We start from the raw sequence: 56,851 nt of genomic DNA on the forward strand, positions 1-56,851 counted from the left end.
GGCCCCACGGCGACCATCGAGGTCGCGTTCCAGGGCCACTTCTCCCGCTTCGCGGACATGGCGCCCGGCGGCGATTTCGCGTGAGCGCACCGCCTGACGGTCACGTCGGAGGGGAAGTCGCGCCCGCGAGCTCCGCCCGGACGATCGCCGCGCCGGACGCGAGCGCGGCCATCTTGTCTCGCGCGACGTGCCGGGACAGCGGGGCCATGCCGCAGTTCGTGCTCGGGTACAGCTTGTCCTGGTCGACGAACGGGAGCACCTTGCGGAGCGTCGCGGCGACCTCCTCGGGCGTCTCGATCGCGGTCCGGGCGACGTCGATCGCGCCCACCATGACCTTCTTGCCGCGCAGCAGCCCGATGAGCTCGACAGGGGCGTGCGAGTTGTGGCACTCCAGGGAGACCGTGTCGACCGACGACCGCTGCAGCAGGGGGAACGACTCCTCGTACTGGCGCCACTCGGATCCGAGCGTCGCCTTCCAGTCGGTGTTCGCCTTGATGCCGTAGCCGTAGCAGATGTGCACGACGGTCTCGGCGCGCAGCCCTTCGGCCGCGAGGTCGAGCACCTCGACGCCCCAGTCGCGGACGTCGTCGAAGAAGACGTTGAACGCGGGCTCGTCGAACTGGATGATGTCGACGCCGGCGGCCTCCAGCTCCTTCGCCTCCTGGTTCAGGATCTTCGCGAACTTGCGGGCCAGCTTCTCGCGGCTGCCGTAGTGCCGGTCCGCCAGCGTGTCGATCATGGTCATCGGACCGGGGAGTGCCCACTTGATGGGTTGTGTCGTCTGGGCGCGCAGCGCCTGCGCGTCGTCCACGAAGACCGCCTTCGGCCGGCTCACGGGGCCGACGACCGCCGGGACGTCCGCATCGTAACGGTTGCGGATCCGCACCGTTTCGCGGCTCTCGAAGTCGACGCCGTTGAGGTGCTCGATGAAGGTCGTGACGAAGTGCTGGCGGGTCTGCTCGCCGTCGGCGATGACGTCGATGCCCGCGAGGCGCTGCTCCTCGGCCGCGAGGCTCAGGGCGTCGTGCTTGCCCTCGGCGAGTTCCGCACCCGCGAGCTTCCAAGGCGACCAGAGCTTCTCCGGCTCCGCGAGCCAGGAGGGCTTCGGCAGGCTGCCGACGATGGCGGTAGGCAGAAGGGCGTTCATCCGTGTGTCTTTCCCGTCTCGTCGGGTCGGTTCAGCGGTCTGCGGCCCACGCGTCCAGCACAGCCCGATAGGGCGTCAGGAAACGCTCCTCGGTGAGGCCGGCCTGCGCGAGCGCGAGCCGGCTGCGCTCCTCGCGGTCGTAGGCGATGCCTGTGACCGAGTGGTCGGCGTTCTCGAGGCTCGGCCGGTACACGTGGCCCGCGGCGGCGTTGGCGTTGTAGATCTCCGGGCGGTAGATCTTCTGGAACGCCTCCATCGTGCTGATCGTGCCGATGAGCGCCAGGTCCGAATAGTCGTTGAGCAGGTCGCCGCAGTGGTAGAACGCGAGCGGGGCGACGGAGCCGCGCGGCATGAAATAGCGCACCTGCAGCCCCATGCGCCCGAAGTACTCGTCGGTCAGTGAGAGCGCGTCCTGCTGGTACTCGACTCCGAGCACCGGGTGGCGGTTGTCGAGCCGCGTGTATGTGCGGTTCGTGGACACGCTGATGCAGATGACCGGCGGCTGGGCGAAGCGCTCGCGGTAGACGTCCGAGGCGAGGAAGAGCTGGAAAAGCTTGCCATGCAGGTCGCCGAAGTCGCTCGGGATTCCGGGGGCGCCGCTCGCCTTGTGGGCGGGCAGCACGACGCTGAAGTCGTAGTCGCGGACATACGACGAGAAGTTGTTGCCCGCGATGCCCGGGATGCGCCGGCCCGTCGCCCTGTCGAGGATCTGCACGTCGAGGATCTCGATGAGCGGGAAGCCGGGTCCACCGTCCCGCGCGTCGAGGTGCAGGTCGACCGAGACGATCTCGAGTTCGACCGAGTAGCGATCCCGCTCCGGGTTGTCCCAGTCGGCGAGGTCGTTGAAGCGACGATCGATCATGGTCAGCGCGCCCCGGAGGTTCTCGCGCCGGTTCTCTCCGCGGGCGAGGTTGGCGAAGTTCGTCGTGATCCGCGAGCCGGATGACGGGGAGTACTCCTCATCGAAGCGGGTCGTGCCGATGCTGAACGTGAGTTCGGTTGCTGCGGTGCCGGTCGTCATGGTGATCCGAGCGTAGGCACGGCGGCGCGACATAGCCCTATCAGGATACTCAGCGACCGACCATAGGCATCTCCTATGAGAAAAGCTCGACGCCGAAGTCCGCGACGACCTCGCGCATCTCGGCGACGAAACGCTCCGCCTGGCCCGTCAGCGGGATCGAGGTGTGCCCGATCCAGCCGATCTCGATGCGCTCGTCGACGTCGAGCGGCACGGCGACGATGGACGGGTCCAGGTCGTCGGAGATGATCCCGGTGGAGATCGTGTAGCCGCCGAGGCCGATCATGAGGTTGAAGATCGTGGCCCGGTCGCTGACGCGGATGTCCTGCTTCGACGACCGGGTGGACAGGATCTCCTCGGCGAGGTGGAACGAGTTGTTCGTCCCCTGGTCGAAGCTGAGCCGCGGCAGCTCCTCAAGGTCGTCGAGCGTGACGCGCTCACGGCCCGCGAGCGGGTTCGTCCGGGCGACGAAGATGTGCGGTGTCGCGAGGAACAGTGGGGTGAAGCCGAGACCCCCGTCCCGGAGCAGCTTGTCGACGACCTTCCGGTTGAAGTCATTGCGGTAGAGGATCCCGATCTCGCTGCGGAGGGTGCGGACGTCCTCGATGATGTCCCAGGTGCGCGTCTCGCGCAGGCTGAACTCGTACTCCGCGGCCCCGGACGCCTTCACCATCCGCACGAACGCGTCGACGACAAAGGAGTAGTGCTGCGCCGAGACGCCGAGGAGCCGACGCGACGGCGGGCGCCCGAGATAGCGCTGCTCGAGGAGCTCGGCCTGCTCGATGACCTGGCGGGCGTAGCCGAGGAACTCGGTGCCGTCCGCCGTGAGGGTGATGCCGCGGGTCGAGCGCGTGAAGAGCGCGCGTCCTGCGCGTCGCTCGAGCTCCTTCATCGCGGCGGACATCGTCGGCTGCGAGACGTACAGCAGGTCCGCCGCGGCGGAGATCGATCCCTCGGCCGCGACTTCGATGAAGTACCTCAGCTGCTGCAAGGTGATGCCGTTCCCCGCCCCGCCTGGTGCCATAGCCACACGCTATCCCGGTGACAGACGCCCAGGAGCCCTGTGGTGACAGATCGCTGTCGGGTCTCGGGGCTTCGCGTAGGAAACGCCATCTCCCGGGAACAGAGCGCGCCGCGGCTGCGGGTCAGGAGATCAGGTCCTCGGTCAGCTGGGCCGCTATCGCCTCCTCCTCGATGGCCAGCCCGTGCTCGGCCATCGCGGTGGCGAGCGCGGGGTCCCAGGGCGAGGTGGCTGGTGGGCCAGACAGACGGAGGGATGGAGCGTCGCGCGCGACAGCGTCTCGGTAGTCTTCGGCGCGGTACCTCCAAGGCCGCCAGGGCACCCGCCCCCGCAGCGACTCGGCGATGCGCAGCCCGGCCCAGTCGAAGTCGCCGTGATAGCGACAGGCCGCGCCTTCGGCGGTGAGCGCGAGCAGAAGCTCGACGGCGGCTGTGCTCGGCTGACCGGAGGTGCACACGAGCACGGGGGCCGTCGCGTCGGGCGCGTGCCGCCACCTCTCGGCCGCGACCTCGACCAGCGTCGGGTTCTCGCACACGTGCACGACGCGTTCTGCGGCAAGCGGACGCACGCCGCCTGATCGCACGTGGTCGAGCGTCAGCAGCAGCGGCATCCGCGCCGCGCGCATCGCCTCGAGCATGCGTGCGGTGGCTGACTGTGCCTGTCGCGGAGACTCCCTCGATACCACCGGCGCGCCGGGCACGCCGAGGCACAGCACCGACGAGGCGACGGCCGACATCACGACCCCCGCGGCCTCCCAGACGTCGCGCGCGGACGGCGAGCGATCCGGTGCGCTGGGGGTCAGCGCCCAGGCGAGCGCCGTGACCGCAAGCCGCCCCAGCGGCCGGCCGGCATCCAGCCCGTGCGCATCGCCCAGCACGCGGCGGGCGAACACCGGCAGCGGCTCACCGCCCGTGGGAAGAGCCCCCAGGACCGACGCCAGCTGGCGCACCAGCTCACTGCCCACCGAGGGAGACGGCGGCACGGACAGTCGCGCGGCCTCGGACCGCGCTGCCCTCTTAAGGCCCCCGCTCGCGCACCACGACTCCCAGCGAGTGAAGAGTCCGGGGAAGCGCGCCGCCGCGTCCGCGAGGCTGTCGCGAGCGGCGGCCCAGGCCGCGGACTCGCGCGCGCGCACCGCTGCGCGGTCGACGACGGGTCCGGTGAGCGTCTCGACGGCGTCTGCGAGGCCCGCAGGCCACGGACCGCGCCGGAGCACCTCTTCGACGCGGCCGAGGTCGACGCGCAGCGTCGAGGAGCCCGCACGCCGCGGGGCGCCGATCAGGCGCGTGACCGCCGCGCGCTGCTCGCGCGTGGGGTTCTTCAGCTCCACCTTGCCGCTCAACGGCGTCGACCCTGCTGCGAGGATCCTTCCGCGGACCCTCTCGACGAGCCATGCGATGTCCGGTCCGCCGAGCAGGCGTTCGAGACCCGACATGTCCTGCGGCCCGGAACCGCTCATGTGAAGAGGGTCTCTTCGAGGCCGGAGTCGGCGGGCGCGCCCCCGGCGCGCGCCTCGTCCCCCACGTCCGCCTGCCTCGTGCGCCGCCGGCCGTCCCACCGCCAGCGCGTCACGCCGACCGCGTCGATGCCCTCGACGCGGGACAGCTGGGCGATCGCGAGGCCCGGCACATCGGGGTAGCACCCCCACTCGCGCTCGCTCGTCATCGCCACGTCGAGGTCGAAGGTCGCCAGCAGGCCGAGCGACTTGGCCCGGGAGTCGTCATCGACCCCGGCGAACGCCTCGTCCAGCATGATGAGGCGGGGCGCGAGCGGCGATGCCGAGTTGTAGTGCGCCGCGGCCGCCGCGAACAGCGGCACGGACACGGCCAGGACCTTCTCCCCGCCCGACGCCGGACCCGAAGCCGACCGCCACTGGCCGTTCTGCCAGCGCTCGACGACGAAGACGTGCCAGCGACGGTAGTCGAGCGCCTGCTCCAGCTGCTCCTGCCACCCCGCGGACGGATCCTCGTCGCGGACCTCCCGGATCCGGGCGGAGAGGAACTCGCCGATCGCCTCACGATCCGCCGGCGTCCAGGTGGCGTCCGAGCGGACGAGGAGCGCGCGCGCCGCCGCGAGGCCCGTCGGCGCGTCGGGGTGCTCGCGCCAGCGGACGCGCAGCTGCATGCCCGTGGAGGTCTTTCGGGCGGCGAGCTCGTGGTTCATGCCGTCGAGCTGCTCCTCGGCGGCGAGGATCAGCTCGTGCAGATGCCCGGCCACTTCGTTGACGAGGTGGTTCTCCAGGATCTCCCGCTCCCGAGCGCTGAGAAGGGTCTCGCGGTCGGCGACGTCCGCCTCCAATCGTGCCGCCAGAAGATCGATGTCGATCTCGTCCTGCAGATAGCGCACACGCATCACGATCACGTCGTCTCGCTGCTCCTGCACGGCGGTGTGGCCGTGGCGGCTCATCTGGTTCGCGAGCTCGGTCGCCGCGGTGGAGAGCCGCTGCTGGATGCGCTTCCACGCCTCGGGGGAGTCGTCTGCGTCGCCGAGCTGCTGCTCGGCCGCCCGCGCGAGCTGCAGCGCCGCCGTCACGTGCCACGAGTCGGAGTCGTCCGTCGGCGGCAGCTGCGCGTCGCGCAGGGCGACGCGAAGCAGACCGGTCTGCGCGAACCTCCGCAGCGCCACGGTCGCGTCGTCCCGCGCGGATGCCCGCTCGCGTCGGCGCTGCTCGAGATCGTGGATCCGCTGCTTCAGCGCGCCGAGCTGCCCCGCCGCGACCTGCTGCTCCGTCGCGAGGCGCCGGAGGGTCTCTGCCCACGAGTTGAGCGCGGCGCGCACGTTCGCGAGACGATCCTGCAGCTCGGCGACCGATGCGCCCACGGTCGCACGCAGCTCCTCGTATGTCGACCGCAGCTGTTCGGCCGTCCGCTGCAGGTCGCGCAGCGCATCGTGCCTCCGTTTCCGCTCCGCCTCCTGCACTGCGCTGCGTTCCGCTGCCTGCTCCGCGACGGTCGACCGCTCCGCGACCAGCCCCTGCGCCGCCCACAGCCTGGTCAGCGCGGCGTCGTAGTCGCGGATCGCGGCGTCGACCGCATCCAGTTCCTCGCGCGTCGTGCCGAGCTTCAGCTGTGCGGCCTCGTCTGCGAGCCGGGCCTCGTCACGCTCGGCGATCTGCTGGGCGGCGTCCCACGTGGCGCGCGCCTTCGCGACCCCCTCCGCGGAGCGCACCGCCTCGCGTCGAGCCGCAGCGAGGGCGTCATGCGCCGAATGCACCGAGCGCTCGCGGTCCGCGGGGTACGCGGCGCGCTCCGCACGCAGCTGCGTGAGGCGCCCGGTGGCGGCGTCGATCCTCCGCCTCGCCGTCGCGAGCTGGGCGTCGAGCTGTGCGGCGGACGCGCGCAGCTGCGCGAGAACCTCGCGGCGGTGCGCTTCGCGCGCGCCTGCGCCCACGAACTCGGCCGTCGGCTTCGTCCACGAGCCCCGGGCAGGGCCGGCACCCCACCCGCCCGACGCGTCGACCCAGATCGCGGCGCGCGAGCCCTCGCCCCAGCCGATCCGCGCCAGCACCGAGGCCACGGTCTGCGCGCTCACCGCGTCGTCCGGGCCGACGGCGGGGGCGAGGACGGCGGCCAGCGAGTCGGCGATCGTGGGACCCGTCGGCCCGAGCACGACGTCACCGGCCGACGTCAGCGTGCCGTCGGGGAAGATCCACGCGTCGAGCAGCCCCGCCGACTGCAGCGCCGCCTCGACGGCGGCCCGGGTGGCGGGGGTGACCGTCTCGACGAAATCGGTGGCGCGCCAGAGCGGCGCTCCCGCCCGGTCCGCGCGGTCTTCGTAGTCGCGGCCGTCGAGCGCCGGTGGCTCGGGATCGCGCCCTGCCTCGAGGCGCGCGATCTCCGACCGCACTCGCTCGCGCTCCCGCGCCAGCTCGTCGGCTTCCTTCTGCGCGGCGGCACGCTCGAGGCTGATCCGCTCGGTCTCCGCCTGCGCCGCTGCGTCGAGCGCCGGAGGTACGGGCGACTCGCCGTCGACGCTGTTCGCCCACGCCTCAGCCCTGCGCGCGAGGTCGTCGACATCCGTGACCGGCAGCACGGCGAGCCCCGAGATGTGCGCCCGCACCGCCTCGCCGTAGGCCGAGATGGCGGCGTCGACGGCCGCAGCCGTTCGTTCCTGCTCGTCGGCCCGTGCCGCGTGCTCGGCCTCCGCGTCGTCGAGGCGGCGCCGCTGCGCGTCGGCGGTCGCCGCGCTTGCGCGGGCGGTCGTCGCGAGGCCACGCACGTGGTCCACCTGCTCGCGCCGCCGGGCGAGGATCCGGCGGCCCAACTCCTCGTCGACGACCGTCGCATGCTCGTCGCTCAGGCCCGCGGCGCGCGCGCGGCCGGCGGCGTCGGCGGCGAGCCGATCCGCTTCGGAGCGGGCGTCCCGCAGGCGCTCCGCGGCGGACGCCGCGGCGGCCGTCTCCTGAACGGCGCGTTGCGTCGCCTGCTCGGCGTCCTTCGCGACCTCATCGACACGCGCGTCCATGGCGTCGGCCTCGCGGGAAGCCTGGTCCAGACGCTGCGCGTCCTTCATCTCGGGGCTCGCGAGCAGCGCCTGCTCCTGGCCGCGCAACGTGCTCTGACGGGCTTCGGCGTCCTCGCGTTGCGCGTCGAGCTCTTCCGCCCGCTCCTGAGCCTGCTTCTGCTGGTCCTCGGCCTCGTGCAGGTCGCGCCCGGCCCACTCGTATGCCGAGTTCGCCTCGCGCAGCGTCTTGGCGTACCTGCGCGTCGCGACGCGCGCGTACGCACGGTAGTGGCGCAGGAACTCGTCGGCGGAGGCGAGGGTGTGCTTGGCCTGGGCGATCCCTTCGCGCTCCTCCTCCAGAGACCGGAACGATTCGGCCACGTCCGCGATGATCGCCTGGTCGAGCGGCGCGAGGGCCTCTGTCAGCGCCGCGGAGAGCGCACGCTCGTCGGGGTTCTTGGACAGCTGCGGCTGTCGCAGCTGGATGAGCAGGTCGATGAGCGCCGCGTAGCGCTCCTCTCCCAGCCGGAACAGCAGCTCGTCGACGGCACGACGATACGCCTCGCGCGTCGTGTAGACGTGGCCGGATCCGGTCGCCGCCAGCTCGTCGCGCAGGCGCTCCTGGGTCAGGGGCGTGCGAGTGTCGTCGATCAGGTGCAGATCCCCGATGCGGCGGGTGCTCGTCAGATACCAGGACTTGACGATGCCGCGACCCGACGCCGCCTTGAGACCGATCCCGAGAGTCACGAAGTGCTCGGCACCGTTCTCGTCGCGGCGACCGAACTCGATCCACGAGTATCCGGTGCGCTCGGAGTGCGGGTGCGCGCCGGCGAGCAGGAGGTTCCACTCCATCCTCTTCTTGGGGTCGGCGTCGGGCTCGACGCGCCGAGCGATGAGCGCGCCGTCGAGGAGGAGCGGCAGCGTCAGCGCCAGGACCTTGGACTTGCCGGTGCCGTTGTTGCCGCGCAACAGCAGGCGTCCGTCGTGGAACCAGAACTGTTCGTCGTCGTAGTAGAACATATCGACGATGCCGATGCGCAGCGGCTGCCAGCGCGCGGTCTTCGGGTGGGGGAGCGGGCTGTCTCCATGCACGCTCTCGGTCATCGCGCCCTCCTCTGGACGATGGTCGGTGCGGCCACGGTGAATCGGTTCAGGGCCGGCAGCGGATGCACGACGGCGGTGGCTCCCGTGCCGTCGACCCGGACGAGGCCGAGTCCCGCGAGCCGGTCGAGCGCTTCGGCGACCAGCTCGTCCTCCGCGCCGGGATCGCGGCTCGTCTTGCGCCAGTAGGCGGCGTGCTCGCGGGCGAGCGCGCGCATCCTCGCTCGCAGCGCCGACACCTCGGTGGGTCCCGTGGCGGCGAGGTGCTCGGCGAGCAGCAGTGTGGCGTGCCCGTCGGTGCCCTGCTCCGGCATGCGCAGATCGGTGAGCTGATCCTCGGGGTCGACCATGGCGATGCCCTCGGCTCGCAGCTCGGGAACGAGCCCCGTCGCCTCCGAGAGGCGCCGCGTCAGCTCGACGCGCTGGCGGATCAGGTAGTCGCGCTCGTCGGCTGGCAGCTCGTCGTAGTAGACGACCGGATCGCACAGCAGGCGGCGGGTCACCGACTGGCGCAGCTGCCTGTTCGCCTCGTCGTCGGTGTAGGCTGGCGGCTGTTCGTGAAGGGCCGCTTCGATGTCGTCGATCCCAGGATGCGCGGGAAGGCGCGCCGCGACCGTGCTGGGCGCGTGCGTCGTCGCCAACAGCGTCGCCAGGACGCGCCGGTCGATGTCGTACAGCGCGTCGCCGTCGGCCGAGACATAGGACTCCTCGTCGCCCGCGACGCGGTCGAGCACGCCCCAGCTCAGCAGCAGGCGGATCGCCGCGACGAGGTCTCGGCGCTCCTCCCGCCCGCTGAGCGTGAACTCGACGCTCGACAGACCGGGGCTGGTCGCCAGCAACACGATCTGCTCCGCAAGGCGCCCGAGCGAGATCTGTGGGTCGGACCGTTCGAGAACGGCCAGGGCCAGGCAGAGCAGCACGTAGCGGCGCCGTGTGAAGGCATCGCCGCGGCGCACCCGCGCGGGATGGCGCTGTGCGATCGATGTCGCCGTGGGGCCGTGGGGGACGATCGACACCCACAGCCGCGCCGTCTGCGCGTCGACGGTGAGGCGCCATCCCGTCTCGCGCTCCAGCCAGGCGCGCAGCGCGTCGGCGTGACGTCGGGCGAGGCGGAAGAGCTCGCCGTCGGTATCGTGGCGCAGCACCGGGCGGAGGAGCAGCGCGCGCATGACCCGGACGCGCTCCTCGGCGTCGCGGCCCTCGAGCGCGCTCGTGATCGTGCGCGGGGTCGCATCGAACATGCTCATGTGCGCGTCTCCGAGACGAACTCGCGGGCGCCCCGATCGGTGTGTGCGGTGCGGGCGCCCCGATCGGTCTGTGCGGCGCGAGCGGACGGGTCGGAGGCGGAGACGATGTCGATCAGGTGGTCGGGGCCGGTCAGGTCGCCGTCCGGGGTCGTGATCGTGGCGTCCGGGGCTCCGTGGATCCGCGTGATCGTCACGGTGAGCTCGCCGTCGGATGTCGTGACCTGCGCCATCGAAGCCTGCGGCTCGAGCGCGGAGAGAGCGTCGCCCAGCAGCCCGAGGAACAGACGGAACGCCTCCGGGTCGAGTTCCTCGAACGTCGAGAGGGGCCGCGGGCCGTCGGTCAAGATCCGCCGCCTCGCCGCGGCGGTCTGCTCCGCCTCGCGGCGGGCGCGCTCTGCGAGCATCGCCTTCCCGGCGGAACGGTCGCTGACACGGGCGGATCGGCCTCGCCTCTCGTACGAGCCGCTGCGGCGTAGCTGCGGACTGATCTGCACCGGCGGCGCATCGGCCCACGGAGTCGCCGAGCCCAGAGCGGCGGTGGCCCACGCGTCTTCCGTCTCGCTGGTCACACTGAGGTGCCGCGCGCGGGCGAGACCGAACGCGGATCGCCAGAGCCGGTGATGGTCGCCGTCCCCGTGCAGCGAGGCGAACCACTCCGCCAGCGTCAGGAAGTCCTGGCTGCGGTCGGTGCGGCCGCCCGCCCGGTCGTGCAGCGCACGTACGACCGCGAGCAGCGCGGGGATCGCCGCCCGGGCGCGTGCGCGCAGCAGCTTTGCCTCGCTCTCCCGGGCGGGGGTGCTGACGAACCAGTCGGTGAGGCCGGACCACTGGCGCAGCCAGGTGTCTCGTGTGGCGCCGCGGATAGTCTCCTCCTCGCCGGGGGCGGCGTCGATCGCCTCACGGTCGGCGGCCGTCTCGGCGAGGAAGCGGACGCTGTCGGAGGGGATCTCGCCGAGCAGCTGAGCGATCGTCGCGCCGCGGGTGAGCAGATCCGAAATGAACCGCTCGAGGTATCCGATGAGCTGCTCCTTGTAGGCGACGAAGGCCTCCGCATCGGCATCGTGGAGATCGATCGTGCGCTGGAGGGAGCCCATGAACGCGACGGCGTTCTCGGCCAGCTCCGTGAACCGGTCGCGCAGGCTGCGCAGCGACTGATGCGTCACGGCGACGTCGATCGGTTCCCCGGCGCGGTGGGCGACGGCCATGTCGCGCAGCACCGTGAGAAGCGCGACGATGTCCTCGAGCGCCACGGACTGCAGGGCGCCGCGGCTTCCCAGCGCCGCGTCATACTGTGCGAGCGCGCGTTCGGCCGCTTCGCCCGGCCGGGACAGCTGGTACAGCATGCGCCGGCGGTAGAAGTCCTCCAGCGCGGTGACCCGGCTCGAATCCGGGAACGCGAGCAGGTTGCCCCACCCCGGCTGCGCGAGTCTCTCCATCGCATCGGCGACGGCGCTCTGCTCCGCCGCCGGCTCCTCGCCATCGCCGGCCAGCGCGGCGGCGACCTGCTCGGGGCGCACGTGCACCGTGAACCGCTCCTTCTCGGCCATCATCGCGCGCATCACGCGCCGGTACAGCGGCGCATTCGGCGCGGACAGATACGCGAACGGACCGTAGCCGTCGCGGCGCTCGGCGGCGTCGGTGGAGGCGGCAGTCGAGGGGTCATCGGACACGACGACGATCCTGCCACGAGCCACCGACGCCTCGTGATGGGGGACCGGCCGAGCTGCATCGTCGAGACGATCGAAGTGGACCTGCCGCGTCCGCGGGACGAGGCCGTGCGGCAGAGCGAGAAGTACCTTGCGTACCGGGCCCGGCTGGCAGAGCTGCTCTTCGGCCAGCCCTCGACGAATCGTGCGGCATGAGCGCTGTCACCACCTCCACGATGACGCTCGCGCACGTCGGGGTCGTGGTCGGCGGGTTCTTCGCCGGCAACGCGGGCATCGGTACGACGTGACTTACGCGGCCGGGCGACTCGACACGACGGGTGTGATCGCATCGGTGGTCGTGGTGGGGGTCGGTGTCGCGCTGAACGCGCTCGCCCGGTGGATCGAGCGCCGGGCGGACTCGTGGCGCTCCGAGGAGCCCTGAGCTCCCCCCCGCGTGACCCGTCCCGTCCGGCCCTGAGCCGGGGCGGGACCGCGTAGCGGGAACCCCGGGGGGACTCCGCGGGGCGACTGCCCCATGACCGCCGGTCAGTGGGACTCCACGTCGTCCGTTCATCGAACTTGCGCCTGCGGGCTGCTCCCGCGCTCTCCCAGGGTGATGGCAGCAATGAGGGAGCCCAGTGGCGGGCTCCCGGGCCTGGGGGCGGGTGGTGCGGCCCGACGCAGGTCTGACGACGACGATGTCGAAGGAGAACACCAATGTCTGCGGCCTCAGCTGTGACACCCGGCCGGTCTGCCCCGGTCAAGCGGCGAAGCGTCTACGGCGTGCTCGCCATCTGCTGGGCGACGATCGTCGCCGACGGATACGACCTGATCTCATACGGCAGCGTCCTGCCCGATCTGCTCCAGTACCGCGAGTGGGGACTCGACGCGGCGGCCGCGGGACGGCTCGGAAGCCTGGCGCTCGTCGGCATGCTCATCGGCGCGCTCGTGATGGGCACGTTGACCGACCGGCTCGGCCGACGCCGCGTCATGATCGCGTGCCTCATCTGGTTCTCCGTGTTCATGCCTCTGACGGGTCTCGCCCCGACCCCGGAGATCTTCGGGGCCCTCCGGTTCGTGACCGGGCTGGGGCTCGGAGGGGTGGTCCCCACGGCGATTGCGCTGACGATCGAGTACTCCGCGCCGTCGCGGCGGCATCTGCACAACGCGATCATGTACTCCGGGTACTCGGCGGGCGGCCTCGCCGCCGCGCTGCTGGCGATGGTGGTCCTGCCGGCCGCGGGTTTCCGCATGATGTTCTTCATCGGGGCGGCGCCGCTGGTCCTGATCGTGCCGTTCGCCATCGCCTTCCTGCCCGAGTCGGTCTCGTATCTCGTCGCGCGGGGGCGGATCGACGAGGCGCGCCGGTACGCGGAGCGCTACGGCCTCCCCATGCCGGACGACGTCGAGGTCGCCGCCGCGCAGCGACAGGACCGTTTCGCGTCCGTCCGGATGCTGTTCTCGCGCGGTTACCGGGTGGCGACCCCCATGTTCTGGGCGATCTCGCTCATCGGACTGCTGCTCGTCTACGGGCTGAACACGTGGCTGCCGGAGGTCATGCGCAGCTCCGGGTACTCGCTGGGCACCGCGCTGGCGTTTCTGCTCGTGTTCAACCTCGGTGCCATCGTGGGCGTCATCACGGCCGGTGCGCTCGCCGACCGGATCGGCGAGCGCGTGATCATCTGCGCGTCGTTCCTGGCCGCGGCGGCTTCGGTCACCCTGCTCTCTGCGCGGCCGCCGGAGATCATCCTGTTCGCATTGATCGCGATCGCCGGCTTCGGCGCGAACACCCAGACGCTCGTGAACGCGTTCGTCGGCGGGTACTACCCCCCGACCGCGCGTGCGACCGCCCTGGGTTGGGCGCTCGCGGTGGGACGCATCGGGGGCATCATCGGGCCGGTCTACGGCGGCCTGGTGCTCACGGCTGTGGAGACGGGACTGTTCCCCGCGGCGATGAACTTCTACGCGTTCGCACTGCCCGCGGTGCTCGCCGCGGTGGCGGTGGCGTTCGTGCCGCGCAGGCAGCCCTCACCGAGCGGGTCGTCTCCCGCCGCATGAGCCGCGTCGCCCCGAGGCACCGCGGGAGCACGGCGCCTCGGGGCGATCGGCGGGTCCCGCGGGCACGGATTCGCTCGCGGGCGTCACCCCACCCGGGCCTGCACCCCCGGGCGCCATCCGAGCAGTCGGGAGATCCCGAGTCCGCTGGCGAAGAGCGTCATCTCGGCGGCGGAGAGGTGCACGCGACGTCCGTCCACGAGCACCGAGAGCGCCGCGACGACCCGCCCGCTCGAATCCAGGATGCGGGTCGCGACGGAATCGACACCGGGCGTGAGCTCGCCGCGCACCTTGGCGATCCCCGTCTGCCGGCACGCGGCGAGCTCCGCGCGGATCCGCTCGGGATCCGTGATGGTGTCCGGCGTGTACGCGCGAAGCGGCCTGGCCAGCACGGCGTCGATGCGCGCGGCGTCCGCGTGGCTGAGCAGCACTTTTCCCACCGCGGAGGAGTGCAGCGGCAGTCGGCCGCCGACGCCCGAGACGACGCGCACGGCGCTCGGGGCCGATCGCCGATCGATGATCACGGCCTCGTCGTTCCTCAGCACGGCGAGCTGGACGTGCTGCTTGAGCGCGGCGTACAGGTCTTCCATGAACGGCTGGGCCAGCGTGCGCAGCGACTCGGTGTGCGGGGCGAGGGTGCCCAGCCGCCAGAGCCGGAGCCCGATCGTGAACCGGCCGTCCGCTCCGCGTTCGAGCAGTCCGGCCCCGACGAGCTCGCCGAGCAGCCGGCGCGCCGTGGCGTGCGACAGCCCGGTGCGCCGCTCGAGCTCGGCGAGCGTGAGCGCGGAGTGGTCCGGCCCGAAGGCGAACAGCAGGTCGAACACGCGGGAACTGACACTGCGTCCGGGGTCGTTCGTTCTTGGCATCACGAGCTCCTTTGCCAGCGGATGCAGGGGGACGACGTCGTCGATCTCACCTCGGGGGCGGGGCACCCCATGACGAGATCACTTCGGAGACTAGTTGTCGCGCGCCCATCTGTCCATCAGATGGACAGACGGGCGAGCTGCCGCACACCCGGCAGCCATCCTGGGAAGGCCCGAGCGCAAGGAAGCGCCGGCAGAGGGGCGAAACAACGATGACCACCGTGACCGTATACGAAGCCATCGGCAGAACGCTCGCACACCTCGGTCAAACGACGGTGTTCGGATTGCTCGGCAGCGGCAACTTCCTGTTCACGGACGACTTCGCTCGCCATCATGGCGGCCGCTTCGTCTGGGTTCGCCACGAGGCGTCGGCCGTGGCCGCTGCGGCCGCCTATGCCCAGATCACGGGGAATCTCGGGGTCGCCACGGTGCATCAGGGTCCCGGCGTGACGAACACCCTCACGACCCTGACGCATGCCGTGCGCGAGCGCCAGCCCGTGCTCGTGCTCGCCGGGGAGACCGGTCGGGGCCTCAACGTGAACCAGACCATCGACCTACCGCGATTCGCCGCAGCGGCCGGCGCGCGCGTCGAGCGCGTGCTGCTCGCAGAGTCCGCGATCGACACGATCGCGCGTGCCGCGCGGACGGCGCTGCGCGACCGCATCCCGGTGGTGGTCGGCATCCCGACGGACGTGCAGAACCAGCGGATCGAATGGCACGACCCGGTCGCCCCGCCGACCCCGAACGCGCCCCGGGCGGTCGCGTCGCCCGGGGACATCGCGGCGGTGGCCGACCTGATCGAGGGCAGCCGGCGTCCGCTCATCCTCGCCGGGCGAGGGGCCGTGCAGTCGGGCGCGCGCCCGGCGCTGGAAGCCCTCGGTGAGCGGATCGGAGCGCTCTACGCGACGAGCCTCGTCGCCAACGGCCTGTTCGCGGGCAACGAGTACAGCGTGGGCGTGTGCGGCGGGTTCGGCTCGACGCTCGTTCCGCGCGTGGTGCCCCATGCCGACCTCATCATCTCCTTCGGCGCCACGATCAACCAGTGGACGGCCTTCCACGGCGAGCTGATCGAGCGCTCCAAGGTGGTGCAGGTCGACGTCGACGCCGCCGGCATCGGGCAGTACGGGGCGGCGCGGTACGGGCTCGTCGGCGACGCGGCGGAGACGGCCGCGGCGCTGCTGGCAGAGCTCGAGAGGCGCGGTTTCTCCTCCGACGGGTTCCGCGGCACGGAGCTCGCCGAGCAGGTGCGCTCCTACGACGCCGCCGCCGAGGTCGAGCCGGCCGCGGTCGAGGGGCTGATCGACCCCAGGTCCCTGTGCATCGCCCTGGACGAGGCGCTGCCCGCCGAGCGCACCGTGACGTACGACAGCGGTCACCACCACTGGTGGCCAACGCCCTTCCTCTCGGTGCCGGACGCCACGGGCTTCCTCGCGGCCCAGGGGTTCCAGTCGGTGGGCGTCGCGCTCGGCAGCGCGATCGGCATGGCGGAGGCGCGGCCGGATCGCATCGCCGTGGTGCTGATCGGCGACGGCGGCACGCTCATGCAACTCGGCGAGCTCGACAGCCTGGTGGCGCACGGCCGCCGTGTCGTCGTGGTCATCTTCAACGACGGCATCTACGGTGCGGAGGTGCACCATTTCGAGCCGCTCGGTCATGGCACGGAGCACGTCGAGTTCGGCGTGCGCGACTTCGCGGGTGTGGCCCGCGCGCTGGGTGCCACGGCCGCCGTGGTGCGCAGTCCGGAGGATGTCGCCCAGGCCATCGGCGAGTGGCTCCCGAACGCGTCGGGCCCGCTGGTGCTAGACAGCCGAGTTGATCCCGCGGTGCGCTCCGAGCGGCTGCAGGAGGCCTTCCGCCAGCACTGAGCGGGGATCTCCGACATGTGTGAGGGGCGCCCGGTTCACCGGGCGCCCCTCACACATATTGTCGGTCTGGTCAGCTGAGGGCCGCGGGCTGCGGGTCCGTCCAACGCTCGGGTGTGCGGGCATAGGAGCGATCGATGTCGTGCACCGACTGCACGCCGACCATGGCGAGCGCCACGTCCAGCTGGTGCCGGAAGAGCTCGAGCACCGCGTCGACGCCCCGCTCGCCGCCGAGGGCCAGCGCGAGCAGCTGGGGGCGTCCGATCATCACGGCGCGTGCTCCGAGGGCCAGCGCGCGCACCACGTCCGATCCTTGGCGGACGCCGCCGTCGAGGTACACCTCGACCTCCTGCCCCACCTCGCGAACGATCGACTCGAGCACCGTGATCGTGGCCGGCGCGCCGTCGAGGGACATGCCGCCGTGGTTCGACACCACGATCGCGTCCGCCCCCGCGTCCACGGCGCGACGGGCGTCCTCCGGCGTGATGATGCCCTTGACGATGAGCGGGCCGCCCCAGCGCTCCTTCAGCCAGTCCATGTCGCTCCACAGCGCCGTCTGCTTCTTGCGCGGTCCCATGGCTTCGTTCGCGGCGGCGAGCTTGGCGCCGTCGGTCAGGAAGCGGGCGGTCCAGGCGGGACGGCGGGCCAATTGCGGGCCGAACTCGATCGCCGATGACAGCGAGACCTTGAGGCCCATCGGAGGCTTCGGAGAGACCGGGCAGTCCACCGTGACCGCGATCGCCTGGAATCCGTGCCGTTTGGCCGCTTCGATGTACTCGGCGCACTTCTCATATCCGTGCGAGAGATACACCTGCTGCCACACGGGGCCGGTCGCCCGCCGTGCGATCTCGTCGGGCGTGTGGCCGCACATCATCGACACGCTCGCCACCGTGCCCGCGCGTCCGGCCGCCGCGGCCGCGCCCGGCGCGCCGTGAGGGTGCACCATGCGCAGCGCACCGATGGGCGACAGCAGGACGGGCATGGAGACCTCCGTGCCCAGCACGGTGGTCGACAGCTGCCGCTCGGGGAAGCCCACGGCCGCGCGCGGCACGAGGTCGACCTCGTCGAACGCCGCCTCGTTGTGCCGCGTCGTCCACGAGCGGCCGGAGCCGTTCGCCATGTCCTCGAAGAGCACGCGGGGCAGCGCCTTGCGGGCGCTCGCCTTGAGCTCCTCATAGGTGTGGAAGTTCAGCTTCTTCGGCATCGACGCTCCTTGTCCATGACGGGGATCATTGCGGATCAGCGCCCCTCTCGCAGCCGGCGGGGCCAGATGCCCTGTTTCCCGGGCGACAGGATGCCCTGGGGATCGACGGCGTCCTTGATCGTCTCCGCGAAGCGCAGATAGGCGTGGTCGCCGAAGTCCAGCTGCTCGGCGGCCAGGTCCATGAAGTCGAGGTGCGCGCGGTAGGCGGCGTACCCCTTCTTGCCGGCCTCGACGATGAGGGTGCGAGCCGTGTCGTACGCGCGCTGCGTCTCCTCGAGATCCGTCCAGTTGAACTTGCTGCCGCAGACGAACAGGGCCGCACGCGCGCTGATCGCCATGACCACGAGGCTGAAGTCGAAGCCCGCCGCCTCCTGGATCGGCTTGACCTGCTGGATGAGGTCCCATGTCGCGCGGCCGGTGAGCGGCAGGACGGGGGAGAAGTCGATGTGGCCTCCGGTGTCGCCGCCTTCCCCGCCGTTCCAGTTCGAGATGCGAGCGAGATCGAGGTTCGCCACGCCGGTGATGACGCGGTCGGAACCGTGCTCGAGCTCCTCGGCCTCCGCGGGCGTCAGCTTGCCGACGCTCTCGACCCGCACTCCCGGGACCGCCTCGAAGGCGGCCTTCACCTTGGCGTACTTGTGGTCGAGCACAGGCCCGTCGCCCCACATGCCCAGTCGCAGGAACCACTGGCCCACGCCGAGCTCCCGGCCGATGCGATCGACGAGCTCGTCGGGCACGCGGCCCTCGCCGCTGTACCAGTCCTTGCGTCGGGAGACCATGCCGGCGGCGTTGAGGCCGCGGAAGATGCACGGCACGCCCTCGATCGTGCGGTCGAGCTTGAGCTCGCGCAGCACGTCGACCATGCCGATGATCGACTCCTCGGTCTCCCCGATCACGTGCGCGGGCAGCACGAACTCCGGTCGGCGCTGCAGCCACACCCCCATGCGGGTGACGACGCCGAAGTTGGACTGCATGAACAGATGGTCGAGACCGGGACCGAGTCCCTTCTTGTACAGGTGCCAGGTGGGGTTGCCCTCCTGCGCCCCCATGCCGGTGCGCAGGAGCGAGCCGTCCGCCAGCACGACCTCAAGCCCGCACGGCGCCTGGTAGTCCTCGCCGTACTGCATGTACGTGACGCCATGGTCGAGCGAGTTGCCGATCACCGATCCCCAACCGATGTCCGGCACGCTGAGCGTCAGGTCGTGTCCGCCTTCGCGGAGCGCGGTGTACAGCTCGAGCCAGCTGACCCCCGGCTCGACGACGGCGTAGGCGAGCTCGTCGTCGATCTCCAGGATGCGGTTGAAGCGTCGGAGGTTCAGCAGCACCGACCCCGTCACGCGGGGCGCGGCACCCCCGTAGCCGTTGTTGCGCCCCTGGCCGTTGGTCCAGAGGGGGACGTCGAGTTCGCCGGCGATCCTGACGATCTGCTGAACCTGCTCGGTGGAGTCCGGCTGCACGACGACCGAGGGCAGGTAGGCGTTCCACTGCCGTGGTTCGAAGGGGTCGCGGAACTCATCGAAGGCGGGGCCTTCGGTGTGGACGTGCTCGGCCCCCACGACGGCGCGGAACCGTTGGATGGCAGTGTCGAGCGTGTCGGCGTCGATGGGATGGGTGTCGGAGATCGTCATCGCTCAGCCCTGCGCCATCACGCCGCCGTCGATCTGCAGGTTCGTCCCGGTGACCCAGCTCGACTCGTCCGATGCCAGGTACACCGCGCCCCACGCGACGTCGTCGGGTTCTCCCAGGCGCCCCATCAGGGTGCGCGCGACGATCTCGTCGGCCTTCGGGCCGCTCACGGCCTCCGCCTCGGCCGTCATCGCCGAGATGACCAGGCCGGGTCCGACCGTGTTCGCCCGGATGCCGAGCGGCCCGCCCTCGACCGCCAGCTGGCGCGTGAACGAGAGCACGGCGCCCTTGCCGGCGGTGTGCGCGAGCATCGGCAGCTGACGGCTGCCGCGGTACGCGCTGACCGAGGCGAAGTTGATGATCGACGCCTTGCCGGAGGCCTTCAGAAGCGGCCAGGCCTCATTGCACGCCAGGAACACCAGGTCGAGCTCACCCACGATGGTCGGGCGCCACTGCGTGTCGTAGTCCATCTCTCCGGCGGGGGCCATCTTCGGGGGGATCGCGGCCGCGTTCACCAGGACATCGATGCGTCCCCATCTCTCGGCGGCGGCCCCGATCCACGTCTTCACGTCGGCCGGGTCGGTGAGATCGATCGGGTGCAGCGAGTCGATGGGGGACCCGGCCTCAGCGGCCTGGGCGATCGTCGCGTCGGCGGCCTTCGCGTCGATGTCGCAGCCCAGCACCGTGGCGCCCTCGGCGGCGAAGCGCAGCGCGATCGCCTGCCCCATTCCCGAGCCGATTCCGGTGACGAGCGCGATCTTGTCTCTGAGGCGTTCTGGCATGCTTGCTCCTTTGCAGCGTTTCGTGGGGTCGAAGAGCCCGGCGTCCCGTTCTTCGTGGGCCGCCGGGCTCCCGTCGAGCGGTCGGCGAGCCCTCAGTCCAGGGCGATGTCGAGGATGATGGATCGCTCCACCAGCTGGCTCGAGAGCGCCGCCGTCTCCTTGTGGATCGGGTGCGCGATGAAGTCCCGCAGGGTGTCGGGGCTCTCGAGGTCGATCAGGGTGACGTTGTCGAACCCGTCGGAACGCGGAACGAGGCCGAGGTTCGGTCCCGTGATCACGTTCAGGATGCCGGGGATCTCGGCGAGGCCCCGCGTGCGGGACTCGAGTTCGCTGATCTGCTGGGGGGTGACCCCGTCCTTGTACTGGCGCAGGACCAGGTGTCTGATCGCCATGCGACTCACTCCTTAGTGCTGTCGGTCGTCGGTCGGCCGCGACCGACGAGCTCGGTCACACGCTAGCAAGTCTTCGACGGATCGGGGGCGGTTCTGTCGACAGATTGACCAAACTTCGGCGATCGTGCCCGCGAATGAGGCTTGACATGTCGACAGAAGGTGCGAGACTCTGACGTGTCAAAGTCATATCGAGCCCGACGGAGTGCACAACGATGACAGCCTTTGCAACGCCTGCTCGGCGTTCCAGTCCTGCCCCGGACCACCAGCCGCTGGTGATCGATGATGTCGGCATGACCTACGGTAGCGGCGCATCCGCGCATGAGGTGCTGCGCGGACTGTCCGTCACGGTGCAGCCGGGAGAGTTCGTGTGCATCGTCGGCCCCTCGGGCGCGGGCAAGACGACCCTGCTGCGCTGCCTGTCGGGGCTGCTGCGCCCGACCGCGGGCACGGTCACGATCGGCGACAAGAAGGTCACCGAGCCCGTGGCCGAGATCGCGGTGGTGTTCCAGGACTATCGCGGGTCGCTGATGCCGTGGCTCCGCGTTCTCGACAACGTCGCCTTCCCGCTCGAGGGTATGGGCGTGAAGAGGGCCGAGCGTGTGCAGCGGGCGCAGGAGAGCCTGGAGGCCGTCGGGCTCGGCGACGTCGGTCAGAAGTACCCCTGGCAGCTGTCCGGGGGCATGCAGCAGCGTGTCGCGATCGCCCGGGGCCTCGCCTATCGTGCGCCGATCCTGCTCATGGATGAGCCGTTCGGGTCGGTCGATGCGCAGGCGCGGTTCGAGCTCGAGGATCTCGCGCTCCGGCTGCGGAAGGAACGCGGCATCACCGTCATCGTCGTGACGCACGACATCGACGAGGCCGTCTACCTCTCGGATCGCGTCATCGTCGTGGCGGGCAAGCCGACGCACGTGGTCGACGACGTCACGGTGGACCTCGGCGACGAGCGCGACCAGATCACGACGCGAGCGCTGCCGCGGTTCGCCGAGCTGCGGACCCGCGTGTTCGCGGAGATCAAGCGCGAGCGCGAGCCGGGCGCGGTGGTCCGCTGACCGCGGCCGGAGCGGCTATGACGAGGCCTTGTCCGTCGTCCGCTTCTCCAGCACGCGCAGGATGGCCTCCAGGGCCGAGTTCGTGTTGCGTACGAGGAGGAGAGACGTGAGCTCGCTGTCCTTCTCGCTCATGGCGGCCACGATGGCCTCCTGCGCCTGGAGCGACGCGCGGAGGCGATCATCGTCCTGGAGTGACATGTGGCGGAAGACGAGCATGCGCAGCGACAGAGTGTCGAGCACCATGGCGAGCGTCGCGTTCCCCGCGATCTCGATGAACGTGCGCTGCAGGTCGACGTGAGTCCAGAAGTACGCGTCCGTGTCGTGCGCCGCAACGTGCTCGCGCATGATCGCGAGGAGATCCTGCAGCGCCGATGCCTGCTCGGGCGTGATCCGCTGCGCTGCGAGCTCGCCCACGAGGGCCAGCAGGTGGGCGCGCAGGAAGTAGACCTCGCGCACCTGGTCGGCCGTGAACGACGCCACGCGCGGTCGCTTGCGGGCCTGCACGTCGACGAGCCCCTCCGACTCCAGCAGCATGAGCGCCTCGCGCACCGGAGTGCGGCTGGTGTTGAAGCGTGCCGCGAGGTCCACCGAGTTGAGATCCTGCCCGGGAGCAAGGCGGCTCGACACGATGCCGTCGGCGACCCACACCGCGATCTGGGTCACGGCCGCTTCCCGCCGCTGGTCCAACCGGAGGAGCCGCGTGAACTCGGCGGCCCGCGCTGGCGTGTCGGCTTCTGGTGGCGTCATTGCAGTGATTCCTTCCGGCAGCAGACCCGGCCTGCAGACCCGGCCCTGTCGACAGTGACCCGGCGGGACCGAACCCGTGGCGAGCTGCTCCCGAGAGTAGCACCACAAGTGTCGCCACTCACGACTTGCGTCGCCAGGTGCGAGAGGTCGATGAGAGACGACAGTTGACAAACCGTAAATGAAGGAGAGCACAATGAGCGCACTGAACCCGGAGCTGTCGTTTGACCACGTCGGTCTCAACGTGGACGATCTCGAGAAGGCGACCGAGTGGTACTCGACCACGTTCGGACTCGAGGTCGCCCCGACGGTCACGCTGCCGAGCGGCCTCGTGCGCGTGAGCGTGCTGCGGCATCCCCAGCAGGACTGGCGGGTTGAGCTGCTCTCGCGCGAAGGGGCGCAGCAAGGCATCCAGGCATCGGACCCCGAGGACGCCGTGCGCACGCTCGGCTTCAGTCACTTCGCCCTGCGCGTCGACGACGTGCAGGCGTACTACGACTATCTCCTCACCCGCGGCTGCACCGAGCGCATGAGCCCGCGGACCGTGGCGCGCCCCGGCACTCTCGTGTCGTACGTGGCGGACCCTTGGGGCAACCTCATCGAGGTGCTCAACCGTGTCTGAGGCCATGGTCGCCGAGCAGTCCACGGTAACCGTCGCGACCGACAGCGGCGCTCTTCGGGGCCTGCGCGACGACGCGGGGATCGCGACCTTCCGCGGTGTCCCCTACGCGGCGCCACCGGTCGGCGAGCGGCGCTGGCGGCCATCGACGCCGCCGGCGCCGTGGGAGGGGGTTCGCCCCGCCACGACGGCGGGGCCTGCTCCGCTGCAGCGCCTGCCGCCGCGGACAGCGGTGCTCTACCGCCTGAACTTCGACGACCGGTGCCCGTTGGTCATGAGCGAGGACTGCCTGTTCCTCAACGTCTGGACACCGGACCCGTCGCCTCGTGCGGCGCTTCCGGTGCTGGTGTTCCTCCACGGGGGCGGCTTCCGCTTCGGGCACGGCGGCCTGGAGGTGCACGACGGCGCCGCGCTCGCGCGCCGCGGGGTCGTGGTGGTCACGCTCAACATGCGCCTCGGGGCGCTCGGGTTCCTCGCGCATCCCGGCCTCGCGGCCGAGGACGAGCTCGGCGCCACCGGCAACTACGGTGTGCTCGACGTCGTCACCGCCCTGGAGTGGGTGCAGCGCAACATCGGCGCGTTCGGCGGCGACCCGGGGAGGGTGACGCTGGCCGGCAACTCCGCGGGAGCCGTGATCGTCACGGCGCTCATGGCCTCGCCGGCGGCGCAGGGGCTGTTCCACGCGGCGATCGTGCAGAGCTCGTCGGCCCTGTACCGCGGGCAGGGACCGCTGCCGAGCGCGGAACGCGCCGCGGAGGCGGGCCAGGCCGCGCTCGGTCCGCTGGCGTCCGCGACCGTGTCGCACCTGCGTGATCTGTCGGCGCCCGCTCTCCCGTTCGACGGGCCGTGGGAGCCCGTGGTCGATGGCAGGGTCGTGACGGAGAGCCTCGAGGACGTCTTCGCCGCGGGCCGTCAGCTCGGCGTGCCGCTGCTGGCCGGCACCAATGCCGACGAGGGCACGCCGTATCTCGCTCCGGACGCGCCCGGTCGCGTGCGCGCCGTCGTGGAAGCGGATGCGCCCGACGGCGCGCTGCGGGAGGCGTACCCGACGGGCGACGCGCAGCTCGCGGTCAGCGCGCGGCGCTTCGTCACCGACACGCGGTTCCGCTATCTCGTCTGGCGCACCGCCCGCACGCACGCGATGACGAGCGCGGCGCCGACCTGGCTCTACCTGTTCGATCGCACGCCCCCACTGCCGACCGATGTGGACATCGCCCCGCCGCGCGACGGCGGGGCGGGGTACGGGGCGTTCCACACGGCGGAGCTGCCGTACATGGCCGACAACCTCGGCGTCCGGCGCTGGCCGTGGCAGGACGCGGATCACGAGCTCGCGGCGATCATGGCGGACACGTGGGCGCGCTTCGTCGCCGACCACGATCCGCGCGGGGGCGGTCTGCCGGACTGGCCCGCGCTGGATGGCGCACCCGCGGCGCCGTCGCTCGTCTTCGGCGAGGAGGTGCGCGTGGAGGCCACCCCGCGCTCCGCCGCCCTGTCGGCCCTCGACGGTGTGCCCAGGCCCTTCTGACCCCGCCGCTCCGCCGGGCTGCGCGGCAAGACGGCTCCCACGCGAGAGGGCTGTGTCGAGGTGGGTCTCGACACAGCCCTCTCGCTTGCGCAGCGCGTGGTCTCGGGTCAGATCCCGAAGTCGTAGTCCGGCACGGGGTGCCAGCCGAACTTCCCTGCGGCCTCCTCCCACTGCTCGCGCGAGGGGGCCTGGTAGTCCGATACCGGCGGCGCGACGAAGTCGTTGCTGGGGGTGGCCACGATGTCGAAGAAGTCCTCGAAGCCGCCCGCGACGTTGAGCGCCAGCATCTTGTTGTAGCTGCCCTCGAACTTGAAAGCGTGCGGCACGTTGGCGGGCTGGTAGATCGAGTCGCCCGGGAAGAGCAGACGGTGCTGGTCGCCGACCCACCAGCGCACCTTGCCCTCCAGGATGAAGGTCCACTCGTCCTCTCGTGTGTGGTAGTGCGCGGGGACGGGCTCGGGGCTTGCGGGACCCTGCAGCAGGATGACCGAGAACTTTCCGTCCGTCTCCCGATGGCTGATCATGGTCGTCAGCAGCTGGCTGAGCAGCTGATGCTTCTTGCCGTGCCCCTTGTCCAGGTAGAACGGCTTGCGTTCGCCGGGAAGCGTTTCGGCGGGGCCGGTGTTCTCCTTGGCGACGATGCCGCGGAATGCGTCCTGCTCCGTGGTCTGAATCGAGCTCATATCTCTCCTTTGAGGAAGCGGCAGCGGGAAGGTCTCTTACCGCTCTGCCAAATCTACGTCGAGTGTCGACAGGGTTCAAGCCGAAGGCGCGGAATTCGCCAGAATCTCCCACGGTTTCCCCGGATCTGTCGACAGATCGGCGAGCGCGCTCCGGACGTCGACGTCGTGGACGGGCGCTCAGACCCGCTTTTCGCCGGCCATGGTGTAGTTGAGCACACTCCGACCGCCGTCGACCAGGATCGTCTGCCCGGTGATGTACGTCGCGTCGGGGCCGGCCAGGAATGACGTGACTCCCGCGATCTCCTCGGGCTCCGCAGCTCTACCGAGGGGGGTCCGGGCAGCGATCATCGTGCCGAACTCCTCGTCCTCGATGGCGTCCTTCATCATCGGCGTGGAGACTGTCCCCGGCGCCACGGCGTTGACGCGGATGCCGGAGGGTGCCAACGCCGTCGACATCACCCGAGTGAGCGATACGACGCCCCCCTTGGCTGCGGAGTAGGAGGCCGACGTGCCGGCCGCCATGAAGGCGCCGATGGAGGCGATATTGATGATCGAGCCGCTCGTGCCGGTGTCACGCATCAGGCACCCGGCAGCCCGTCCGCACCAGAAGACCGAGCTCAGGTTTACCTCGAGACCGCGCTCCCAGTCCTCGTCCGTCATCTCGAGGAACGGCGCCAGGATCAACAGACCCGCCGCTGACACCGCCGCGTCGAGCCGCTGGTGTCGGTCCGCGATGCCGGTGAAGATCTCGTCGACTTCCGGCCGTGACGAGACGTTGCACGCCAAGCTGATGACCGAGGATCCCGGGACGTCAGGGAAGTCTGGGGCCTTGAGGTCTGCCGCGTACACGACGAAACCGTCGGCAGCAAGTCGCCTCGTGATCGCACGGCCGATGCCTCCTCCGGCACCAGACACGAATGCGATGCGGATTTCATCCTTAGTCATCTTGTCTGCTTCCTCAGTCGAGGGCGGTTCGATCTACCCCAGTGCGCGTCCCCCGGGCTGCGGCGTGGCCGCGATGTGCGCGAGCACGGCGCGGTCGAAGGCCTCCGGGTTCTCCCACGACGCCGAGTGCCCCGCTTCCGGGATGACCTCGAACCGGGAAGCCACCCGCACCTCGGACAGCGCCCGCATCCGAGGCGGAGGCATGTACGGATCCTCCGACCCGGTCAGGAACAGCGTCGGCGCGGCGATCCCGGCGATGGCGGCGCGCGTGATCCGCGACAGCGCCGGCTGCTCGACGCGCTGCGTGAGCGCGCGCGCCGTGAGGCGACGCCATTGCTCGGTCCCGGCGGGATCCGTGAACCGATACGAGGCCGACAGCTCGCGGAGTTCGATCGGGAGCTGGTGCCACGCGTCGTTGACGAGCCGCGCGGTCTCGGCGACGAAATCGGGATCGGCGATTCCGCACAGGCTGCAGGCGAGGGTCAGGCTGAGCAGCCGCTCGCCGCGCGCGATGGCGTAGTCGGTGGCTTCGAACGCACCGTACGCGGTACCGACCAGGTGAAACCGCTCGAGACCGAGGGTGTCGGCGAGGGCGTCCAGATCGTCGGCCGTGGGCGGCGGCTGCGCCGGCCCGACATCCGACCCGTAATGGCCGCGCCGCGACCAGGCGATGGGGCGCAGCCCGGCCCGGCGGAAGCTCGTCAGCTGGGGTGCCCAGTGCTCGCCGCTTCCCCATGCCGCGTGCAGGAATACGACGGGGTCGCCCTCGCCTCCCGCGTCCCAGCAGGCCACAGTCGCTCCCGGCAGCGCGATCCGTCGCGGAGGCGGGAGCTCGGCCTCGGCACGATCTGCGTGCCCGGCGGAGCGGTGAGCGGTCATGCTGCCTCCTGCGAGGTTCTGGGATCGTCCTGCTGGCGTTCTCAGCGGCGTGTTCCGGACAGGGGCACAAAGCCTCCGACGCGTCGGTAGACGAGGCGCCAATGCGTGGTCCGTCGCTGCCAGACCTCGGGTCCCGGCTCCGTGAACGCGGAGAGCCGGTCCGGATGCTCGGCGGCGCGGATCGTGTCCTCGTCGCCGTCGTACGCGGCAAGGTAGGCGGGCGGCGCGTCGCCGGAACGGACTCGGCCCCAGGCGTTCGCATACCGGATCCCGCGCTGGTAGCCCAGGACCGAGACCACCTCCGGCACGTGCGGGTCGTCGTAGAAGGCGTTGAACGCGTCGATCTCCGCCTCGTCGGCATCGGCCGGCGCGTCCATGCCGACGAGGAAGACGTACGGCGCGGCCGCGTCCGTCGGCGTGCCGCGCCAGCCCGGACGGCGCTCCCACCCGAGGAACCAGCGGTCGCCGCTCGTCGCGAGGCCCTCCGTCCTCGTGTCGCGAAGCGAGGTGAACGTCGACGCATCGGCGACGTCGAGGACGACGAGCGCGTGGGGTCCCCGATCGCCGCGCGCGTCCGGCACGACCAGGCGGAGGTAGCTCGCCCGCGTCACGCCCGTCCACCGCCCGACGAGGTCCGGCAGCAGCTCCTGCACGATGCGTGCGTCTCGCAGCGCCGCATCGCTCGGCGAGCCGACGGACGGCGGATCGGACCCGAGCAGCACGAGGAAGGGGCTGTCGCTCACCGCAGCACCCCGCCGACGTCTTCGGGATCGACGCGCGTCCACGACCAGCGCGCGTCGCCGGGCGCACCGGTGGGATCCACGTCCCGGCTGATGCGGCCGAGCGTCAGCACCGGCATATGGGGCGCGGTCACGACGGCCCCGAGCGACGCGGCCAGCGAGCACAGCGTCTCGCGCGCAGTCGTGTGGGCGTCGGCGTCCACGTCGAGGTCGTGGTGCCAGTCGTGGTGACGGAAGTGCACCGGGTGATGCGCCAGATCGCCGACCAGGAGGCAGCTCCGGTCGCCGTCGGCAACGAGCGCCACTGTGTGACCAGGCGTGTGGCCTGCCAGCGGCAGCGCCGTGACGCCGGGCGCGATCGCGGTCGCCTCCGCGAACGTGCGCAGCAGTCCGGCTGCCGCGATCGGCTCGATCCTCGAGCGCACGTAGGGCGCCATGAAGTTCTCGGCCGTGTCCGGACCCGTCCAGTGCGCGACCTCGGCCGCGTGCACGTGCACGCGCGCCCGAGGGAACGTCGGCACGGCGCCGTGCGGTGCGTCCTGGACGAGGCCGCCGCAGTGATCGGGATGGAGGTGGGTCTGCAGCACGTGGTCGACGTCCTCGGGTGCGATGCCGATCTCGGCGAGCCTCGCGAGCAGCTCGTTGCCCCCGCGGATCCCCTCGAAACGCTCCGCTTCCGGGCCGAAGCCGGAGTCGACCAGCGTGACGGAGCCACCGCCCACCACCACGAACAGCCCGAAGTTGAGCGGAAACGGCGCGCTCGGATCGCTGATGCCGAGCACCGGCATCCACACGTCGTCGTCGATGCCGTGGAACCAGCTCTGCCGCGGGCCGAAGGCGAGACCGTCGCTCAGGTGGTGGACGGTGAACGCGCCCACCCGGAACGAGCCGCTGAGGGCATACGCGTCGAGCGAGGTCGGCAGGGTCGCCGGGGTGGGGAAGTCGTTGGGGCGGTTCACGCTGGGCCTTCGCGGAAGAGCGCGCGCCACACGACGGGCATCAGCTCCCAGGAGACGGGTCCCGGCGTGTAGGAGACCCCGGACGTCGCGCGCTGGCGCCGGGCCAGATAGTGATCCGCCGCGCTCTCGTCCTCGAGCTCGTAGACCGTGAGCCACGTGGGCGACCCGTCCTGGAGACCGGGAATGAGCTCCCAGCGCTTCCCCGAGAGGAAGCCCGCGTTGGCGGCGACGACCTCGGGGATGTGCACGTGGTCGTAGTAGTCGGCGAACGCCGTGACCATCTCGGGGCTCACCGAGGCGTCGGGCGTGATGCCGACCACGTAACGGGCCCGGGTCACGGGGCGCCGCCATGCGCCGTCGGCGCGCCCGGCAGGTCGCTGAACGCCGCACCGGGCTCCGGCTGTAGCCGCACGGCGTTCGAGACCACCGAGACCGTCCAGTACCGGCCGACGAGCGACAGGAGGTCGACGATCTCGGCGGGGGAGAAGTGCGCGCTCAGCGCCTCCCAGGTCGACCCGGTGACCGTGTGGAGCGCATGCAGCTCGTCGGTCGCGCGGATCGCGGCCGCCTCCGCCGGCGACCAGCCCGTGCCGACGTCCTCCTGGAAGAGCGCGGCGATCTCACTCTCGCTCAGCCCCTGCGTTAAAGCGAACTCCACGTGCTGCATCACCTCGTACGGAGCGGAGCACCGCCAGCCGATGCGCAGCGTGGCGACCTCGCGCACCCGGGGCGTCAGCGGCGAGTCGAAGCGCAGATATCGCTGCAGCGGCTGCTGGGCGAGCATCAGCCGCGGGCTGTGCGCCCACATTCGCGTGACGTTGAGCCGCACGGCCGACTCCGCCACCGGCTCGGCGCCGAGCTCGCGCAGCAGTCGCCCGTACTCCTCGACGCTCAGCGGTGGGAGGCGCGCGTCCTCGGACGTCGCCGCGTCGGTCACGGCTTCCTGCCCCGGACCGTGCGGATCGCGAGCGTGTAGCTCGACGCCTTGGCCTCGACGCGCTCCCGCGGGGCGCGCTGGCGGTACCAACCGAGCGCATAGTGCTCGACCAGCATGAGCAGCAGCGTCATCGCGTAGCCGATCAGGCCGACCAGGAGCGTGCCTGCCCACGTCTGCGCGATGAGGAACGAGTTGCCGGCGCGCAGGACGAAGTTGCCCAGGCCCTGCGGCGACCCGTAGATCTCGCCGACGATCATGAGCAGCAGCGCGATCGCGAGGGCGATCCGGATGCCGGCGAAGATCTGCGGCAGCGCACCGGGGATGAGCACCTTCCACAGGCGCAGCCAGGCGGGGATGCGGTAGGCGCGCACGGACTCGCGGACGGAAGGGGCGATCCCGTGTACGCCCGCGATCGTGTTCCACAGGATCGGCCACAGGCCGCCGAGCGCGATGATCGCGACCTTCGGCTCCGAGCCGATGCCGAACGTCAGGATGAAGATCGGGACGAGTGCGACCTTCGGCATGGCGCGCATGAAGTCGAGGAACGGCTGGCTCGCCACGCGCAGCGACTCGCGTTCTCCGATCAGCACGCCGAGCCCCACGCCGGCCACGATGGCTATCGCGAGGCCGATCGCCACGCTCGTCATGCTGAAGGCGACGTCCGCGAGCAGGCCTCCGGTCGCGAACGCGTCCACGAGGGCTTTCAGCACCTCGGTGAACGGTGGGAAGTAGAAAGAGGTGCTCCCGGCCGTACCGACGAAGATGGCGACCACGATGACCACCGGCAGCCACAGCTGCAGGGCCCAGGAGCGCAGGGATGCGAGATTCATGTCAGGTCCTCACTCGTCCAGGTTCGACGGAGGGCGCCACGCGAGCAGCTTCGACTCCGCGAAGATCGACAGTCTGTTGATGCAGTACCCGATGGTCGCGGCGGTCAGGATGTAGACCCAGGCCCGGGAGGCGTTGGCGTCGATCTGGCTGCTCGCGATCTCGTGGCCGATGCCGGGCACCGGGGTCAGTACCTCGATGCCGACCGCGACGAGCACGGCGAGGGTCGTCGCGAGCCGCAGGCCGGTCATGATCGACGGCATCGCCGCCGGCAGCGAGACCTTGGCGAATCGGAGCAGACGGGGGATCCGGTAGCTCCGGACCGTTTCGTTGACCGCTTCGCTCACGCTCTGCGCGCCGTACTGCGCCTGGATGATGATCGGGAAAACGCAGGCGATGAAGACCACGAGCGCCTTCATCGACAGCGTGGCCCCGAGGATCAGCAGGAGCACCGGCAGGATCGTCACGACGGGAAACGAGCGCCCGATCTCGATGACGATCCGGGTGGACTTCTCGACTACCGCGTACATTCCGATGATCAGCCCCAGCGGGATGCCGATCAGCAGCGCGATCCCCAACCCGATCGCCGCCGACCGGAAGGTCTCGAGGATCGCGACCCAGTAGGCGGGCGTCTGCACCGCTTCGACGAACGACGCCGCGACCGCCCACGGACCGGGCAGTGCCTGGGCACTGATGACGTCGAGCAGCCGGAGGCCGCCCCAGATCAGCAGCACGGCCAGAAGGAACAGGAGCTGTTGACCCCAGCCGGGCAGCTTCCGCTTCTCTCGGTCCGGGCGCGGCCTGCTGGCAGCGCGCCGCTCTTCGCCGGCGGTCCGTGGGCGCTCGAGTAGCGACACGAGGACTCCTTACTTGGTCAGCGCGGGGTTGCGTGGTCAGCGTGCTCTACTTGGTGAGCGCCGTGTCGGCGATGGCCGCGGCGACATCCACCTCGGCGGTGTACACGCCGTATTCATACATGAGGTCCGCCGCCTTCTGGGTGCCCTCCACGTCGATGACTGCATTCCACGGCGGGATGTCGCGCGTCGCGATCGTCTCGGCATCGAGTTGCGTGTATCTGGCATCGACGTCGCGCGTGAGCTGGTCGTTCTCGTTCGCCAGCGCGGCCGCCTCATCGATCGCCTGTACGAAGCGCGCCAGCACGTCCGCGTTCTGGGCGAGCCATGCCTCGCTCGCGATCACCATCGCGGTGGGCAGACCGTCGAAGTCGTTGGTGCCGTTGTGAAGTGCCGTGAAGCCGGCGTTCAGGGCGGCCATGTAGTACGCCTGGAAGACGACGATGGCGTCGCACTGACCGCTCTCCGCCGACTCCTGCAGTGCGGCGGTCGGCAGAGCGATGAGGTTGACCTTGGTGTGGTCTCCGCCGTCCGCGTGCACCGCGTAGCGCGCATTGAGCTCCATCCAGCCGCCCAGCGCCGGAAGGCAGACGTTCTTCCCCTCGAGGTCTGCGCCGGTCTCGACCGGGCTGCCCGGCGGGAGCAGCACGCCGTCGGTGACGGGCTGGCTCGAGTCCGCCGCGGAGAACTGCGACGCGACCTTGATCGGGATGCCCTGAGCGATCGAGTGCAGGATGTTGGACGGGTCGCCCATCGCCATGTCGGCCTGGCCGTTGAGCACCATGGGGATGTGTTGCGAGGTGTCGGTCGAACCGGGGGTGATCGTGACGTCGAGGCAGTGCTCGTCGAAGAAGCCCTGCTCTTCGGCGATGTAGAGGATCTCGAACGCTGCCCCGGTCGAACGGACGAAGTTCACCGGGTCGGGCGTCTCGCAGGTCCCCGGGGCCGCGACGGGGTCGCCCCCGGGGGGCGGATCATCTCCGGCGGGACTGCTGCATGCCGACAGCGTGAGTGCGGCGATTGCGAGCCAGGTCGCGGCGAGTGCGCTCTTCGTGGTGCGAGGAGTCTTGCTGGGAATGTTCACGGTGTCCTCCGGGAGCGGGTGTCAGGCACCTTTGCCTTCCATGCCCGATGTGAGCTGCCTCACATCTCCGTTCACCGTAGTGTCGACAGTAGGTCCTCGTCAACGGGGGCTGGTCATTGATCGGCCCCCGCCCTGGGGCGGACGGCGAACGCCTATCGCGGTCGATCGGATCCGTCGCCGCCGCCTCCAGGGCGGGGGGCTGTCACTTGGTCAGGGCACCGTCCGCGACGGCTGCGGCGACATCGACGGGTGCCGAGAAGATGCCGTACTCGTACATGAGATCCACGGCTTCCTGCGTCGCGGCGATGTCGAGCTCCACCTGGAACTTGGGGATGAAGCGGGTGGCCACCACCTCGGGGTCGAGCTGGGTGTGCTCGGCGTCGACGTCCCGCACCAGCTGCACATCGGCGTTGGCGAGCTCCGAGGCCTCGGCCAGCGCCTGCACGAAGCGCGCCAGGACGTCTGCGTTCTCGGCGGCCCAGGCCGTGCTGACCGCCGCCGCCATGGTGGGCAGGCCGGGGAAGTCGTTGGTGCCGTTGTGCAACCGGGTGAAGCCCGCCTCCAGGGCGGTGGCGTAATGGATGGACGCGGGCACGATCGCATCGCACGCACCGGTTTCCGCGGATTCCTGGAGCGTGGCGCCCGGCAGCGCGACGAGGTCCACCTTCGTGTGATCTCCGCCGTCGACGTCCACGGCCCAGCGTGCCAGCATCTCCGTCCATCCTCCGAGGCCCGGGACGCAGACGTTCCTGCCCTCGAGGTCCGCGCCGGTCTCGACCGGGCTGCCCGGGGGGAGCAGCACCCCGTCCGCCACCTCCTGGCTGGCGTCGCCCGCGGCGTGCTGCACCGCAACCTTGATCGGCAGTCCCTGCGCGATCGCGCCGAGGATCTTTGCCGGGTCGGAGTACGCGACGTCGGCCTCGCCGTTGAGCACCATGGGGATGTTCTGGGCGGTGTCGGTCGCCCCGAGGTTGATGGTCACGTCCAGGCAGTGCTTCTCGAAGATGCCCGCGTCATCGGCGATGTAGAGGATCTCGAACGCGGTGGAGAGCGTGCGCACGACGGTGAGCTCGTCTGGCGTGTCGCAGTCCTCGGGTGCGGGTGCGGCGTCTGTCTGGCGGTCGGCCGCGGACGCGTCGTCCGGGCTGGTGGGGCCGTCGCCGCACGCGGACAGCGTGAGTGCGGCGATCGCGAGCCCGGCGACCGCGCCGAGGCTCCTCGTCGTACGGCTGGTGATCATGGTTTCCCTCTCTGCCAGGGGCGCCAGACACCTTTGCCTTGGTCGCCCGGGTGTGAGCTGCGTTGCTCCGGGCGTCAAGCTAATGTCGACAGAAGGGGGCGGTCACGGGTCCAGGCCGTTGATCGAACCGGGGATTTTCGACGGGGGAGAGCCGTGCGTGCCCGCGTCAGTGGAAGGTCCATCCGCCGTCGACGAGGAGCACCTGTCCCGTGATGAAGTCGGCGCCGGGTCCGGCGAGGAACAACACCGCGGACGAGATGTCATCGGGGGTCCCCGAGCGTTTGATCGCCTGATCGCGTACCGCGACCTCCGTCATCGCGTCGACGCGCTCGGACTGCACGCGCCCGCGCATGGCGTCGTGCGGCGTGAATCCGGGCGCGACCGCGTTCACGGCGATGCCTCGCTCGCCCAGGTCGCGCGCGAGGGCCCGGGTCAGGCCGATGACGCCCGTCTTCGCGGCGACATAGGAGACCGGGACGTCGAAGCTGTGGCGGAAGGTGGTGCTCGAGCTCGTGAGGATCAGGCGGCCGCCCGGCGCGAGGTGCGGCGCGGCGGCGAGGCAGACCCCGTAGGTCGCGACCAGGTTGAGTTCGACTACCGCTCGGAAGATCGCGACCGGATCTGTCTCGCCTCCCGTGTACCCCACGGCGCCGCCGGCGTTGTTGACGACGACGTCGAGGCGACCCTCGGTGGCGACGATGCCCTCGATGTGGGAGCGGACGGCGTCGGTGTCGCGGATGTCCAGAGCGGCAGCGCGCACGTTCGCGATGTCGACCGTGGCGGCCGCGACCTCGGCCTCGTGCAGGTCGGTGGCGACGACGGTGGCGCCCGCCTCGCTCATGCGCCGGACATGGTTCAGGCCGAGGCCGCGCGCGGCGCCGGTCACGAGAACGACCCGGCCCGACAGATCTCCGATTGTGTGGTGCGTCATGGTCGCAACCTAGCAGCATGTGTCGACGGATTCCGCGGTTTCGGGGTAGCTTTCGCCCGGAAATAGGGTTAGTGTCGACACTAGGAGGTAGCAATGGAGCTGAGCCAGCTCATCGAGGACCTGCGTGAGCGCCCCTCGGTGCAGATCGAAGACAACGGAGATGTGGTGCTGAAGGGGTCGCGCTGCGGCGGGTGCGACGCCCTCGCGTTCCCCTACCGGGACGCATGCCACAAGTGCGGCGAGCGCACGCCGGAGGACACGGCGCTCGGTGGTGCGGGGGAGCTGTACTCGTGGACGCGCGTGCATGTGTCCTCGACGCTTCCCACGCCGTATGCCCTCGGGTACGTCGATCTCGCGGGCCCTGGCACGGGGGTGCGCGTATTCACTCAGCTCGTCCCTGCCACGGGCGACTGGCAGGTGGGCCAGAAGGTGAAGGCCGTCATCGCCGACGATGTGGCCGGGGGATGGGCGTTCGCCCAGGACACCGGGGAACAGGAGCACGCATGACCGAGACACTCAGCCCGCAGCTGCAGGCGCCCGTCTACATCGTGGGTGCCGCCATGATCCCCATGGGCAAGCACAAGACCTCCAGCTACGCGGGCCTCGGGATCGGTCCCGTGCTCGACGCGCTGAAGGGCGCCGGAGTGCGGCGCGAGGAGGTGCAGGCCGCCTTCGTGGCCTCCACCTATGGCGGCATGCTGACGGGGCAGCGCATCCTCAAGGAGGTGGGGATCGGTGGCATCCCGGTCTCCAACATCGACAACGCGTGCTCGGGCGGCGCGACGGCCGTGCACCAAGCCGCGCGGGCCGTGGCCTCGGGGGAGTACGACATCGTCCTGGCCGTCGGCGTCGAGAAGCTCAGCCAGTTCGGCGGCGGCACGCTGCCCCTGGTGGAGGAGGACCCCGAGGTGCGTCAGGGCATGGTGATGCCCGCGCTCTATGCCATGCGCGCCCAGCGCTATCTGCACGAGCGCGGAGGCGACGGCACCACCGACCTGGCGACCGTGAGCGTCAAGGCGCGCCGCCACGGCGCGCTCAACCCGTTCGCGCAGTTCCGCACGGAGGTGACCGTCGAGGAGGTCCTCGACGCACGCCCGGTCGCGGACCCGCTCACCCTGTTCATGTGCTGCCCGACGGGCGACGGCGCCGCCGCGGTCGTCGTGGTGTCGGAGCGCGTGCGCAAGCGCCTGGCCGCGCCGGCGATCGAGATCGTGGCGTCCGTGCTCCACTCGGGCGAGCTGGAGCTTGGGGCGCGCGACATGCTCCACCCCGAGATCACGTTCTCGTCGGCGCGGGACGCCTACGAGCAGGCCGGCCTCGGGCCGGACGACATCGACGCCGTCGAGCTGCACGATTCGTTCAGCATCGCGGAGCTGGTCTACTACGAGGCCCTGCAGCTGTGCGCGGTCGGCGATGCGGGCAAGCTGCTGCACTCCGGCGAGACGACCTTCGGCGGGAGCACCGTCGTCAATCCGAGTGGGGGCCTGCTCGCGAAGGGCCACCCGGTCGGCGCGAGCGGCACCGCCCAAGTGGTGGAGATGTACTGGCAGCTCACCGGCCAGGCCGGGGACCGGCAGGTGGAGGGGGCGCGCACGGCGCTCACGCACGTGACCGGCGGCGGCATCGCGGGCCTCGACCACGGAGCCTGCACGATCCACATCTTCCAGACGACCTGAGACGAGGCCGACGTGACATTCTCCTCATCGGACGCGCCTGCCGCGGGTCCGCTCGCCGGGGTGCGGGTGCTGGACTTTACGACCTTCCTCTCGGGTCCGTTCGCGACGCAGATCCTCGCAGACCTCGGGGCGGAGGTGATCAAGCTCGAGGCGCCGGAGGGCGACTCGAGCCGCACCATCCCGCCCTATTTCGTCGGAGACGACAGTGCCTACTACCTCTCGCACAACCGGACGAAGCGCAGCATCGTGGTCGATCTGAAGCAGGCGGAGGGCGTGCGCGTGGCGCGCGACCTGATCACCACGGCCGATGTCGTGATCGAGAACTTCCGTCCAGGGGTCGCGACCCGGCTCGGCCTCGATCCCGCCGAGCTGCGCGCTGAGCGCCCGGCGCTCATCTGGGTCTCGATTAGCGGCTTCGGCCAGCACGGCCCCTGGAAGGACAGGCCCGCGTACGACATGGTCGTGCAAGCGCTCTCGGGGGTCATGAGCCTCACGGGGGTGCCCGGCGGTGATGCCATGCGGCTCGGCATCCCGGCCGGCGACCTCGTGGCGGGGATGTACGGCGTCGTGGCCGCCCTCGCCGCGCTCGTCGAGCGGGCGCGCGCCGGTCACGGGCGCTGGGCCGACATCTCGATGCTCGACGGGCAGCTGTCTATGTTGTCGTACCAGGCGGTCTACGCCACGGTCGCCGGGATCACGCCGCGCCCACAGGCGAGCCGCCACGACTCCATCCCGACCTACCGCACGTTCTGGGCGGGCGACGGGCGCGAGCTCGCGGTCACGGCGAACACCCAGCGCATGTGGGCGGGACTGGTCCGCACGCTGGGGCTGCCCGAGCTGGTCGACGACCCGCGGTTCGTCACGGGGGCCGACCGGCTCGCCAACCAGGACGAGCTGTCGCAGCTGCTGGAACAGGCGTTCCTGGCCCGGCCCGCGGCGGAGTGGGTCGACGCTCTCGTCGAGGCGGGTGTGCCCGCGGCGCTGATCAAGACGGTGCCCGAGGCCCTCGACGACGCGCGGGCCGCCGGGCGGGGCATGATCCTGCCCCTGAGCGACGACGCCGGGCATAGCATCGAAACCGTGGGCAGCCCGGTGAAGTGGGTCGGCTCCGGCGCCGGCTCCGGGGCGGCGTGGTATCCGCCGCGGCTCGGCGAGGACACCGGCGCGGTTCTGACGGAGCTCGGCTACTCCACCGACCGCATCGCCCAGCTCGAGCGCGACGGCGTCGTCACGCCCGGCGCCGGGGTGGCCGCGCGATGACTACGGGCACCACGACCACGGCCGACCTCGTTGTCGTCGGTGCGGGCTCGGCGGGCGCGGCGACCGCGATCGCGGCGCGCGACGCGGGCGCGGAGGTGGTCCTTCTCGAGAAGAGCGCGGCCGCGGGCGGTAACAGCCGCTATTCTGCGGGCAACCTCATCGAGTTCACGGGTCCCGGCGGGCTCGACCATCTGCGGGCGCTGTGCTTCGGGCGCACGCCGGACTCCGTGCTGGCCGCGTACCTCGCCGGCCTCGGCGACATCCGCGGCTGGCTGGAGGGGCTCGGCGCCCGCACGATCACGACCGGCCCGACGGACCAGCCGGGACCCCATGCGAACTGCTGGCCGCATCTGCCGGGCGCCGAGGACGTGCAGTACTACGCGATCGAGCCGCCAGGCTCGCAGGTCGAGGAGCTCGGCCTGCAGGGCGCCGGACCCGCGCTGTGGGGGGTGCTGGAGGCTGCGCTCGACGAGCGCGGGGTCGTGCCCCAGCGGGGCGCGCGTGTCGTGTCGCTCCTCCGCGACGGCGCTCGGGTCACCGGGGTGACCTATCGGCGTGAGGGGCGGGAGTATGCGGTCCACGCCCGCGCCGGCGTCGTGTTGGCGACCGGTGGCTTCCAGGGCGATCCTCATCTCTGCGAGACCTACCTGCCGCTCGGAGCGGCAGCGGTGGCGAGCCATCCCGACAGCACCGGGGACGGCATGCTGCTGGCCATGGAGGCGGGCGCGGATCTGTGGCACATGAGCAACGGGTTCGGCTTCTGGTCGCACGTCGAGCCGCAGTTCCGCGCCGCGTTCCCGATCGCCGCTCGGCACCCGGCCCACCTGCTCGTCGACCAGGGTGGATACCGCTTCGCCGCCGAGACCGGCCGGGAGACTCACGATCGCCTGCGCATCTTCGGCGACTTCCGGCCCGACCGGCCGAACGTGCCGGCGCTGCCCGCCTTCCTGATCTTCGACGCGAGGCTCCTGGCGGCCGGACCGCTCTCGCTGCCGTCCACGGCCGGTGCGAGCGGGTACCTGTGGTCGGCCGACAACGCGGCAGAGCTCGCCTCGGGATGGATCACCGCCGCCGAGACGGTCGAGGAGCTGGCCGCCAAGCTCGGCATCCCCGCGGCGCGGCTGGCCGCGACTGTCGCCGAGTACGGCAAGTATGCCGAGGCGGGCCTCGATCCCGACTTCGGCCGGCCGGCGGCGACCATGCGGCCGCTGGGGTACGACGGGCCGTATTATGCGATCAGCGTCGTGCCGGGCGTGCTGACAGCGGCGGGCGGGCCTCGGCGCGATGCCCACGGGCGGACGCTGGACCGCTCGGGCCGGCCGATCCCCGGCCTGTACTCCGTCGGCGACAACGGCTCGATCTGGGGGCACATCATCCAGCACGGGCTCTCCCTCACCGACGGGCTCGTGTTCGGCCGGATCTGCGCCGAGCATGCGCTCGCCGCCTTTCCGCACGCCCCGACCGACATTGAAGCAGTCAGCGACGAAGCAACCCACGACGAAGCAACCCACGACGAAGCAAGGGCGCTCTCATGACCGACACCGAAACCGAACTCACCGACCGCGCGCGGTCCGCCGCCGACTACTTCCGCAAGGAGCGCGGCTTCATCGCCGAGCCCTTCGAGATCATGGCCCGCGCCGATCCCGACTTCCTCGTCTCGTACACCGACTTCTCCATGGCGCCGTGGCGCACCGGCCCGCTGGAGCCGAAGGTCAAGGAGCTCGTGTACGTCGCGATCGATGCCGCTGTGAACCACATGCACGAGGTCGGCACCCTGAACCATGCCCGTTCGGCGCTGGCCCAGGGAGCGACGCGCGAGGAGCTGGTCTCGGTGTTCGAGATCGTCTCGCTGCTCGGCCTGCAGACGCTCGAGCTGGGGGTCACCGCGCTCGAGCGCGCCCTGGGCGAGGAACCGGGCGACGACGACTGGATGGAGAGACTGGCGAGGTTCGACCCGGCCGGCGCGCAGTCCGCGCGGGCGTGGTACGAGTCGGTCGTCGCGAGCAGCCCGCTCGAGCCGAAGATCATCGAGCTCATCGGGGTGGCGGTGAACGCATCCACGTGTCATCTCAACGAGGCTGCGACGGCGCGGCACATCCGGGCGGCGCTCGCCGCGGGTGCTACCCGCGCCGAGATCGCCGAGGTGTTCCAGCTCGTGTCCGTGCTGGGGATCCACTCGGCGACCCTGGCATTCCCGCTGCTCGAAGAGCTGGCGCAGTAGCCGACGGCGAGGAGGAACCCGTGCACGTCGCCGTCCTCGATGACTACGCGCGCGCCGCCGAGCGGCTCGCGGATTGGTCCGCGCTCGGCGCGGACGTCACGTTCCACACCGAGCACATCGCCGACACCGACGCGCTCGTCGCGGCCCTGGCAGGCGTCGACGTCGTCGTCGCCATGCGCGAGCGCACGTCGTTCGACGCCGATCGGTTCGACAGGCTGCCCGCGCTGAAGCTGCTCGTCACGACCGGGATGGCGAACGCCTCGATCGATCTCGAGGCGGCTCGGCGGCACGGGGTGACGGTGTCCGGCACAGGTGGCCCGCAGACTGCCACCTCGGAGCTGACGTGGGCGCTGATCCTCTCGCTCGTGCGTCACGTGCCGGAAGAGGACGCGCGCGTGCGCGCCGGAGGCTGGCAGGAGACGCTCGGCACGGGCCTGGCGGGGCGCACGCTGGGCATCGTGGGGCTCGGTCGGCTCGGCGCGCAGGTCGCGGCCATCGGCCGGGCCTTCGGGATGGACGTGATCGCATGGAGCCGGAACCTCGATCCGCGCGTCGCGGCCGACCGCGGTGCGCGCGCCGTGAGCAAGCAGGAGCTGTTCGCGACCGCGGACGTCGTGAGCGTGCACTACAAGCTGAGCCCCCGTAGCGTCGGGCTCGTCGGCCGGGACGAACTCGCCCGGATGCGGCCAACCGCCTTCCTGGTCAACACGTCGCGTGGTCCGATCGTCGACACGGACGCGCTGCTGGAGACCCTGCACACGGGCCGCATCGCGGGGGCCGGCCTCGACGTCTACGACGTGGAGCCGCTGCCCGCGGGCCACCCGCTGCGGACGGCGCCGCGCACCGTGCTGACGCCGCACCTCGGGTACTCGACCGAGGACACCTACCGGGAGTTCTACGGTCAGGCCGTCGAGGACATCGTGGCCTGGCGCAGGGGCGCACCGGTGAGGCTGCTGACCTGACCTGAGCTGACCGGTGCCGGTCAGGCGGGCGTCGCGCGGGTCGGCTGCGGCGCGAGCACGATGTCGAAGCGCACATCGCTCCAGGTGCCCTCGATCACCCGGCCGTCGGGCGTCGGCGCGGTTCCGTCGTGGCGGATGAAGTCCTTGATCAATGACTCCTTCACGCCGAAGACGCTGTCGGTGGCGAGTCGCTCGTCGCCGCGCACGAAGATGTGCGTGACGAGCGTGCGGTATCCCTCGGCTGCGACCATGAAGTGCAGGTGCGAGGCGCGGTAGGGGGTGCGCCCGACGGTGTCGAGGAGCTTGCCCACCGGGCCGTCGTTGGGGATCGGGTACGGCGTCGGGGTGAGGGCCCAGAACCGGTACTCGCCGTTCTCGTCGCTGAACAGGTGCGCGCGGCCGTAGACCTGACCGTCGCCGTGCTGCACGTCGTACAGCCCCTCATCGTCGGCCTCCCACACCTCGATGCGCGCATGGGGGATCGGGTTGCCCTCGGTGTCGCGCACCGAGCCCTCGACCCAGCACGGCTCGCCGGGAGCGCCGCCGCCGATGTCGCCGCCGAGCTCCACGTGGGGCGCATCGTTCACGAAGAACGGGCCGAACACCGTCGCTTCGGTCGCGTCCTTGTACGCCTCATTGTTGACGGCGATGGTCTGCATCGAGATGCCGAGGACGTCCGAGAGCAGCACGAACTCCTGGCGCCAGTCCGTCGTGATGTGGCCGACATCCGTGAGGAAGCGGATCGCCGCGTTCCACTCCTCCTCCGTGAGGCGCACCTCGCGCACGAAGGCGTGGGCGTGCTTCACGAGCGTCTGGAGGACGTAGCGCAAGCGCGCGTCGGGGGCCTGGTCGAACGAGGCGACCACCCTGTCGACGAGGTCCTGCTCGCGTTCCGCTTGCTCGGCGGAGACGGCGGTATCGGCGGCGACGGCGTTGTCGGTCATGGTGCTTCCCTTCACGGTGCCGCGCCGGCCCACGCCGCGCGCAGCAGGTTCTCGACGCCTTCGACGTTCGCGGAGCGCGGGTTCGAGGGCGGAATGGCCGCCACGCTGAGCGCCGCTGCCTCCGAGATGTCCTCTTCGCGCAGCCCGAGCTCAGCGAGCGACGCCGGCGCGCCGATCTCTCCCCGGAATTCGAACAGCGCCTCGACGGCGGGGCGGCCGTCGAACGCGGCCGACACGCGTGCGGCGGCGTCGGGCGCATCCTCGGCGTTGAACGCGAGCACGTAGCCGAGGACGACCGAGTGGGTCTCGGCGTGGGGCATGTTGAAGCGCCCGCCCAGCACATGGCAGATCTTGTGGTGCATGCCGGAGCCCGCCGAGGCGAACGCGACGGCGGCGAGGTAGGCGCCGTAGAGGGTCTGCTCGCGCGCGTCGAGGTCGTCGGGATCGGCGTGTAGGGCGCGCAACCCCGGCACGAGCGCCCGCAGTCCCTCGGTGCCCAGCGCGCGGTTGATGGGATCGGCGCGCGGCGCCCAGAAGCCGTCGACCGCGTGGGCGATCGCATTGAGCCCGCTCGAGACCGCCAGTCGGCCGGGGAGACCGGCCGACAGCGAGGCGTCATAGACGACGACCTTCGGCAGCACGCGATCGTCGACCCCCGTGGTCTTGTGCTCGGCTTCCGTGATGCCCCACACATTGGTGGCCTCGGAGCCGGCGAAGGTGGTCGGCACCGCGACGACGGGCAGGCCCGTGTCGCGCGCGACGATCTTCGCGAGACCGGTGGCTGATCCACCGCCGATCGCGACGACGGCGTCCGCCTTCGTCTCCTTCGCCAGCTCGACCGCCGCGCGGGCGTTCTCGGAGGGCACGTGCTGGACGATGTCGTGGATGCGCGCGACGACGGTCATGCGCGCGGCGATCGCGTCCGCCAGCTCGATCGCGAAGGCGTCGGCGATGAGCAGGACGCGCGCGGCGCCGAGCCCTTCGACGGCGATGGCGGTGTTGTCGACGGCCGCGCGGGTGCCGAAGAGCACCCGCTGGCCGAGCGTGCTGTGATCGAAGACGATGCCCATCAGATCGCGGCGCTCCGTTCGGCGCGGCGGATCGGAGCGCAGGACAGGATGCCTGCGCCGACGGGGATGTCAGGGTCGATGGCGGACATCGGCGGTCTCCTCATCTCGACGTGGCTCGCCTCTGGGCCACTGCCGCGAGTATCCGGGCGGGCGCGTCCGAGCGACAACCGCGATGTCCATCCAATGATCACGTGCACGATCGTCGAGAGCGGTCGTGGCCCGGTCAGGTGTTCATTGGATGGATGCCGGCGCGCCGTGCGGCACATCAGCGGGCCACGATGCCTGTGCGGCCGATCAGCGCCGCGACGTGACCGACGACGGAGACGGGGCGACACATGATCCGATCACGAGGCGACGCGCCGGAGATCGCCATCCTCGGAGGGGGGATCGGCGGTCTCGCCGCCGCGGCCTTCCTGCATCGCGCGGGAGTTCCCGCCACTGTCTACGAACAGGCGCCGGCGCTCAGCGAGGTCGGTGCCGGGCTCGTGGTCGCGCCCAACGCGGCGCGCCTGCTGCGGCGCCTCGGTGTGCTCGACGGGCTCGTGAGGGACGCCGTGCGTCTCGAGGTCGGCTGGGAGTTCCGCCGCTGGAGCGACGGCACCGTGCTGTCGGCCGAGGATCTCTCGGACCGCTGCGAGCAGCTCTTCGGCGAGCACACCTACACGGCGCACCGTGCCCACCTGCTCGACGCGATCCGCTCGGCCGTGCCGGCGGAGGCGATCCAGCTGGGCAGTCGCTGCGTCGAGCTGGCGCTGGACGGCTCCCGGCCGCGCCTGCGCTTCGAGGACGGCCGCGTCGTTGAGGCCGACATCGTGATCGGCGCCGACGGCATCCACTCGGTCGTGCGCGGAGCGATCACCGAGCCGCGTCCCGCGGCCTTCGCCGGCATCATCGCGTTCCGGGCGCTCGTGCCCGCCGATCGCGCTCCCGAGTTCTCGCAGCGGCCCGCGCAGACGCTGTGGATCGGCCCGGGCCATCACCTCGTGCACTATCCGGTGTCGGCCGGCCGCTTCGTGAACCTCGTCGCGTTCGCGCCGGCAGCCGAGCAGTCGACCGAGTCGTGGAGCGCGACCGCGACCGTCGAGGAGTTCCTGGCCGAGTTCGAGGGCTGGGATCCTCGGCTCGTCGACCTCATCCGCGCCGCCGGCACTCCGGGGCGCTGGGGGCTGTTCGATCGCGCCCCGCTGGAACGCTGGAGCGCGTTCACGCCGTCCGGCGCCGTGACGCTTCTGGGGGATGCCGCGCACCCGATGTTCCCGTTCTTCGCGCAGGGGGCCGCGCAGTCGATTGAGGACGCGGCCGTGCTGGCGCAGTCGATCGCCGACAGCCCGCATGACCTCGCGGCGGCGCTGCGCCGCTACGAGGAACTGCGCATCCCCCGCACGGCTCGCCTGCAGGAGATCAGCCACGGCCGCGCGCACATCAACCATCTGCCCGACGGGCCGGAGCAGGAGGAGCGCGACCGCGCGTTCATGGAGGCCGACCCGCTGCTCGCCAACGGGTGGATCTACGAGTACGACCCCGAGACGGCGGAGGTCGCGACGTCGCCGTAGATCGGCACTCGCGCCCGTCCGTGGAGGCCGACGGCGGATTGTCGCGGGTCGCTCTCCCCTCGACCCGTGACGTCGGCGTAGGTCATGGGGCCGCCGCGGACTACTTTCGCGAGAGCGAGCGGCTCGCTCGCGACCGCGATCACGTTCCGGGATGTGCGACCTCGGGCACCGCGACCCACGTGCGTGAGGCGGCGCTCTCGAGCACCGCGTCGATCACCGTCGCGGCCGACCATGCGTCCAGCGCCGACGGAGCGAGCTGACGGTCTTCCGTCACGGAGGCGAGGAACAGCGCCGCCTCGATCGTCTTCAGATCGTCGAAGCCCATGCTCGTGCCCGCGCCCGGCTGGAACCGGGAGAACTCGCCGAAGTCGGGACCCGCCATGATCGTGCGGTAACCGTCTGGCGAGTCCGCGAGCTGCAGCTCGTTGAGGCGCTGGAAGCTCCAGCGCAGCGACCCGCGGGTGCCGTACACCTCGAGCCCGTACTCGGCGCGGGGGCCGATCGCGATGCGGCTCGTTTCGAGCACGGCGACGGCGCCGTTCTCGAGGCGGGCGAGGATCGCGGCGTAGTCCTCGTTCTCGACGAGCCCGCGCGGACCGCCTTCCGCGCCCCGCGAGAAGTGGCTGGCCGCGCCCGCGGTCGGCAGGGGGCGCTCGCGGATGAACGTCTCGGTGAGCGCGGAGACCTCGCGGATCGGGCCGACCACGTGCTGTACGAGGTCGGCGCCGTGTGAGAGCAGATCGCCGAGCACACCGGATCCCGCTCGGTCGCGCAGGAAGCGCCAGGTGAGCGCGCCCGCCGGATCGGACGAGTAGTCCGCGAGCAACGACGTGCGGACGTTCGTGATCTCGCCGAGAGCGCCCGTACGCACCAGGTGCCGGGCCCGGGCGATCGCCGGGGCGTGACGGTAGTTGAAGCCCACCGCGCTCACCAGTCCGCGCGCGGCCGCCGCGCGCGCGATGTCGCCGGACTCGGCGGCGCTGCGTCCCATGGGCTTCTCGATCCAGAACGGCTTGCCGGCTTCGATCGCCGCAAGCGCGATCTCGTGATGCAGGAAGTTGGGTGAGCAGATCGACACGACGTCGACGTCGTCGCGCTCGACGACCTCCCGGTAGTCGGCCACGCCCTCGCGGTAACCCAGCACGTCGGTCGCGTGCGCGCGGCTGCCCTCATCGGGATCGGCCGCGACGACCAGCTCGGCGTGGGCCGGCAGCTCGGGGAAGTGATGCCGCGCGGCGAGATAGGCGCGCGAGTGCAGTCGGCCCATCCAGCCGACCGACACGAGTCCCACGCGGATCCGCTCAGCGGCCATGTCAGATCTCCTCGAGGGTCGGGCCAGCGATCGTCTCGCCGTTCGTCTGGGGCGGATCGTGCGACGCGCCGTCCATACGACCGAATGTACTATCAAACGTCGCGGACAGGGTGGGGTCGGAGCCGCTCCCGTCTGTCCGCCGACGGAGGACTACTTCGCGACGAGAGTCGTCTCGAAGCTGTACATGTCGGGGCGGTAGCAGTGACGGCCGAACTCGACGGCGTGGCCCGAGCCGTCGTAAGCGACCCGCTCCATCGTGAGCAGGGGGCTGCCGCGGTCGACGTCCAGCAGCTGCGCCTCATCTCCGTGCTCGCGGCGCGCGCCGATGCGCTGCTTCGCCACCCGGATGGCGACGCCTCGTCCGCGCAGGATCTGATACAGGCCGCGCTCCTCGAGCTGCTCCCTCGTGATGTCGCTGAAGTCCGCCGGCAGATAGTTCTCGAGCAGTGCGACCGGCACGCCGTCCGTGCTGCGCTGGCGGCGCACGTAGAGCACGTCCGAGCCTGACGCGAGACCGAGGCGATCGGCGACCTCGTCGGGCGCCGGCATGATCTCGCGCTCGATGACACGGGTGGTCGGCTCGTGGTGCGCGTTCTGCAGATCCTCGTACAGGCTCGTCAGCTCCACCTGTCGGGTGACCTGGCCCTGCACCACCTGCGTCCCGATGCCCCGGCGGCGCACCAGCAGCCCTTTGTCGACCAGCTCCTGGATGGCGCGCCGCACGGTGGGGCGCGACAGGCCGAGGCGATGGCCGATCGCGATCTCGTTCTCGAGACGCGCGCCTGCGGGGATGTCGCCGGAACGGATTGCTGCCTCGAGCCGGCTGGAGACCTGATAGTAGAGGGGGACGGGGCCCGTGCGGTCCAGGTCGGCGAACAGTTCGTCTGGCCACACTGGTTGTTCGGCGGGCATCGCGGAGCTCCTTCTGGCCGACCATCGGTCAATGTCCCGACATGTTACCGATCTCGCGCTGGCAGCGATGTTCGGCGCACCTAATGATCCGTTGTGATATTGTCAGTACAACCTAGGTGGTAATGCGACCGACGAGCGACAATGGAGTAGGGACAGTGACCTTCACGACCGATGTACTGGCACTCGGCCGCCTCGGCGTAGACATCTACCCCATGCAGGACGGCGTCGGTCTCGAACGGGTAGAGACCTTCGGCAAGTACCTCGGCGGAACGGCCGCGAACGTGACGGTCGCGGCCGCGCGCTACGGTCACCGGTCCGCGTTGGTCTCGCGCGTGGGGGACGATCCGTTCGGGCGCTACCTGCGAGCTGAGCTCACGCGCCTCGGCGTCGACGACAGGTTCGTCGCCACCGACCCGGCGTTGAAGACCCCCGTGACCTTCTGCGAGATCTTCCCGCCCGACGACTTCCCGCTCTACTTCTATCGGGAGCCGAAGGCTCCGGATCTGAACATCGATACGACCCAGATCGATGCGGAAGCGGTACGCGGCGCGGGCATCCTGTGGGTCACCACGACCGGCCTGAGCGAAGAGCCGAGCCGCGAGGCTCACCACGCCGCGCTCGCCGCCCGCGGCCGGGTCCGGCACACGATCATCGACCTCGACTACCGGCCCGTGTTCTGGGAGGACCCGAACGTCGCGACGGCGCAGCTCGCACCCGTGCTCGAGCAGGTCACGATCGCTGTCGGCAACCGCGAGGAGTGCTTTGTGGCGGTGGGCGAGAGCGAGCCCGAGCGCGCGGCCGACGCGTTGCTGGATCGTGGCGTCGAGATCGCCGTGGTGAAGCAGGGGCCGAAAGGCGTGCTCGCCAAGACGCGCGATGAGCTCGTCGAGGTGCCGGTGCACGAGGTCGACGTCGTCAACGGGCTCGGCGCGGGCGATGCGTTCGGCGGGGCGCTGTGCCACGGCGTGCTCGAGGGCTGGAGCCTGGAGCGCACGCTGCGCTTCGCCAATGTCGCCGGCGCGATCGTCGCGTCGCGCCGCGAATGCTCGACCGCGATGCCGACGGCCGCAGAGGTCGAGACGATCATGCAGGGGGCGTGACATGAGCGAGATCGGCCCTGAGGGCTTCCAGCGTCTGCGCGACATCCGCGCGCACGAACCGAACCGCATCGGCGAGATGCACGCCGCGCGCCGCCGACGCGACGTGCTGCAGGGCGACGGGCGCCTGTTCATCGTCGCCGCGGACCACCCGGCCCGCGGCGCGCTCGCGGTCGGCTCCGATCCGACCGCCATGGCCGACCGCTACGTGCTGCTCGAGCGGCTCGCTGTGGCGCTGCGTCATCCGGGCGTGGACGGCGTGCTCGGCACGCCGGACATCATCGACGACCTTGCCGCGCTCGGACTGCTCGACGACAAGATCGTGGTCGGGTCTATGAACCGCGGCGGCCTGCGGGGCGCAAGCTTCGAGATGGACGACCGCTACACGGCATATGACGTGCCGACGATGGTCGCCCAGGGAATCGACTTCGCCAAGACCCTGGTCCGCGTGAACCTGGAGGATGCCGGCACGGCCGCGACGCTGCAGGCCACCGCGGATGCGGTCACGCACGCGGCGGCCGCGGGACTGCCGATCATGCTCGAGCCGTTCATGAGCCGCTGGAAGGATGGCCGCCTCGTGAACGACCTCTCGACCGACGCCGTCGTGCTCTCGATCGCCATCGCCGCAGGCCTGGGGGCCGATAGCTCATACACCTGGATGAAGCTGCCCGTCGTGGACGATATGGAGCGCGTCATGGCAGCGACCACCATGCCCACCCTGCTGCTCGGCGGCGACGCCGGCGCCGACCCCGACGAGACCTTCGCGGCCTGGGAGGGCGCTCTCGCGCTCCCGGGCGTGCGGGGTCTCACCGTGGGGCGCACGCTGCTCTACCCGCCCGACGGCGACGTCGCCGGCGCTATCGATACCGCCGCCCGCCTCGTGCACGGCGACATCCCCGCGATCGTCTGAAGACCGAGTTCCCATCCAAGGAGATCCCCATGAGCACCATCGAGACCACCGCCGCGGCTGCCGACACCGGCGGCGATCTTCCCGTGATCGGCCATTGGATCGACGGGGCGGTGCGTCCGTCGTCGAGTGGGCGCACGGCGCCGGTGTTCAATCCGGCCACGGGCGCGGTGTCGGCGCGGGTGGCGCTGGCGGATCAGGCGGAGGTCGATGAGGCGCTCGCGTCGGCGCAGGGCGGTTTCGAGGCGTGGTCGCGGTTCTCGATCGCGAAGCGTCAGACGGTGCTGTTCGCGTTCCGTGAGCTGTTGAACGCGCGTAAGAAGGAGCTGGCGGAGATCATCACGGCCGAGCACGGCAAGGTGCTCACCGATGCGATGGGGGAGATCCTGCGCGGGCAGGAGGTCGTGGAGCTGGCGACGGGCTTCCCGCATCTGATCAAGGGCGCCTACAGCGAGAACGCCTCCACCGGCATCGACGTGTACTCCCTGAAGCAGCCCTTGGGCGTGGTGGGCATCATCAGCCCGTTCAACTTCCCCGCGATGGTGCCGATGTGGTTCTTCCCCGTGGCGATCGCGGCCGGCAACGCGGTGGTGGTGAAGCCGAGCGAGAAGGACCCTTCGGCGTCGCTGTGGCTGGCGCGGCTGTGGAAGGAAGCGGGGCTTCCGGATGGCGTGTTCACGGTGCTGCAGGGTGACAAGCTCGCGGTGGACGGGCTGCTGACGAGCCCGGTCGTGCAGTCGATCTCGTTCGTCGGATCGACGCCGATCGCGCAGTACATCTACGAGACGGCGTCCAAGCACGGCAAGCGGGTGCAGGCCCTGGGCGGGGCGAAGAACCACATGCTGGTGCTCCCCGATGCCGACCTCGACCTGGTCGCGGACCAGGCGGTCAACGCCGGATACGGCGCAGCGGGGGAGCGGTGCATGGCGATCTCGGTCGTGCTGGCGGTCGAGCCGGTCGCGGACGAGCTGATCGCGAAGATCTCCGAGCGGATTGCCAATCTGAAGGTCGGCAATGGCGCCGGGAGCGAGGACGGCGAGCCCGACATGGGGCCGCTGATCACCCGCGAGCACCGTGAGAAGGTGGCGGGCTACGTCGACATCGCCGAGCAGGATGGCGCGACGATCGTCGTCGACGGTCGGGACTTCCGTGTGGATGGGCATGAGGACGGGTTCTTCTTCGGACCGACGCTGATCGACAACATGCCCACCACGTCGCGCGCGTACCGGGAGGAGATCTTCGGGCCGGTGCTGCAGGTGGTGCGGGTGGAGACCTTCCAGGAGGGTGTGGATCTGATCAACTCCGGACAGTTCGGCAACGGCACGGCGATCTTCACGAACGATGGGGGAGCTGCCCGCCGGTTCCAGCATGAGATCCAGGTCGGCATGATCGGCATTAACGTGCCCATCCCCGTCCCGGTGGCGTACCACTCCTTCGGGGGCTGGAAGGCGTCGCTGTTCGGTGACGCGAAGGCGTACGGCGTGCACGGGTTCGACTTCTTCACCCGGGAGAAGGCCATCACGAGCCGGTGGCTCGATCCGGCCCGGCACGGGGGCATCAACCTCGGATTCCCCCAGAACGACTGACGACGCGCACGACCGACGCATCGGGGTGCCCCAATGGGCGCCCCGACGTGGAACGTCCGAAGGAGAACACACATGACGGCTCAGCGCTGGTTCCATCGGCGCGGATCGCTGGCCCGAGACGGCTGGCAGACCGTGGTCGACGACACGATCGCGGGCTGGGAGCACACGGGCCTGCTCGTCGCCGAACTGGGCGGCGAGCACGAAAGCGAGCGCCTCTTGCCTGGCGGCACCGAGAAGCTCATCGTCCCGCTCGCCGGTTCGTTCGAGGTGCGGGTGCGCGAGCAAGGCGAAGAGACGTCGCACTCGCTCGCGGGCCGAGAGTCGGTGTTCCACGGCCCGACCGACGTGCTCTATGTCAGCACCGCCGCCGAGGTGGTGCTCTCTGGAGCGGGACGCGTCGCCGTCGCGACCTCGCCCACCGACCGGGTGCTTCCGACGCGGCGCATCGATGCATCCGAGACGCCCGTCGAGCTGCGCGGTGCCGGGGGGTCGAGCCGCCAGGTGCACAACTTCGGCACGCCCGAGGCGCTGGATGCCGCGCGATTCATCGTGTGCGAGGTCATCACGCCCGCCGAGAACTGGTCTTCCTACCCGCCGCACAAGCACGATGAGCACCACCCGGGTCACGAGTCGCGTCTCGAGGAGATCTACTACTTCGAGGCCGCGCCTTCGCGCGTCGGCGGCGAGAAGGGATCGCCGGACGCCGCCTTCGGCATGTTCAGCACCTACTCGTCGCCCGCTGGCGACATCGAGATCGACGCCCTCGTGCGCACGGGCGACGTCGCGCTCGTGCCCTACGGCTACCACGGGCCGGCCGTCGCGGCGCCCGGCTACGACCTCTACTACCTGAACGTGATGGCGGGGCCCGATCCCGAGCGGGTCTGGCTCATCAGCGACGACCCCGCGCACGCGTGGGTCCGCGAGACCTGGGAGGGCCAGCGGTTCGACGACCGGCTGCCCTACGGAAGCACGGAAGGCTGATCCGATGGCGGAGACCAAGCGGATGACCGTCAGCCAGGCGCTCGTCGAGTTCCTGGGGCACCAGTGGACGGTCGACGGCGACATCCGGGAGCGCACCATCCCGGGGATGTTCGGCATCTTCGGTCATGGCAACGTGGCCGGCATCGGCCAGGCGCTGAAGCAGTTCAACGTCGAGCAGCCCGAGCTGATGCCGTACTACCAGGCCCGCAACGAGCAGGCCATGGTGCACCAGGCGGTGGGCTACGCGCGCATGCACCGCCGCCGCGCGACGTTCGCATCGACCGCGTCGGTCGGCCCCGGCGCCACGAACATGCTCACGGGCGCGGCGCTCGCGACCACGAATCGCCTGCCCGCCCTGCTGCTGCCCTCCGACACGTTCGCCACGCGTGTCGCGGACCCCGTCCTGCAGCAGCTCGAGCAGCCGCACGACATCGGCCTCACCGTCAACGACGCGTTCCGGCCGCTGTCGAAGTTCTTCGACCGGGTGCAGCGGCCCGAGCAGCTGTACTCGATCGCGCTCGCGGCCATGCGCGTGCTCACGGATCCGGCCGAGACCGGCGCGGTGACGATCGCGCTTCCCGAGGACGTCCAGGCGGAGGCGATCGACGTGCCTCTGGAGTTCCTCCGGGATCGCGAGTGGCGCATCCGCCGGCCCCGCCCCGAGCGCGACGCGTTCGCCGCCGCGGTCGCCGCGATCCGCGCCGCGAGCAAGCCCTTCATCGTCGCCGGCGGCGGAGTGCTCTACTCCTCGGCCGAGGAGCAGCTGCGCGCACTCGTCGAGGCGACGGGCGTGCCGGTCGGCACCTCCCAGGCCGGCGGCGGCGTGCTCACGTGGGACCACCCGCAGAATCTCGGGGGCGTTGGCGCCACGGGTACCATGGCGGCGAACCGCCTGGCGGCGGAGGCCGACGTGGTGATCGGCATCGGCACGCGCTACAGCGACTTCACCACGGCCTCGCGCACGGCGTTCCAGAACCCCGCCGTGACGTTCGTGAACATCAACGTCGCCCCCTTCGACGCCTACAAACACGGCACCCAGGTGCCGGTCATCGCCGATGCGCGCGAGGCGCTCGTCGAGTTGGCGGATGCGCTCGCGGGGTGGCGCGTGGACGCGGAGTACGCCGAGCGCGTGGCACGCGAGAAGGCGCAGTGGGACGACACCGTCGACGAGGCTTTCGCGCCCTCGGGCCTGGCCCTTCCCGGGCAGCCCGAGATCATCGGCGCCGTGCAGCAGGCGAGTGCTCCGGAGGACGTGATCGTGCAGGCCGCCGGATCCCTGCCGGGAGATCTCCACAAGCTGTGGCGCGTGCGCGACCCGCTCGGCTACCACGTCGAGTACGCGTACTCCTGCATGGGCTATGAGATCGCGGGCGGTCTGGGCGTCAAGCGCGGCGCGCTGGCCGACGGGTCCGATCGCGACGTGATCGTCATGGTGGGCGACGGTTCGTACCTCATGCTCAACACCGAGCTCGTCACGGCCGTCGCGGAGGGCATCAAGCTGATCGTCGTCCTGATCCAGAACCACGGCTACGCGTCGATCGGGCATCTGTCGGAGACGGTCGGATCAGAGCGGTTCGGCACCAAGTACCGCGCCTACGACCCCTTCGCACGCAACTTCCAGGGCGAGGACGTGCTGCCGGTCGACCTCGCGATGAACGCGCGCAGCTACGGCCTCGACGTCATCGAGATCGAGCCGACCGAGAACGCGGTGGACGACCTCCGCGCGGCCCTCGCGCGTGCGAAGGCCTCGGACCGCTCCACCTTCATCCACATCAACAGCGACCCGCACATCTACGCGCCCGGCGGCGCCGGATGGTGGGACGTCCCGGTCGCGGAGGTCTCGACCCTCGCGTCCACGCAAGCCGCTCGTGCCGAGTACCTCGAGCAGCAGAAGGCGCAGCGACCGCTGCTCGGGGCGGCTCGCCGGGGTAGTCATGGAGGTCCCGTATGAACGCGACCGTTGCCGGTGCGCCGGTGAGTTTCGGCGTCTTCGAGCTCACTCCCGAAGGGTCAGAGATCGTCTCGCCCGACGAACTGCTCGAGTCGCTGGCCGCGGCCGGGTACCGGGGCGTCGACCTCGGCCCCGAGGGATACCTCGGGCGTGGACCCGAGCTGCGGGCGCGGCTTGATCGGTTCGGTCTCGACCTCGCCGGCGGCTGGGTGCAGTTGCCGCTCACAGACGACGACGCGTTCGAAGCTTCCCTGCCGACGCTGCGCTCGGTGCTCCGTAGGTTCTCCGAGGGAGCCGAAAGAGGGCCGGCGCGACTGCCGCTACCCACGCTTGCCGACGATGGCTCGGCAACCCGGAAGGCTCACCCGGGGCGCGGTGAAGAGGTCGACCCGCTCGCTGCTACCGCATGGCATCGGCTTCTCGCGAATCTCGAGACCGCGGCTCGCATCGTCCGGGAGGCGGGGTTCGAGCCGACGTTTCATCATCACGCGGGCACCTTCGTGGAGTCTCCCGCCGAGATCGATCATTTCCTCGCGCACTCTGACGTCGGGCTGACGCTCGATACAGGGCATCTCTTCATCGCCGGGGGCGATCCAGCCGAGGCGATCCGGCGCTGGGGCGACCGCATAAACCACCTGCACCTCAAGGACGTCGATGTTGGCCGACTTCGTGGGGTTCTGTCGGCGGGCGGCGGCATGCGCGAGGTGTGGTCAGGCGGGGCCTTCGTCGCGTTCGGACGCGGCGATGTCGATCTGGAAGGCGTCATGGAAGCGATGCAGCGCCGCGCATATGACGGGTGGGTCGTCGTCGAACAGGACGTTCTGAACGGCCCGAGCGCGCCCATCGCGGAGTTCCTGGCTTCGCGGTCCGTGGATCAGCGAATCAACCGCGGGGCCCTCAGCCGTTGGGTGTGACGCAGCCCCGGCCGCTTACCGACGATCACTCTCCAGATAGACGAGGTACCGCATGACCCAGACTCCTGTCCGCATTGGCCTGATCGGCGCGGGACGCATTGGCCAGGTGCACGCTGCGAACATCGCCGCGGATGCCGACACGTCTCTCGCATGGATCGCCGACCCGTTCGTCGCAGGCGCCGAGGAGATCTCGTCGCGGTATGGCGGCCGTGTCACCGATGACCCCGAGGAGCTTCTGTCATCGGGTGAGATCGATGCCGTGCTCATCGCGTCGCCGACCGCCACCCACGTCCACCTCATCGCCCGCTCCGTGGATCTCGGTCTTCCCGTGCTGTGCGAGAAGCCGATCGACTTGGAGATCTCGCGCGTGGACGCGCTACGCGAGAAGGTCGCCGCCAGGAACGTACCTGTCGCGCTGGGATTCAACCGACGCTTCGATCCGGCCTTCGCCGGTGTCCGCGCGCGCGTCGCGGCCGGTCAGATCGGTGCTCTCGAACAGCTCACCATCATCAGTCGAGATCCCGCTCCACCGCCGCCCTCCTACATCGCCGCGTCGGGAGGGATCTTCCGAGACATGACCATTCACGATCTCGACATGGCGCGGTTCTTCGTCCCGGAGATCGTCGAGGTGCATGCCACCGCCACGACCACCTTCGACGAAGGTGCGCGCGGGCACGACGATTTCGACACCGCCGTCACGACGCTTCGAGCCGAGTCGGGGGCGATTGTGACGATCCTCAACTCTCGCCACAGTGCAGTCGGCTATGACCAGCGGGTCGAGGCGTTCGGGGCGCGGGGGTACCTGTCGGTCGCGAACGCCCCCACCAGTCTCGTGAGCCTGTCCACGTCAGAGGCGGTGGAGGCCAAGCCTCCATACGAGAACTTCTTCCTCGAACGCTATGCCTTTGCCTATGCGGAAGAGCTACGCGAGTTCGTCAAGCTAGTCCGTGGGCAGCCCTCGCTGAGCCCCACATTCGAGGATGGGCGAGCTGCTCTCCTGCTCGCCGATGCCGCGCAACGGTCGGCCGTCGAACGCATCGTCGTGCCTGTGCGTCTGACGTGACTGGCCTCCGCCCTCGGTCGGTGAACACCTCATCTCGCCGGCCGCGTGAGGGCCGGCGAGACATCGGCGTATCGAGCGGGGTTTCTGGACACCCACGCCATCGATCAGGAAAGGACTGCCCATGCCATATGCAGACAACGACGGGACGAGCATCTACTACGAGGTGATCGGCGAGGATTCGGCGGAGCCGGTCATTCTCATCGAGGGCTTCACCGCTCAACTCATCGGCTGGCGGCCTACTCTCGTCGCCAAGTTCGTCGGTCAGGGACTGCGCGTCGTGCTCATGGACAACCGCGATGTGGGTCTCTCCGACAAGCTTGGCGGACCGCACGATGTCGAGCGCGCGTACACCATCGCCGACATGGCGCGCGATGTGGTCGCGGTCGCCGATGACCTGGGACTCGAGCGCTTCCACGTCGCAGGGCAGTCCATGGGGGGCATGATTGCGCAGGCCGTGCTCGCCGAGGTTCCCCATCGGGTGTGCTCTGCCACGCTGTTCTACACGACGCCGGCCAGCGGAAACGCTCGGTACATGCGCGACCCGGACGGCGCACAAGTCGGCATCGGTCGCCACCCTGACCGGGCATCTGCGATCGAGGCGTTTGTGGCCCGGGAGCGCGTCGCCGGATCGCCCGCGTATCCTTTTGACGAGGCGTGGGTTCGCGAACTCGCCACGAAGAGCTACGACAGGTGCTACGAGCCCTCGGGGTTCATCCGTCAGTGGAAGGCAATCGAGGATTTCTCCGCAGGGGTCGCAGATCGCCTGCGCCACCTTGAGACTCCCGTGACCATTTTCCATGGCCTGGACGATGCGCACATTCTGCCGGCTGCGGCGATCGACCTGCACCTGATTCTGCGAAACTCCGAGCTGCACCTGTTCCCGGGCATGGGGCACGAACTGGTTGAGCCTCTGTGGGACGAGTTTGCCGCGGGTCTCGCGCGTGCGGTGAGACGCGGTGCGGCGACGACGCCGCGCCGGAACCAAGGGTCGAGCGCCAAATGTGTTGACATTACGACGATAGATTGACATTTTCTACGGTTCACGGTTGGATCGGAGTCCCGGGGTACCTACTGATCCCCTCGTCAAGGAAGACAGGTGTTGCTGATGACACAGAACAGTTCACGGCGTTGGCGCGCGGCTGCCTCAGCGGTGGGGGCACTCGTAGTGGCAAGCCTTCTCGCCGCATGCACGGGCGGGGATGGAGCAGGTTCTCCCGCGACGCAGCAGAACCCGGACGTTCTCAACATCGCGATCGGTACGACTCCCGACACCCTTGACCCGGCGCTCAACGGCAATGGCGACCCACTGCAGATCGTCACATCGCTGGCCTACGAACCTCTCATCAACCTCCTGCCCGACGGCTCGTATGGCCCCGGGCTCGCCACAGACTGGGGCTATGTCGGAGAGGGAAACACCGTCTTCGAGATGCAGCTGCGTGAGGGGGTCAAGTTCAGCGACGGCTCCGATCTGACTGCAGAGGGGGTAAAAGCGAGCCTGGAGTACTTCGGGTCTGCAGGCGGCCCCTTCGCGTCGCGCGTCGAGAACATGGCGTCTATCGAGGCGACGGGACCGCTGAGCGTCCGCATCACGTTGAACGACCCGACCCCGACTATGGAGTACATGCTCTCCCAGCGCTCGATGACCGGGTCGATCGTCAGCCCGGAGGGCTTGCAGGACGTCGCTGCGCTGGGAACCTCCACGGCTGGAGCGGGCCAGTACGTTCTCGACAGGGCCGAGACCGTCACAGGGCAGGTGTACACGTTCGTGCCCAACGAGCACTACTTCGCCCCCGAGGTCGTCCAGTTTGACAAGGTCGTCGTCAAGGTCATCGCCGACCCCAACGCCCAGCTGCAGGCACTGCAGTCCGGTGAGGTCGACTACATGCTCGGCACACCGAACGTCGCCGAGGCCGCGGAGAGATCCGGTTTCAACGTCTCGGCATCGCCGAGCTCCGTGAACATGGCGATGGTGCTCGATCGCGAGGGCAAGGTCGTTCCCGCACTGGGCGACGAGCGTG

At 70.3% G+C, this 56,851-nt stretch carries 52 protein-coding genes (1 of these 52 cut by a window edge); 23 read left to right on the forward strand and 29 right to left on the reverse strand.

Features of this window, described 5'->3' with window-relative positions; genetic code table 11:
* Positions 1-100 precede the first annotated feature (100 nt).
* The 7 genes from IEX37_RS12945 to IEX37_RS12975 all read right to left on the reverse strand — a co-directional run bounded on the left by IEX37_RS12945 (position 101) and on the right by IEX37_RS12975 (position 11,647).
* Positions 101-1,147, reverse strand: coding sequence for a methionine synthase (locus IEX37_RS12945; RefSeq protein WP_188756701.1), 1,047 nt, complete (start codon positions 1,145-1,147; stop codon positions 101-103).
* Between the two features lie 31 nt (positions 1,148-1,178).
* Complete coding sequence (locus IEX37_RS12950; protein WP_188756702.1) at positions 1,179-2,168, reverse strand: DUF1852 domain-containing protein; 990 nt, start codon at positions 2,166-2,168, stop codon at positions 1,179-1,181.
* Between the two features lie 73 nt (positions 2,169-2,241).
* Complete coding sequence (locus IEX37_RS12955) at positions 2,242-3,189, reverse strand: LysR family transcriptional regulator (protein ID WP_188756703.1); 948 nt, start codon at positions 3,187-3,189, stop codon at positions 2,242-2,244.
* Between the two features lie 121 nt (positions 3,190-3,310).
* Complete coding sequence (locus tag IEX37_RS12960) at positions 3,311-4,645, reverse strand: TIGR02679 family protein (protein ID WP_188756704.1); 1,335 nt, start codon at positions 4,643-4,645, stop codon at positions 3,311-3,313.
* Entirely contained in the window at positions 4,642-8,733 is a 4,092-nt protein-coding gene (locus IEX37_RS12965; RefSeq protein WP_188756705.1) for a TIGR02680 family protein, read from the reverse strand. The genes IEX37_RS12960 and IEX37_RS12965 overlap by 4 nt, the downstream gene beginning before the upstream one ends.
* A complete protein-coding gene (locus IEX37_RS12970; RefSeq protein WP_229663260.1) occupies positions 8,730-9,977 on the reverse strand; it encodes a TIGR02678 family protein in 1,248 nt (415 codons plus the stop codon). Before IEX37_RS12970 ends, IEX37_RS12965 begins: the two co-directional genes overlap by 4 nt.
* Positions 9,974-11,647 carry a TIGR02677 family protein gene (locus tag IEX37_RS12975; protein ID WP_188756706.1) on the reverse strand — a complete coding sequence of 558 codons (1,674 nt, stop codon included), beginning with the start codon at positions 11,645-11,647 and terminating at the stop codon, positions 9,974-9,976. The genes IEX37_RS12970 and IEX37_RS12975 overlap by 4 nt, the downstream gene beginning before the upstream one ends.
* A gap of 36 nt (positions 11,648-11,683) precedes the next feature.
* Here IEX37_RS12975 and IEX37_RS12980 point away from each other — a divergent pair, with 36 nt between their 5' ends.
* The 3 genes from IEX37_RS12980 (at position 11,684) to IEX37_RS12990 (ending at position 13,681) form a co-directional block, all read left to right on the forward strand.
* Positions 11,684-11,839: a hypothetical protein gene (locus IEX37_RS12980; protein ID WP_188756707.1), complete on the forward strand. Its 156-nt coding sequence runs from the start codon at positions 11,684-11,686 to the stop codon at positions 11,837-11,839.
* A gap of 88 nt (positions 11,840-11,927) precedes the next feature.
* On the forward strand, positions 11,928-12,065 hold the full coding sequence (locus IEX37_RS12985; protein ID WP_188756708.1) for a hypothetical protein: 138 nt from the start codon (positions 11,928-11,930) through the stop codon (positions 12,063-12,065).
* Positions 12,066-12,340: 275 nt separating this feature from the next.
* Entirely contained in the window at positions 12,341-13,681 is a 1,341-nt protein-coding gene (locus IEX37_RS12990; RefSeq protein WP_188756709.1) for an MFS transporter, read from the forward strand.
* Between the two features lie 83 nt (positions 13,682-13,764).
* On the opposite strand, the gene IEX37_RS12995 is transcribed toward IEX37_RS12990, so the two are convergent.
* The gene (locus tag IEX37_RS12995; RefSeq protein ID WP_188756710.1) at positions 13,765-14,544 is read right to left on the reverse strand and encodes an IclR family transcriptional regulator; all 780 of its coding nucleotides are present in this window, start codon (positions 14,542-14,544) and stop codon (positions 13,765-13,767) included.
* A gap of 218 nt (positions 14,545-14,762) precedes the next feature.
* Here IEX37_RS12995 and IEX37_RS13000 point away from each other — a divergent pair, with 218 nt between their 5' ends.
* Positions 14,763-16,406, forward strand: a complete 1,644-nt coding sequence (locus IEX37_RS13000) for a thiamine pyrophosphate-binding protein (protein WP_188756711.1) — start codon at positions 14,763-14,765, stop codon at positions 16,404-16,406.
* 70 nt (positions 16,407-16,476) lie between these two features.
* On the opposite strand, the gene IEX37_RS13005 is transcribed toward IEX37_RS13000, so the two are convergent.
* From IEX37_RS13005 to IEX37_RS13020, 4 genes are all read right to left on the reverse strand, one after another.
* Positions 16,477-17,607 (reverse strand): alpha-hydroxy acid oxidase, encoded by a 1,131-nt coding sequence (locus IEX37_RS13005; RefSeq protein ID WP_188756712.1) that lies wholly within the window; start codon positions 17,605-17,607, stop codon positions 16,477-16,479.
* Positions 17,608-17,642: 35 nt separating this feature from the next.
* Positions 17,643-19,235 (reverse strand): FAD-binding oxidoreductase, encoded by a 1,593-nt coding sequence (locus IEX37_RS13010; protein ID WP_188756713.1) that lies wholly within the window; start codon positions 19,233-19,235, stop codon positions 17,643-17,645.
* 3 nt (positions 19,236-19,238) lie between these two features.
* Positions 19,239-20,015, reverse strand: coding sequence for an SDR family NAD(P)-dependent oxidoreductase (locus IEX37_RS13015; RefSeq protein WP_188756714.1), 777 nt, complete (start codon positions 20,013-20,015; stop codon positions 19,239-19,241).
* 92 nt (positions 20,016-20,107) lie between these two features.
* Positions 20,108-20,407 carry a Dabb family protein gene (locus IEX37_RS13020; RefSeq protein WP_188756715.1) on the reverse strand — a complete coding sequence of 100 codons (300 nt, stop codon included), beginning with the start codon at positions 20,405-20,407 and terminating at the stop codon, positions 20,108-20,110.
* A gap of 290 nt (positions 20,408-20,697) precedes the next feature.
* On the opposite strand from IEX37_RS13020, the gene IEX37_RS13025 reads away from it, so the two are divergent.
* Entirely contained in the window at positions 20,698-21,456 is a 759-nt protein-coding gene (locus tag IEX37_RS13025; RefSeq protein WP_229663261.1) for an ABC transporter ATP-binding protein, read from the forward strand.
* A gap of 15 nt (positions 21,457-21,471) precedes the next feature.
* Here IEX37_RS13025 and IEX37_RS13030 read toward each other — a convergent pair whose 3' ends face one another.
* Positions 21,472-22,203, reverse strand: coding sequence for a GntR family transcriptional regulator (locus IEX37_RS13030; protein ID WP_188756717.1), 732 nt, complete (start codon positions 22,201-22,203; stop codon positions 21,472-21,474).
* A gap of 193 nt (positions 22,204-22,396) precedes the next feature.
* Here IEX37_RS13030 and IEX37_RS13035 point away from each other — a divergent pair, with 193 nt between their 5' ends.
* Positions 22,397-22,822 carry a VOC family protein gene (locus tag IEX37_RS13035; protein WP_188756718.1) on the forward strand — a complete coding sequence of 142 codons (426 nt, stop codon included), beginning with the start codon at positions 22,397-22,399 and terminating at the stop codon, positions 22,820-22,822.
* Positions 22,815-24,344: a carboxylesterase/lipase family protein gene (locus IEX37_RS13040; protein WP_188756719.1), complete on the forward strand. Its 1,530-nt coding sequence runs from the start codon at positions 22,815-22,817 to the stop codon at positions 24,342-24,344. The genes IEX37_RS13035 and IEX37_RS13040 overlap by 8 nt, the downstream gene beginning before the upstream one ends.
* Positions 24,345-24,451: 107 nt before the next feature.
* On the opposite strand, the gene IEX37_RS13045 is transcribed toward IEX37_RS13040, so the two are convergent.
* The 12 genes from IEX37_RS13045 to IEX37_RS13100 all read right to left on the reverse strand — a co-directional run bounded on the left by IEX37_RS13045 (position 24,452) and on the right by IEX37_RS13100 (position 34,424).
* Positions 24,452-25,027, reverse strand: a complete 576-nt coding sequence (locus IEX37_RS13045) for a quercetin 2,3-dioxygenase (protein WP_188756720.1) — start codon at positions 25,025-25,027, stop codon at positions 24,452-24,454.
* Between the two features lie 177 nt (positions 25,028-25,204).
* A complete protein-coding gene (locus IEX37_RS13050) occupies positions 25,205-25,972 on the reverse strand; it encodes an SDR family NAD(P)-dependent oxidoreductase (RefSeq protein WP_188756721.1) in 768 nt (255 codons plus the stop codon).
* 33 nt (positions 25,973-26,005) lie between these two features.
* A complete protein-coding gene (locus IEX37_RS13055) occupies positions 26,006-26,851 on the reverse strand; it encodes an alpha/beta fold hydrolase (protein ID WP_188756722.1) in 846 nt (281 codons plus the stop codon).
* Positions 26,852-26,892: 41 nt separating this feature from the next.
* On the reverse strand, positions 26,893-27,594 hold the full coding sequence (locus tag IEX37_RS13060) for a hypothetical protein (RefSeq protein WP_188756723.1): 702 nt from the start codon (positions 27,592-27,594) through the stop codon (positions 26,893-26,895).
* On the reverse strand, positions 27,591-28,550 hold the full coding sequence (locus IEX37_RS13065; protein WP_188756724.1) for an MBL fold metallo-hydrolase: 960 nt from the start codon (positions 28,548-28,550) through the stop codon (positions 27,591-27,593). The genes IEX37_RS13060 and IEX37_RS13065 overlap by 4 nt, the downstream gene beginning before the upstream one ends.
* Complete coding sequence (locus tag IEX37_RS13070) at positions 28,547-28,888, reverse strand: DUF4286 family protein (RefSeq protein ID WP_188756725.1); 342 nt, start codon at positions 28,886-28,888, stop codon at positions 28,547-28,549. The genes IEX37_RS13065 and IEX37_RS13070 overlap by 4 nt, the downstream gene beginning before the upstream one ends.
* On the reverse strand, positions 28,885-29,487 hold the full coding sequence (locus IEX37_RS13075; protein WP_188756726.1) for a carboxymuconolactone decarboxylase family protein: 603 nt from the start codon (positions 29,485-29,487) through the stop codon (positions 28,885-28,887). Before IEX37_RS13075 ends, IEX37_RS13070 begins: the two co-directional genes overlap by 4 nt.
* Positions 29,484-30,317, reverse strand: a complete 834-nt coding sequence (locus tag IEX37_RS13080; RefSeq protein ID WP_188756727.1) for an ABC transporter permease — start codon at positions 30,315-30,317, stop codon at positions 29,484-29,486. The genes IEX37_RS13075 and IEX37_RS13080 overlap by 4 nt, the downstream gene beginning before the upstream one ends.
* A 9-nt stretch (positions 30,318-30,326) precedes the next feature.
* On the reverse strand, positions 30,327-31,172 hold the full coding sequence (locus tag IEX37_RS13085; protein WP_188756728.1) for an ABC transporter permease: 846 nt from the start codon (positions 31,170-31,172) through the stop codon (positions 30,327-30,329).
* A gap of 46 nt (positions 31,173-31,218) precedes the next feature.
* On the reverse strand, positions 31,219-32,253 hold the full coding sequence (locus IEX37_RS13090) for an ABC transporter substrate-binding protein (RefSeq protein ID WP_188756729.1): 1,035 nt from the start codon (positions 32,251-32,253) through the stop codon (positions 31,219-31,221).
* 202 nt (positions 32,254-32,455) lie between these two features.
* Positions 32,456-33,493: an ABC transporter substrate-binding protein gene (locus IEX37_RS13095; RefSeq protein ID WP_188756730.1), complete on the reverse strand. Its 1,038-nt coding sequence runs from the start codon at positions 33,491-33,493 to the stop codon at positions 32,456-32,458.
* Between the two features lie 166 nt (positions 33,494-33,659).
* Entirely contained in the window at positions 33,660-34,424 is a 765-nt protein-coding gene (locus IEX37_RS13100; protein ID WP_188756731.1) for an SDR family NAD(P)-dependent oxidoreductase, read from the reverse strand.
* A 93-nt stretch (positions 34,425-34,517) separates the two neighbouring features.
* Here IEX37_RS13100 and IEX37_RS13105 point away from each other — a divergent pair, with 93 nt between their 5' ends.
* From IEX37_RS13105 to IEX37_RS13130, 6 genes are read left to right on the forward strand one after another with little or no spacing between them, the layout of a single operon-like run.
* Positions 34,518-34,931, forward strand: a complete 414-nt coding sequence (locus IEX37_RS13105) for a Zn-ribbon domain-containing OB-fold protein (protein ID WP_188756732.1) — start codon at positions 34,518-34,520, stop codon at positions 34,929-34,931.
* Positions 34,928-36,100 (forward strand): thiolase family protein, encoded by a 1,173-nt coding sequence (locus IEX37_RS13110; protein ID WP_188756733.1) that lies wholly within the window; start codon positions 34,928-34,930, stop codon positions 36,098-36,100. Before IEX37_RS13105 ends, IEX37_RS13110 begins: the two co-directional genes overlap by 4 nt.
* A gap of 12 nt (positions 36,101-36,112) precedes the next feature.
* Positions 36,113-37,360: a CaiB/BaiF CoA transferase family protein gene (locus IEX37_RS13115; protein ID WP_188756734.1), complete on the forward strand. Its 1,248-nt coding sequence runs from the start codon at positions 36,113-36,115 to the stop codon at positions 37,358-37,360.
* Positions 37,357-38,895 carry an FAD-dependent oxidoreductase gene (locus tag IEX37_RS13120; protein WP_188756735.1) on the forward strand — a complete coding sequence of 513 codons (1,539 nt, stop codon included), beginning with the start codon at positions 37,357-37,359 and terminating at the stop codon, positions 38,893-38,895. Before IEX37_RS13115 ends, IEX37_RS13120 begins: the two co-directional genes overlap by 4 nt.
* Complete coding sequence (locus IEX37_RS13125; RefSeq protein ID WP_188756736.1) at positions 38,892-39,581, forward strand: carboxymuconolactone decarboxylase family protein; 690 nt, start codon at positions 38,892-38,894, stop codon at positions 39,579-39,581. Before IEX37_RS13120 ends, IEX37_RS13125 begins: the two co-directional genes overlap by 4 nt.
* A gap of 20 nt (positions 39,582-39,601) precedes the next feature.
* Positions 39,602-40,543, forward strand: coding sequence for a D-2-hydroxyacid dehydrogenase family protein (locus tag IEX37_RS13130; RefSeq protein ID WP_188756737.1), 942 nt, complete (start codon positions 39,602-39,604; stop codon positions 40,541-40,543).
* Positions 40,544-40,563: 20 nt separating this feature from the next.
* On the opposite strand, the gene IEX37_RS13135 is transcribed toward IEX37_RS13130, so the two are convergent.
* Together IEX37_RS13135 and IEX37_RS13140 are read right to left on the reverse strand one after the other, a co-directional pair.
* Positions 40,564-41,487, reverse strand: a complete 924-nt coding sequence (locus tag IEX37_RS13135; RefSeq protein WP_188756738.1) for a hydroxyquinol 1,2-dioxygenase — start codon at positions 41,485-41,487, stop codon at positions 40,564-40,566.
* A gap of 11 nt (positions 41,488-41,498) precedes the next feature.
* Entirely contained in the window at positions 41,499-42,557 is a 1,059-nt protein-coding gene (locus IEX37_RS13140) for a maleylacetate reductase (protein ID WP_188756739.1), read from the reverse strand.
* A gap of 335 nt (positions 42,558-42,892) precedes the next feature.
* On the opposite strand from IEX37_RS13140, the gene IEX37_RS13145 reads away from it, so the two are divergent.
* Positions 42,893-44,110 carry an FAD-dependent monooxygenase gene (locus tag IEX37_RS13145; protein WP_188756740.1) on the forward strand — a complete coding sequence of 406 codons (1,218 nt, stop codon included), beginning with the start codon at positions 42,893-42,895 and terminating at the stop codon, positions 44,108-44,110.
* A gap of 139 nt (positions 44,111-44,249) precedes the next feature.
* On the opposite strand, the gene IEX37_RS13150 is transcribed toward IEX37_RS13145, so the two are convergent.
* Together IEX37_RS13150 and IEX37_RS13155 are read right to left on the reverse strand one after the other, a co-directional pair.
* Positions 44,250-45,422 carry a Gfo/Idh/MocA family protein gene (locus IEX37_RS13150; protein WP_188756741.1) on the reverse strand — a complete coding sequence of 391 codons (1,173 nt, stop codon included), beginning with the start codon at positions 45,420-45,422 and terminating at the stop codon, positions 44,250-44,252.
* A gap of 150 nt (positions 45,423-45,572) precedes the next feature.
* Positions 45,573-46,334 (reverse strand): GntR family transcriptional regulator, encoded by a 762-nt coding sequence (locus tag IEX37_RS13155; protein ID WP_188756742.1) that lies wholly within the window; start codon positions 46,332-46,334, stop codon positions 45,573-45,575.
* 122 nt (positions 46,335-46,456) lie between these two features.
* Here IEX37_RS13155 and iolC point away from each other — a divergent pair, with 122 nt between their 5' ends.
* The 9 genes from iolC to IEX37_RS13200 form a co-directional block, all read left to right on the forward strand.
* Positions 46,457-47,434: a 5-dehydro-2-deoxygluconokinase gene (iolC, locus tag IEX37_RS13160; protein WP_188756743.1), complete on the forward strand. Its 978-nt coding sequence runs from the start codon at positions 46,457-46,459 to the stop codon at positions 47,432-47,434.
* A gap of 1 nt (position 47,435) precedes the next feature.
* Complete coding sequence (locus IEX37_RS13165) at positions 47,436-48,341, forward strand: class I fructose-bisphosphate aldolase (protein WP_188756744.1); 906 nt, start codon at positions 47,436-47,438, stop codon at positions 48,339-48,341.
* 29 nt (positions 48,342-48,370) lie between these two features.
* The gene (locus tag IEX37_RS13170) at positions 48,371-49,924 is read left to right on the forward strand and encodes a CoA-acylating methylmalonate-semialdehyde dehydrogenase (RefSeq protein WP_188756745.1); all 1,554 of its coding nucleotides are present in this window, start codon (positions 48,371-48,373) and stop codon (positions 49,922-49,924) included.
* Positions 49,925-49,996: 72 nt separating this feature from the next.
* Positions 49,997-50,905, forward strand: a complete 909-nt coding sequence (iolB, locus tag IEX37_RS13175) for a 5-deoxy-glucuronate isomerase (protein ID WP_188756746.1) — start codon at positions 49,997-49,999, stop codon at positions 50,903-50,905.
* Positions 50,906-50,909: 4 nt separating this feature from the next.
* The gene (gene iolD / locus IEX37_RS13180) at positions 50,910-52,856 is read left to right on the forward strand and encodes a 3D-(3,5/4)-trihydroxycyclohexane-1,2-dione acylhydrolase (decyclizing) (protein ID WP_188756747.1); all 1,947 of its coding nucleotides are present in this window, start codon (positions 50,910-50,912) and stop codon (positions 52,854-52,856) included.
* Positions 52,853-53,770, forward strand: coding sequence for a sugar phosphate isomerase/epimerase family protein (locus IEX37_RS13185; protein WP_188756748.1), 918 nt, complete (start codon positions 52,853-52,855; stop codon positions 53,768-53,770). Before iolD ends, IEX37_RS13185 begins: the two co-directional genes overlap by 4 nt.
* A 52-nt stretch (positions 53,771-53,822) precedes the next feature.
* Positions 53,823-54,833, forward strand: coding sequence for an inositol 2-dehydrogenase (iolG, locus tag IEX37_RS13190; RefSeq protein WP_188756749.1), 1,011 nt, complete (start codon positions 53,823-53,825; stop codon positions 54,831-54,833).
* A 121-nt stretch (positions 54,834-54,954) separates the two neighbouring features.
* Positions 54,955-55,860, forward strand: a complete 906-nt coding sequence (locus IEX37_RS13195) for an alpha/beta fold hydrolase (protein WP_188756750.1) — start codon at positions 54,955-54,957, stop codon at positions 55,858-55,860.
* A gap of 78 nt (positions 55,861-55,938) precedes the next feature.
* On the forward strand, positions 55,939-56,851 hold the 5' portion of the coding sequence (locus tag IEX37_RS13200; RefSeq protein ID WP_188756751.1) for an ABC transporter substrate-binding protein. The gene runs 677 nt beyond the window's last position; the window shows 913 of its 1,590 coding nt (coding positions 1-913); the start codon lies at positions 55,939-55,941; the stop codon falls past the right edge of the window.

The sequence above is a fragment of the Microbacterium album genome (assembly GCF_014643695.1).
GTDB lineage: Bacteria > Actinomycetota > Actinomycetes > Actinomycetales > Microbacteriaceae > Microbacterium > Microbacterium album.

Bases quoted from the DNA above. Each gene is read 5' to 3' on its own strand.
- IEX37_RS12945 (WP_188756701.1), bottom strand. From the start codon at position 1,147: ATGAACGCCCTTCTGCCTACCGCCATCGTCGGCAGCCTGCCGAAGCCC.
- IEX37_RS12950 (WP_188756702.1), bottom strand. From the start codon at position 2,168: ATGACGACCGGCACCGCAGCAACCGAACTCACGTTCAGCATCGGCACG.
- IEX37_RS12955 (WP_188756703.1), bottom strand. From the start codon at position 3,189: ATGGCACCAGGCGGGGCGGGGAACGGCATCACCTTGCAGCAGCTGAGG.
- IEX37_RS12960 (WP_188756704.1), bottom strand. From the start codon at position 4,645: ATGAGCGGTTCCGGGCCGCAGGACATGTCGGGTCTCGAACGCCTGCTC.
- IEX37_RS12965 (WP_188756705.1), bottom strand. From the start codon at position 8,733: ATGACCGAGAGCGTGCATGGAGACAGCCCGCTCCCCCACCCGAAGACC.
- IEX37_RS12970 (WP_229663260.1), bottom strand. From the start codon at position 9,977: ATGAGCATGTTCGATGCGACCCCGCGCACGATCACGAGCGCGCTCGAG.
- IEX37_RS12980 (WP_188756707.1), top strand. From the start codon at position 11,684: ATGGGGGACCGGCCGAGCTGCATCGTCGAGACGATCGAAGTGGACCTG.
- IEX37_RS12990 (WP_188756709.1), top strand. From the start codon at position 12,341: ATGTCTGCGGCCTCAGCTGTGACACCCGGCCGGTCTGCCCCGGTCAAG.
- IEX37_RS12995 (WP_188756710.1), bottom strand. From the start codon at position 14,544: ATGCCAAGAACGAACGACCCCGGACGCAGTGTCAGTTCCCGCGTGTTC.
- IEX37_RS13005 (WP_188756712.1), bottom strand. From the start codon at position 17,607: ATGCCGAAGAAGCTGAACTTCCACACCTATGAGGAGCTCAAGGCGAGC.
- IEX37_RS13010 (WP_188756713.1), bottom strand. From the start codon at position 19,235: ATGACGATCTCCGACACCCATCCCATCGACGCCGACACGCTCGACACT.
- IEX37_RS13015 (WP_188756714.1), bottom strand. From the start codon at position 20,015: ATGCCAGAACGCCTCAGAGACAAGATCGCGCTCGTCACCGGAATCGGC.
- IEX37_RS13020 (WP_188756715.1), bottom strand. From the start codon at position 20,407: ATGGCGATCAGACACCTGGTCCTGCGCCAGTACAAGGACGGGGTCACC.
- IEX37_RS13025 (WP_229663261.1), top strand. From the start codon at position 20,698: ATGACCTACGGTAGCGGCGCATCCGCGCATGAGGTGCTGCGCGGACTG.
- IEX37_RS13030 (WP_188756717.1), bottom strand. From the start codon at position 22,203: ATGACGCCACCAGAAGCCGACACGCCAGCGCGGGCCGCCGAGTTCACG.
- IEX37_RS13035 (WP_188756718.1), top strand. From the start codon at position 22,397: ATGAGCGCACTGAACCCGGAGCTGTCGTTTGACCACGTCGGTCTCAAC.
- IEX37_RS13045 (WP_188756720.1), bottom strand. From the start codon at position 25,027: ATGAGCTCGATTCAGACCACGGAGCAGGACGCATTCCGCGGCATCGTC.
- IEX37_RS13050 (WP_188756721.1), bottom strand. From the start codon at position 25,972: ATGACTAAGGATGAAATCCGCATCGCATTCGTGTCTGGTGCCGGAGGA.
- IEX37_RS13055 (WP_188756722.1), bottom strand. From the start codon at position 26,851: ATGACCGCTCACCGCTCCGCCGGGCACGCAGATCGTGCCGAGGCCGAG.
- IEX37_RS13080 (WP_188756727.1), bottom strand. From the start codon at position 30,317: ATGAATCTCGCATCCCTGCGCTCCTGGGCCCTGCAGCTGTGGCTGCCG.
- IEX37_RS13095 (WP_188756730.1), bottom strand. From the start codon at position 33,493: ATGATCACCAGCCGTACGACGAGGAGCCTCGGCGCGGTCGCCGGGCTC.
- IEX37_RS13100 (WP_188756731.1), bottom strand. From the start codon at position 34,424: ATGACGCACCACACAATCGGAGATCTGTCGGGCCGGGTCGTTCTCGTG.
- IEX37_RS13105 (WP_188756732.1), top strand. From the start codon at position 34,518: ATGGAGCTGAGCCAGCTCATCGAGGACCTGCGTGAGCGCCCCTCGGTG.
- IEX37_RS13110 (WP_188756733.1), top strand. From the start codon at position 34,928: ATGACCGAGACACTCAGCCCGCAGCTGCAGGCGCCCGTCTACATCGTG.
- IEX37_RS13120 (WP_188756735.1), top strand. From the start codon at position 37,357: ATGACTACGGGCACCACGACCACGGCCGACCTCGTTGTCGTCGGTGCG.
- IEX37_RS13125 (WP_188756736.1), top strand. From the start codon at position 38,892: ATGACCGACACCGAAACCGAACTCACCGACCGCGCGCGGTCCGCCGCC.
- IEX37_RS13135 (WP_188756738.1), bottom strand. From the start codon at position 41,487: ATGACCGACAACGCCGTCGCCGCCGATACCGCCGTCTCCGCCGAGCAA.
- IEX37_RS13140 (WP_188756739.1), bottom strand. From the start codon at position 42,557: ATGGGCATCGTCTTCGATCACAGCACGCTCGGCCAGCGGGTGCTCTTC.
- IEX37_RS13145 (WP_188756740.1), top strand. From the start codon at position 42,893: ATGATCCGATCACGAGGCGACGCGCCGGAGATCGCCATCCTCGGAGGG.
- IEX37_RS13150 (WP_188756741.1), bottom strand. From the start codon at position 45,422: ATGGCCGCTGAGCGGATCCGCGTGGGACTCGTGTCGGTCGGCTGGATG.
- IEX37_RS13155 (WP_188756742.1), bottom strand. From the start codon at position 46,334: ATGCCCGCCGAACAACCAGTGTGGCCAGACGAACTGTTCGCCGACCTG.
- iolC (WP_188756743.1), top strand. From the start codon at position 46,457: ATGCGACCGACGAGCGACAATGGAGTAGGGACAGTGACCTTCACGACC.
- IEX37_RS13165 (WP_188756744.1), top strand. From the start codon at position 47,436: ATGAGCGAGATCGGCCCTGAGGGCTTCCAGCGTCTGCGCGACATCCGC.
- IEX37_RS13170 (WP_188756745.1), top strand. From the start codon at position 48,371: ATGAGCACCATCGAGACCACCGCCGCGGCTGCCGACACCGGCGGCGAT.
- iolB (WP_188756746.1), top strand. From the start codon at position 49,997: ATGACGGCTCAGCGCTGGTTCCATCGGCGCGGATCGCTGGCCCGAGAC.
- iolD (WP_188756747.1), top strand. From the start codon at position 50,910: ATGGCGGAGACCAAGCGGATGACCGTCAGCCAGGCGCTCGTCGAGTTC.
- IEX37_RS13185 (WP_188756748.1), top strand. From the start codon at position 52,853: ATGAACGCGACCGTTGCCGGTGCGCCGGTGAGTTTCGGCGTCTTCGAG.
- iolG (WP_188756749.1), top strand. From the start codon at position 53,823: ATGACCCAGACTCCTGTCCGCATTGGCCTGATCGGCGCGGGACGCATT.
- IEX37_RS13195 (WP_188756750.1), top strand. From the start codon at position 54,955: ATGCCATATGCAGACAACGACGGGACGAGCATCTACTACGAGGTGATC.